The organism is Mesorhizobium sp. WSM4828, from assembly GCF_055811175.1.
This window is the reverse complement of sequence record NZ_JBVVQK010000008.1, coordinates 1-55,973: the sequence shown is the minus strand read 5'-3', so window position 1 is coordinate 55,973 and position 55,973 is coordinate 1. Positions and strand designations below refer to the sequence as shown.

Here is a 55,973-nt window from a genome sequence, read left to right as displayed (position 1 = left end):
ATTGCCATGCTCCGGGCACCGAGATCATCGAACGGTTCGGCGAAGACCATATCCGCACCGGCAAGCCGATCTGCTACACCTCGATCGACTCCGTCCTGCAGATCGCCGCGCATGAGGTTCATTTCGGCCTGGAACGGCTTTACGAGTTCTGCAAGGTGGTGCGCAGGCTCGTCGATCAGCTGAATATCGGCCGCGTCATCGCGCGGCCGTTTATCGGTGAAACCGCCGCCACGTTCGAGCGAACGCATAATCGTCGCGACTATGCCGTACCGCCGCCGGAACCGACGCTGCTCGACCGGCTGACGGCGCGCGGCGGCCGGGTTATCGCCGTCGGCAAGATCGGCGACATTTTCGCCCATCGTGGGATCTCGGAAGTCCGCAAGGCTGCCGGCAACATGGCAATGTTCGACAAAGCGCTTGGCGCCATGGAAGATGCCCGCGACGGCGACCTCGTCTTCGCGAACTTTGTCGACTTCGACACCGAGTTCGGGCATCGGCGCGACGTTGCGGGGTATGCCGCCGCACTCGAAGCTTTCGACCGGCGCCTGCCCGAGGCATTCGCACGGCTGAGGCCAGGCGATCTGCTCATTTTGACCGCCGATCACGGCAACGATCCGACGTGGCGCGGCACCGATCACACACGCGAGCGAATTCCGGTTATCGGGACACGGCCGGGTTTCAAAGGCGCAGACATCGGACTGAGGACGACGTTTGCCGACATCGGCGAAACCGTGGCCGAACATCTCGGGCTGGCGCGCGGCCGTTACGGCACCTCCTTCCATGCCACGATAGATGGCCATGCCTGAGCTGCCGGAGGTCGAAACAGTCAGGCGCGGCCTGCAGCCGGCCCTTGAAGGTGCCCGCATTGTCGTTGTCGAGGCACGCCGGCCGGATTTGCGGTTTCCGTTCCCCGAGAGATTTTCGGAGCGGCTGACCGGCAAGACGATTGCGGCGCTCGGCCGCCGTGCCAAATATCTGACGATCCACGTGGACAACGGCCCGGTTTTGATCTGCCATCTCGGCATGTCGGGTTCGTTTCGCATCGAAACGGCCGACGAGAGCGCAACGCCCGGCGCGTTCCACCACGAACGTTCAAAAAATAGCGCTCACGATCACGTGGTCTTCGACATCGCATCACCTGCCGGCGTCCGCTCTCGCGTGATCTTCAACGACCCGCGCCGCTTCGGGTTCATGCTATTTTCGGAAGGCGAGCCCGACATGCATCCGATGCTGGCGGGATTGGGCGTCGAGCCTACAGGAAATGCACTGGACGGCGCGCTGCTCGCTTCGTTGCTGAAAGGTCGCAAGTCACCGCTGAAAGCGGCACTTCTGGACCAGAGGCTGATCGCCGGGCTAGGCAATATCTACGTCTCGGAAGCGCTTTGGCGGGCCGGCCTGTCGCCGCTGCGCGAAGCGGGCACCCTCGCGAGAGCCGGCAAGAAAGCCAAAGAGCAGAGCGAACGCCTGGCCGAAGCAATCCGCTCGGTCGTCGCCGATGCGATCGCCGCCGGCGGCTCGTCGTTGCGCGATTATATGCAGACCGATGGATCGCTGGGCTACTTCCAGCATTCCTTCGCGGTTTACGATCGCGAGGGCGAAGCCTGCTCCAAGCCTGGTTGTGGCGGCCACATCGAGCGTATCGTGCAAAGCGGTCGTTCGACTTTCCACTGCCGGACCTGTCAGGCTTGAACCAGAAGCGAGGAGGAGGAGCAAAGCATGGGCTACGAAACCATCATCGTCGAAACCCGCGGCAAGGTCGGGCTGATTACGCTGAACCGGCCGCAGGCGCTCAACGCGCTGAATTCACAAGTGCTGGCGGAACTGGTCGCGTCGGTGAATAGCATGGGCGCCAATGCCGACATTGGCGCCATGGTCATCACTGGTTCGGAAAAGGCTTTCGCGGCAGGTGCCGACATCAAGGAAATGCAGTCGATCTCCTATGTGGATGCCTATCTGCAGGACTTCTTCGTCGGCTGGGAAGAATTTACGCGAGCACGAAAGCCGATCATCGCGGCGGTGGCGGGTTATGCGCTGGGCGGCGGCTGCGAACTGGCGATGATGTGCGACTTCATCATCGCCGCCGACACCGCCAAGTTTGGCCAGCCCGAGATCACGCTGGGCGTCATGCCCGGCATGGGCGGGTCGCAGCGCCTGACCCGCTTCGTCGGCAAGTCGAAAGCGATGGACATGTGCCTGACGGGGCGAATGATGGACGCAGCCGAGGCCGAGCGTTCCGGCCTTGTCTCGCGCGTCGTACCAGCCGGCGAGTTGATCGAGGAAGCGCTTAAGGCAGCGGCCAAGATCGCCGGTTTTTCCTTGCCGTCGGTGATGATGGCAAAGGAGGCCGTCAACCGCGCCTATGAGACGACGCTGACAGAGGGTCTGCGGTTCGAGCGCCGGCTGTTTCATTCGCTGTTTGCGCTGGATGACCAGAAGGAAGGCATGGCGGCCTTTACCGGCAAGCGGAAGCCGAATTTCACGAACCGATGAGATGACGAAGGCGCCGGTCAAAAAGAAAGCGCTGCAGCGTTGACGCGCCGGAAAAGCTGAACTATAAGCCGCACCAACCGAGGCGGCCCTGTGGCTGCCCGTTTGTTTTTTGCGCCCTGCGGTATCCCGCAAGCGCCCACCAGATCAGAAGAGAGGCACCATGGCCAATACCTCCTCGGCCAAAAAGGCAACGCGCAAGATCGCCCGTCGCGCAGCGATCAACAAGAACCGCCGCTCCCGCGTCCGGACCTACATCCGCCAGGTCGAAGAGGCGCTCGCGGCTGGCGACAAGGCGGCCGCACAGGCTGCCTTCAAGGTGGCCGAGCCGGAATTGATGCGCGCCGCGACCAAGGGCGTGGTGCACAAGAACACGGCATCGCGCAAGGTGTCGCGGCTGGCCCAACGGGTCAAGGTGCTGTCAGCCTAATATATCCATCCTGAACTGCGCTTCTTCAAACCCGGCCAATCGCGCCGGGTTTTTTCGTTTGCCGGCAAGTACTTAAAAGAAAGCCCGCAAAACGGCGCTCCGCGAGCATTTCAAAGTTCGAAATGCTTTGCCGGCATATACATGCCCGCTCATATTCGGAGCCTCCGAAACCGCCCATACGAAAATTTCCGAGCGTCACAGATTACCGTTTCTTTTCAGGAGCTTACCGATGGTGATCCACAGCTTGTTCACATCAGCTGCAGCCGATAGGCGACAATTGGCTGTCAAGTGAATTATTTCAGAAAATTTCGCGTTGTGTGGCCTTTTTCATATTCGGCGGAAAAGGGTTTGAATCACAATGGCTTTGTCAAAATCAACTGTTGCAGCACGGCATCCGAAACGTGCCTTGCTAGGCAGATTCCTTAAAAATCCGTTAGGGGTGGCCTTGCCCTATCCACAGCGATTTCGGTAATGTCTGTCCATCGAAGGGACGGGCCCTTGGCCCTTGACCAGCCTGAAACCGGCCAGCTCAAATTGGCAGAGTTTACAGCGCGGATTCAACTCCGCGGACGGGTTGGTTTGTCTTTTCGATACGGTAGGGGACTGGCGTAATTGTACATGGCAGGTCGACGGTGCGCCGGCGGTTTTTCGCCGGACGGCATTTTGTTGCCCTGACATGACCAAGGCGGATCGGCTCTTCGGCGCCGGACCGACAACGAGGCGATTCATCGGCCGGCGGCGGCGATGGTGTCGCAGCGAAGACACGGTCGCCGGAAACATGGATGCAGGAGGCGCATCCCCGGCGGAAAACAGGTACAAGAGACAAGGAACTCGATCATGCAGAGCGGCGGCATCGAAAGGGAGCTTACAGGCGACCTCCCATTTCCTGGAACGTTAATCGGAAGGAACGACATGGCGGCTTCCAATGAAGCTGAACAGAAGTTCGATCGGGTCAAGGCCCAGTTGAAGGCTCGTCTGGGAACCGAGGTCTATTCGAGCTGGTTCGGGCGCATGAAGGTCGCTGAATCCTCCAAGGGCATTGTCCGCATCTCTGTGCCAACCGCATTCCTGCGTTCATGGATCAACGGCCACTATCTCGATCTTATCACCGAGTTGTGGAAGCACGAGGATCCGGAGATCCTCAAGATCGAAATCGTGGTTCGTACCGCCACACGCCAGGGCCGCAACAGCGTCGAGCCAGAAATGGCCCCGGCGCGCAAGATGACCAGGCAGACGCAAACCGCGCTCTCTGCCGGCACGGCGAGCCCCAGCAGGGTCGAACGGGTCCCGGCACCCCGCCCGGGGATGCCGGCAGAAACCGAGTTCCGGCACAATGTTCTCGGTTCGCCGCTCGATCCACGCTACACTTTCACCTCCTTCATCGAAGGACCATCGAACCGAGTGGCTTTTGCCGCCGCCAAGGCGGTCGCGGAATCGCAGTCGAGCGCGGTGCGTTTCAATCCACTCTTTCTCCACGCGACGGTCGGGCTGGGCAAAACGCATCTGTTGCAGGCGATCGCCGCAGAATCGCTGAAGCAGAATCCGAAATCGCGGGTCGTCTATCTGACGGCTGAGTATTTCATGTGGCGGTTCGCCACCGCGATCCGCGACAACAACGCACTGACGCTGAAAGAACAGCTGCGCGACATCGACCTCCTCATCATCGACGACATGCAGTTCCTGCAGGGCAAGTCGATCCAGCACGAATTCTGCCATTTGATCAACATGCTGCTCGACAGCGCCAAGCAAGTGGTGGTCGCTGCCGACCGGCCGCCGTCGGAATTGGAGTCGCTGGAGCCTCGCGTCCGCTCGCGCCTCAACGGCGGCGTCGCGCTGGAAATGTCAGCCCCGGATTTCGCTATGCGTATCGGTATGCTCAAGCTCAGGCTTGCCACCGCCAAGATCGACGATGCGTCGCTCGATATTTCCGAAGAGATCCTCAACCACGTCGCCCGCACGGTGACCGGCAGCGGACGCGAGCTCGAAGGTGCCTTCAACCAGCTTTTGTTTCGCCAATCCTTCGAACCGCAGATCACCATCGACCGCATCGACGAGATCCTTGGCCACATCTATCGTTCGGGCGAACCGAAGCGGGTACGTATCGAGGACATCCAGCGCATCGTCGCGCGCCACTACAACGTGTCGAAGACCGAACTTCTGTCCAACCGGCGCACACGCACCATCGTCAAGCCACGGCAGGTCGCCATGTATCTGTCGAAGGTGATGACGCCGCGCTCGCTGCCGGAGATTGGGCGGCGGTTCGGCGGCCGTGACCATACGACCGTGCTGCATGCGGTGCGCAAGATCGAGGATCTTTCCGGTGCCGACAACACACTGGCGCAGGAACTTGAATTGCTGAGAAGGCTGATCAACGACCAGGCCTGACGGCCCGAAAAACGCCGGCTCGCGGACTTCGGCCTTTTTATCCCCAGAAAGCCCGTGCAGCCGGCCCGAACCGGTGGCGCGGGCTTGCGTTTGCCGGGTTTTTCCTGTCAGTTTACGCAGATTCTGAGCCTGTTCAGACCTTTCGCGGGGCGCCGCTTGCCGGAGACCCGTTCATTCATTCAAGCGAGCCTGTTTCGTCATGCGTGTTATCTTGGAACGGTCAAATCTCCTGAAGTCGCTCAACCATGTTCACCGCGTGGTCGAGCGGCGCAACACCATTCCGATCCTGTCGAATGTGCTGCTCAGCGCCGAGGGGGCCAGCCTTGAAATGAAGGCGACCGACCTCGACTTGGAGGTGACCGAAGCAACACCGGCAAAGGTCGAGCGTGGCGGGGCGACGACGGTCCCGGCACATCTGCTCTACGACATCGTGCGCAAGCTTGCCGACGGCGCGGAGGTGGCGCTGAAGACCGACGAAGACGGCAACGCCATGACGGTGACGTCGGGGCGCTCGAGCTTCCGCCTGCAATGCCTGCCGCAGTCCGACTTTCCCGAGCTTTCAGCCGGGTCGTTCTCGCATATTTTCCGGCTCGATTCCGTCGGACTAAAGGGGCTCATCGAAAAGACCCAGTTCGCCATCTCGACCGAGGAGACGCGCTATTATCTGAACGGCATCTATCTGCACACGCACGAAGCCGGCGGCAAGCTGAAGCTGCGCTCGGTCGCGACCGATGGCCACCGGCTGGCGCGCGCCGAGATCGATGCGCCGGCAGGCTCTGAGGGCATGCCTGGCGTCATCATCCCGCGAAAGACGGTCAGCGAGCTGCAAAAGCTGGTCGACGATCCCGATGTTGCAGTGACCACCGAGCTGTCGGACACCAAGATCCGTTTCACCATCGGCAGCGTCATCTTGACCTCCAAGCTGATCGACGGCACTTTCCCGGACTACCAGCGCGTCATTCCGACCGGCAACGACAAGAAGCTGATTATCGATCGCCAGAGTTTCGCCGCTGCCGTCGATCGCGTTTCGACCATTTCGTCCGAACGCGGCCGGGCGGTGAAGCTTACGATCGCCGAAGGGCAGGTCACGCTTGCGGTCAACAATCCGGATTCGGGCAGTGCCACCGAGGAATTGGCGGCCGACTATTCGTCCGATCCGATCGAGATCGGCTTCAACGCCAAATACCTGCTCGACGTTGCCGCGCAACTGACCGGCACGGAGGCGAAGTTCATGCTGGCGGATGCCGGTTCCCCGACGCTGATCCACGACATGGCCGACGAGACCGCGCTCTACGTGCTGATGCCGATGCGGGTGTAGGGCCCGAACGGGGCCATCTTGCTGTCGTGACCAGATCTGCAAAACCGAAGCAGACCTACATAAGTAAGCTTACACTTACGAATTTCCGCAACTATGCGGCGTTGGCAATCGACCTTGATCCCGGCGCTGTGGTTTTCTCCGGCGACAATGGCGCCGGCAAGACTAATCTGCTTGAAGCGATCTCGCTGCTCACGCCAGGCCGCGGCCTGCGCCGCGCACCCTATGCCGAGGTGGCGCGCGAAGGCGGCGACGGTGGCTTTGCGCTGCATGCCCGGCTCGACGGACCGGAAGGCCAGGTCGAGATCGGTACCGGGATTGCTGGCAGCGACGGCGAAGGCGGCAGGCGGGTGCGGATCAACGGCGCAGCCGCGCGCTCAGCCGAAGACATGCTGGAATGGCTGCGCGTGGTCTGGCTGACACCGGCCATGGACGGGCTGTTCCCCGGGCCGGCGGCCGACCGCCGGCGCTTCCTCGACCGGCTGGTGCTGGCGATCGATCCCGGCCACGGCCAGCGCGCGCTTGACTACGAAAAGGCAATGCGCGGCCGCAACAGGCTGCTCGCCGACGGTTCACGCGACGGTGCCTGGTTCGATGCGATCGAGATGCAAATGGCCGAGACCGGCGTGGCAATTGCCGCGGCGCGTGCCGAACTGGTGCGCCTGCTCGCCGGCATGATCGACCGGCTGCCCGGCGATGGACCGTTCCCGCAAGCCGACATCGGCATCTCGGGCGAACTGGAAGGCGAAATCGGTATGTTGCCGGCCGTCGACGTCGAGGAACGGTTCCGTCGTGCGCTTGGCCAGGGGCGCGACCGCGACCGCACCGCCGGACGCACGCTCGACGGTCCGCACCGTTCCGACCTTGTGGTGCGCCACCGGCCCAAGGCGATGCCGGCCGAGCTCTGTTCGACCGGCGAGCAGAAGGCGCTGCTGGTCGGCATTGTCTTGTCGCATGCGCGGCTAACCGGCGAGATGTCGGGCATGACGCCGATCCTGCTGCTCGACGAGATTGCTGCCCATCTCGACGGCGGTCGACGGGCGGCCTTGTTCTCGATCCTGGAGGAGCTGAACTGCCAGGCTTTCATGACCGGGACCGATGCCGCATTGTTTGACAGCCTCAAGGGACGCGCGCAGTTCCTGACCGTCGATCACGGTACGGTCAGGCCGACCATTTGAACTTCGTCCATGGCACATTTCTGAGCCGCATGGATGGCGCTGACAAGCTTTCTCCTCCGCTATATGGTCCGGCGATGATCACAGCCGCCCTCACCGATGAAGAACTCGAACGCTACGCCCGCCACATCGTGCTGCCCGAAATCGGCGGCGCCGGCCAGCAGCGGCTGAAGCGGGCGCGGGTGCTGGTCATCGGCGCCGGCGGATTGGGAGCGCCGGTGCTCGAATATCTCGCCGCCGCAGGGATTGGCACCCTCGGTATCGTCGACGACGACATCGTTTCGCTTTCCAACCTGCAACGACAAGTGATCCACGCCACGGGCGATGTCGGCGTGGCGAAAACCGACAGCGCCAGGGCGGCGATCGTCCGCATCAATCCAAACGTCGTCGTGGAAGAGCACAATTTCAGGCTGACCGTGGACAACGCCCCTGCTCTCATTGCCCGTTATGACATCGTCGTTGACGGCTCCGACAATTTCGAGACACGCTACGCGGTAGCCGACGCCTGCGCCGCCGAGGGCCGGCCGCTCGTGCATGCGGCCGTTGGCCGCTTCGACGGCTCGGTCACCGTGTTGAAGCCGTTCGAAACCGGTCCGGACGGCACGTTGAACCCAAGCTACCGCGATCTCTTTCCCGAGGCGCCGCCGCCGGGACTGGTGCCATCCTGTGCGGTGGCCGGCATTGTCGGCGCGCTGACCGGGGTCATCGGCACGCTGCAGGCCATGGAAGCGATCAAGCTGATCACCGGGATTGGCGAGCCGCTGGTCGGACGACTGCTGCTCTACGATGCGCTGGCGGCACGCTTCGACACGATCCGCTACAAGCGAACCAGCCGGTGAGCCTGCCTGCCGACGTTTCCATCGTGCAGCTTGCGGCCGATTTCGACCGTTGGGACGAGGTGCTGGCGCTGGTCATGCGCGCCTTCGCCTTCATGGACGGGGTTATTGACCCGCCGTCCTCGGCGCATCGGCTCACCGTTGAAAATCTCAGGGCTAGAGCGCTGGAGGAGACAGCATTCCTGGCGCTGAAGGAAAACGAGATCGTCGGTTGCGTCTTCGTCCTGAAGCGGGCAGACGACTTCTATATTGGAAAGCTCGCGGTCGAGCCGGTTCTTCAGGGACAAGGCGTTGGAAAACAGCTGATGCAGGCCGTCGAAGATCTTGCCCGCAGCCACAAAAGGACCGCCATCGAGCTCCAGACCCGGATCGAGCTGACCGGAAATCACGTAGCCTTTGCCCGCCTCGGTTTTCGAGAAACCGAACGGACAGCGCACAAGGGCTACGACCGGCCGACCTCAATCACCATGCGCAAGGCTCTTTCGTAAGCCAACGCTATCCAAAAGTGAGCAAGCCGCGCCGCGACCAGAATTCGCTGGCATGGCGGCCGATCACGCCCGCAGCGGCAGCACGCGGTCGGGCGGACGATGACCGTCGAAGAAGGCGCGGATGTTGATGATCACCTTCTCGCCCATGTCGATACGGCCTTCGAGCGTCGCCGAACCCATATGTGGCAACAGCACGACCTTGCCTTTGTGGGCGAGCTTCAGCAGCTTGCTGTTCAGCGCCGGCTCATGCTCGTAGACGTCGAGGCCGGCGCCGGCGATCTTGCCGTCATGGATGAGCTTGACCAGCGATTCCTCATCGATGATATCGCCGCGCGCGGTGTTGACTATGTAAGCTGACGGTTGCAGAAGCGCCAGCCGCCGCGCCGAAAGCAGGTGGAAGGTTGCCGGTGTCGATGGACAATTGACCGAGATAATGTCCATGCGGGCGAGCATCTGGTCGAGGCTTTCCCAATACGTCGCTTCCAACTCGTCCTCGATTGCCGGCAGCACGCGGTGGCGGTTGTGGTAGTGGATCGAGAGGCCAAAGGCCTTGGCGCGCCTGGCGACGGCGGTGCCGATGCGACCCATGCCGACAATGCCGAGCCGTTTGCCCCAGATGCGCCTGCCGAGCATCCAGGTCGGCGACCAGCCCGCCCATTTCTTGTCGCCGGTCAGCACGTTGGCGCCTTCGGCCAGCCGCCGCGGCACGGCCAGCATCAGCGCCATGGTCATGTCGGCTGTATCTTCGGTCAACACGTTCGGCGTGTTGGTGACGGTGATGCCTTTCTTGGCCGCTGCCGCAACATCGATCTTGTCGACGCCATTGCCGAAATTGGCGATCAGCTTGAGGTTTTCGCCGGCTTGGGCAATCAGCGCCGCGTCGATATTGTCGGTTATAGTCGGCACCAGGACGTCGGCCTCCTTGACCGCCGCCACCAGTTCCGGCTGCGTCATCGGCCTGTCCTCGACATTCAAGCGGGCGTCGAACAACTCGCGCATGCGGGTCTCGACCGGGTCGGGCAACTTGCGCGTGATGACGACGAGGGGCTTCTTTTTGCCTGCCATTGTTTCCTCGAACCCGATCTCGTTGAGACCTCTTTAACCAAGAACGGCGAAACTGAGAGCCGATCGCGGTACCGGTCATCCATGTAACAAGCGGTTCCGCCGAAGACAAAGAAAAATGGGCGCGAACGCCGATGGGCGGGCGCCGAAAGGAACGAAAGTGTCTGGTTTCGCGTCGCTCCGCCTGACCCTCAGTGCAGCATTCCTCGGCGCTCTCATCCATAGCCCACCAGTGATGGCGCAAAGTGCCGCGGCACCCGCCCAGAGCGTCACGCTCGGACCAAGCGGCTTGCCGCTGCCGCGCTTCGTCAGCCTGAAATCCGGCCGCGTCAACTCGCGCGTTGGGCCGGGGGTCAACTATTCCGTCGACTGGATGTATATGAAGCCAGGCCTGCCGATGGAGATCATCCAGGAGTTCGATACGTGGCGCCGGGTGCGCGATGCCGATGGCTCGGAAGGCTGGATCAACCAGTCGCTGCTTTCGGGCCGCCGCACGGCGATCGTCGCCCCCTGGCAGCGCGGCAAGGACGGTCGCGTCAACCTCCTCGACGATCCGGCAAAAGATGCAGGCGTCATTGCGATCCTCGAACCGGGGGTGATGGGCACGATCAAGTCCTGCGATGGCCAATGGTGCGAAATGACCTTCGACGGCCATACCGGCTGGCTCGCACAGTCGCTCGTCTGGGGTGCCTATCCCGGCGAAAAGGTCAAGAACTGACCTTTCCGAACCGGAGGTCAGGCCAGCGCTGCAGGCACCGGATCCGGCATTTTGCTTCGCTGATCTTCGATTCGGAGATGGTTTAGCGGCCGATGCGGCCGAGATGGGTATCCTGGAAACTGCTTGACAGCTTCAAGCCATAGCCAAGAGCGCGGTCGATGGCGATGTGGGCGATCCAGATCAGCGCAACAGCTATCGCCATTGCATTGTCAAAGACGCTGCCGACAAGCGCCAGCAGAACGGGCAAGATCAGAATGTGCAAGGCGTTGTAGGCGACGGCCCCGACGCGCGGCCCGGCCATGTAACCCAGCATCGACAGGTCGGGCGCCAGAATGAGCACGGCAAACAGCCACCAGGAAACACCGGCGATTGCATAGAAGGCAACAGCCGCCACCGCGACCGCGACCCATTCGAGCCGGAGCGTCAAATCCAGGAATTTCATAAGGGGCCGGTCAGTCGCAGCGTTTCGGACGCAGTCTCACCACGATATCGACATTGGCGATCTCCATGCCCTCCGGCGGTTCCGGCAGGTTGGAAACCGTCACCGGGCCGCTGTCGATATCGAAGATCCTGTTTTCGCCCTCGATATAGAAATGATGGTGATCGGATGTGTTGGTGTCGAAATAAGTCTTCGATCCCTCGACGGCGAGGATGCGCAGAAGACCGGCCTGGGTAAACTGGTGCAGAGCATTGTAGACGGTGGCCAGAGACACCGGCACGCCGGCGGCAAGCGCCTCCTCGTGCAGTTCCTCGGCCGAAAGATGGCGGTCGCCCTTGGCGAAAAGCAGATCGGCCAGCGCGATGCGCTGGCGTGTCGGCCTCAGACCGGCCTCGCGAACCCGCTTGTCCACAGCGACATTATCCTTCCGGCAACCCAGATCCATCTACCCGTCGCGCTCACAGTTCCGCCTCAGACACGCCCAAAATGGCAGAAATAGAGCATCTGCCGAAACTGAACGTGTCGTGACATATATTCTGTCGACCGAATGCGATCAATAGCGCGCATTGACCCGGGCAGACGGGCAGGTTAAGCGCAAACGCCGGTTTCCGGCCTGAAACAGATTGTGTTAGGAAACCACCGACAAGGGCGCCTATCGCCCGGGACGATCACGGGGACGAGATTGATGGCGGGTTCGAAATCCAGCTACGGTTACGAGGAATTGCTTGCCTGCGCCCGCGGCGAGCTGTTCGGACCGGGAAATGCGCAGCTGCCCTATCCGCCGATGCTGATGTTCGACCGCATCACCGAGATCAGCGAAACTGGCGGTGCGTTCGACAAGGGTTTCATCCGCGCGGAATTCGATATCAAGCCGGATTTGTGGTTTTTCGCCTGCCATTTCATCGGCAATCCGATCATGCCGGGATGCCTGGGCCTGGACGCCATGTGGCAGTTGACGGGGTTCTATCTCGGATGGCTCGGTGAACCCGGCAAGGGGATGGCGCTGTCGACCGGCGAGGTGAGGTTCAAAGGCATGGTCACGCCCTCGGTCAAGAAGGTGGAGTATGGCGTCGACTTCAAGCGAGTGATGCGCGGTCGGCTTGTGCTTGGCATCGCCGATGGCTGGCTGAAGGCAGATGGCGAGCCCATATACGCGGCAACGGATCTGAAGGTCGGTCTGTCCAAGCAACCGGCCGCCGTCTGAACGAAGACCCTACAGTGCCACGTCTTGGACGTCCAAAGGACGCTGTAGCACTTTAATTTGCGCATGGTTCCGTTCCGGAAATTGATTTCAGGTTCGGGTCCGCGCTGGAAGGAGTTGCGAATGAGACGGGTCGTAGTCACAGGTCTCGGCATCGTGTCGTCGATCGGCAACAATGCCAACGAGGTGCAGACCTCGCTTCACGATGCCAGATCCGGCATCAGCTTCTCCGACTCTTTCGCCGAGCATGGCTTCCGTTGCCGGGTGTGGGGTGCGCCGACGCTGGATCCATCGAGCATGATCGACCGTCGCGCCATGCGCTTCCTGTCGCAGGGTGCTGCCTGGAACCACGTCGCAATGGACCAGGCGATCGCAGACGCCGGCCTCGACGAGACCGACATCACCAACGAGCGCACCGGCATCGTGATGGGCTCCGGCGGACCGTCGACCCGAGCAATCGTCGAAGCGGCCGAGACCACGATCAAAAACGGCAGTCCCAAGCGGATCGGCCCCTTCGCGGTGCCAAAGGCGATGTCGTCGACCGCCTCGGCGACGCTTGCCACCTGGTTCAAGATCCACGGCGTCAATTATTCGATCTCATCGGCCTGCTCGACGTCTGCGCATTGCATCGGCAATGGCTACGAGTTGATCCAGTGGGGCAAGCAGGACATCGTCTTCGCCGGCGGCCATGAGGATCTCGACTGGACGATGTCGGATCTCTTCGATGCCATGGGCGCCATGTCGTCCAAGTTCAACGACAGGGCATCGGTCGCCTCCCGCGCCTACGACGTCGATCGCGACGGTTTCGTTATTGCCGGCGGCGCCGGCGTGCTGATTCTTGAAGAACTCGAGCATGCCAAGGCACGGGGCGCCAAGATCTATGCCGAGATCGTCGGCTATGGCGCGACCTCGGACGGCTACGACATGGTGGCGCCGTCGGGCGAAGGCGCGGCGCGCTGCATGAAGCAGGCGCTCGCAACGGTGTCCTCGCCGGTCGACTACATCAATACGCACGGCACCTCGACGCCGGTCGGCGACTCCAAGGAAATGGGCGCCGTCCGCGAGGTGTTCGGCGAGAAGATGCCTTTCATCACGTCGACCAAATCGCTGACCGGCCATTCGCTGGGTGCGGCCGGCGTGCAGGAATCGATCTACTCGATCCTGATGATGCAAGGCGGCTTCATCGGCGAGAGCGCCCACATTGACAACCTCGATCCGGAATTCGAGGGCATGCCGATCGTGCGCAAGCGCATCGACGATGCAAGGATCGACACCGTTTTGTCCAATTCGTTCGGTTTCGGTGGCACCAACGCTACGCTGATTTTCCAGCGCTATTCCGCATAAGGATTTGCCGACCATGGACGGATTGATGAAGGGCAAGCGCGGGCTTGTCATGGGTGTTGCCAACGATCATTCGATCGCCTGGGGTATCGCCCGCAAACTGTCCGAACATGGCGCAGACCTCGCCTTCACCTATCAGGGCGAGGCCTTCGGGCGTCGGGTCAAGCCGCTCGCCGAGAAATTGGGCGCATCCCTGGTGGTGCCTTGCGACGTCGAGGACAGCGTGTCGGTCGCCGCGACTTTCGAGACTTTGGGGAAGGCGTGGGGCGGGCTGGATTTCGTCGTCCATGCCATCGGCTTTTCCGACAAGAACGAGCTGAAAGGCCTCTACGCCGACACCAGCCGCGACAACTTTATCCGCACCATGGTGATCTCCTGCTACTCCTTCACCGAGGTCGCTCGCCACGCCGCCACATTGATGAAGGATAGCGGTTCGATGATCACGCTGACCTATGCCGGTTCGGTCCGTGTCATGCCGAACTACAACGTCATGGGTGTCGCCAAGGCCGGGCTGGAGGCCAGCGTCCGCTATCTAGCCAACGACTACGGCCCGCGCGGCATCCGGGTGAACGGCATATCGGCGGGACCGGTACGGACGCTTGCGGGCGCCGGGATTTCCGATGCACGCCACATGTTCTCCTACCAGCAGCGCAACTCGCCGCTACGTCGCACGGTAACGATCGACGAAGTCGGCGGCTCCGCGCTCTATTTGCTGTCCGACCTGTCCTCCGGCGTCACCGGCGAAATCCACTATGTCGATTCCGGCTATCACATCGTGTCCATGCCGACGCTTGACGAGTTGAAGCAGACCGACGGCGGGCGGGAATAGCGCGAGCGACGTGTAGCCGGCTGGCCCCGCAGCATTTTCAGCGTCGCGCCGAGAAGACCTTGAACATGCCGTCGCGGGCGAGCTCCGCATGGCTGGAGAAGGCGGCCGCCAGCACCGGTTCGTAGGGAAGCTGACGGTTTGCCACCATGAACAGCCGGCCGCCCGGCTTCAGCGCCTTGCCTGCCGCGCGAATCATGCCGGCACCGATTTCCGGCTCAGTCGCCCGGCTGCGGTGAAAGGGCGGGTTCATGACGACCACATCGTAGCGGCGCTCGACCGGCTCGCTCAAAAGATCTATCCAGAAGAAACGTGGCTCCACGCCTGTGTTATCGACATTGGCCTTGGCCGCCTCCAGCGCCTCGAAATCCGCTTCGTAAAGGTCAAGCGCCGATATGCCGGGTGAGCGGGCGGCGACCTCGGCGGCGACATAGCCCCAGCCGGCACAGAAATCCGCAACGCTGCCACGCAGATCGTTGGGCAGATTTTCGACCAGCAGCTTCGATCCCGCATCGACCTTGTCGAAGGAAAACATGCCTGGGGCCGTGCGGAAGCGGTCCTCGACCACAAAGTCCGCATTGGCGGCGCGAAGCGTTGCCGCGGCAATGGTATCGGCCGGCCTGCGAAACCAGAAAGCAATGCCGTGATGCTTCGGCAGGTGGCCTTCGATCGGCACAAGGGCGTCGATATGCTTGCGCAGGCTGGCGACGCCATCGTCCTTGCCGCCGGCGACGACGATCAACCCGCCTGGTGCCACGCGTTCGACCGCTTCGGCGACGCGCAACTCGTTTTGGCCGCGATGGCGGCCGGCGAGCACAAATGCCGCGTCGAAAGTCTCGCCTTCGACCTGCGGCGTGACCGTGAAGCCGGATGCCTGCAAGGCGCGAAAATGCGGCCGGAAGCCTTGGACGAGATGAAGCCTGGCATCAAACCCTTCAGGCAGGCGAAAGCCGGGCTCGGCACCGAGAAAGAGAATGCGTTCATCCTTTCCTGGCAGGGAAACAGCCCCGGCCTCGAATGGATGGAAAAGCGTCTTCAGCGGCTCGGCGGACATTCACCACTCTTGAACTGCAAGGCCGTTGTTGAGTCGCAAACGGGCGCGACCTTCCGGCGCGCCCGCTTCGATTGCATAGCTAGATCAGCTTAGGCGGCGTTTTCTTCGCCTTCGCTCTTCTTGTCCCGCACGATTTCCTTGCCGGTGGCCTGGTCAACGACCTTCATCGACAGGCGAACCTTGCCGCGCTCGTCGAAGCCCATCAGCTTGACCCAGACCTTGTCGCCTTCCTTGACCACATCGGAGGTCTTGGCGACGCGGTCATTGGCGAGCTGCGAGATGTGGACGAGGCCGTCACGCGGACCGAAGAAATTGACGAAAGCGCCGAAGTCGGCGGTCTTGACGACCGTGCCTTCGTAGATTTCACCGACTTCCGGCTCGGCAACGATGGTGTGTATCCATTTCTTCGCCGCCTCGATCTCCTTGGCATTGGCCGAAGCGATCTTGACCGTGCCGTCGTCCTCGATGTTGATCTTGGCGCCGGTCTTTTCGACGATCTCGCGGATGACCTTGCCACCCGAGCCGATCACGTCGCGGATCTTGTCGGTCGGGATGTGCATGACCTCAATGCGCGGCGCGAACTCGCCGAGCTCGGCACGTGCGCCGGACAGCGCATGGGCCATTTCGCCGAGAATGTGCTGACGGCCATCCTTGGCCTGGTCGAGCGCGATCTTCATGATCTCCTCGGTGATGCCCTCGATCTTGATGTCCATCTGCAGCGAGGTGATGCCGTAGGCGGTGCCGGCAACCTTGAAGTCCATGTCGCCGAGGTGGTCCTCGTCGCCAAGGATGTCGGAGAGCACGGCGAAGCGCTCGCCTTCCTTGATCAGGCCCATCGCAATGCCGGCGACCGGCTTGGCAAGCGGCACGCCGGCGTCCATCAGAGCCAGCGAGGTGCCGCAGACGGTAGCCATCGACGACGAGCCGTTGGACTCGGTGATCTCCGAAACGACGCGCAACGTATAGGGGAACTGGTCGGCGGTCGGCAGCATCGGCCGGATAGCGCGCCAGGCGAGCTTGCCATGGCCGATTTCGCGGCGGCCCGGCGAACCCATGCGGCCGGTTTCACCGACCGAATAGGGAGGGAAGTTGTAGTGCAGGAGGAACTTCTCCTTGTACATGCCGGTCAGCGAATCGACATACTGCTCGTCCTCGCCGGTGCCGAGCGTGGCGACGACCAGCGCCTGGGTCTCGCCGCGGGTGAACAGCGCCGAACCGTGCGTGCGCGGCAGGACGCCGACTTCCGAGACGATCTTGCGGACCGTCTTCAGGTCGCGGCCGTCGATGCGCGAACCGGTGTCGAGGATGTTCCAGCGCACGACCTTGGCCTGGAGTTCCTTGAACACGGTGCCGATCTGTTCGGACGTGTATTTGGCCTCTTCGCCTTCTGCCGGCGCGAACGCGGCCTTGACCTTTGCCTTGACAGCGTCGACGGCGGCATAGCGCTTTTGCTTGTCGGTGATCTTGTAGGCGTCGCGAAGCTCGCCTTCGACGATCTTCAGCATCTCGGCTTCAAGTGCGGAATAGTCCGGCGCGGTGAAGTCGCGCGGGTCCTTGGCGGCGACTTCGGCCAGCTTGATGATCGCGTCGATCACCGGCTGGAAGCCCCTGTGGCCGAACATGACGGCGCCGAGCATCAGGTCCTCGCCGAGTTCCTTGGCTTCGGACTCGACCATCAGCACGGCGTCGGCGGTGCCGGCGACGACCAGGTCGAGCTTCGATTCCTGCATCTCGTCGACATGCGGGTTGAGCACGTATTCGCCGTTGATGTAGCCGACGCGGGCGCCGCCAACCGGGCCCATGAACGGCACGCCGGACAAGGTCAAGGCGGCGGATGTGGCGACGATCGACAGAATGTCCGGGTCATTTTCGAGATCGTGCTGGACGACGGTGACGACGATCTGGGTGTCGTTCTTGTAGCCCTCGGCGAAGAGCGGGCGGATCGGGCGGTCGATCAGGCGGGAAACCAGCGTTTCCTTCTCGCTCGGACGGCCTTCACGCTTGAAATAGCCACCCGGGATCTTGCCGGCGGCGTAAGTCTTTTCCTGGTAGTTGACCGTCAGCGGAAAGAAGTCGAGGCCGGGCTTCGGCTCTTTCATCGAGACGACGGTGGCGAGAACCTTGGTTTCGCCATAGGTGGCCAGCACGGCGCCATCAGCCTGACGTGCGATCTTGCCGGTTTCGAGAATGAGCGGACGGCCGCCCCATTCGATTTCCACTTTGTGGTAATTGAACATGTCTTGTCCTTCGTATGCGGAAAGGGCCGCGCCGTTTCAGCGTGCGCGGATGCCCCTTTCCCTTGGCTTCCTTTCTCGGGCAGCCACGGGCAAGACAACGGGAGGCTCGGCTTATTCGGCGCGGTGCCGCACGAGCGTCCTGCAATCCTGCCCCATGACCGTCCATGGGCGGTTTCGAGCGGCCCTCTGCTGTTTCGAAACCGGGTTGGCCAATCGATCCGACTGGCCTTGCGCGTGAACCCGAAAACCAGGTTTTCGGAATATATCCTGCGCAAATCTAAACTTCCGAGCGTCCTTTGCGCATCCAACCGATGCGCGGCGCTCTACTTCCTTCATTGGAGCCTTGGATGATCCTATGCTCCAATGCGCGACCGGCGGGCTCTCGAAAGAACCCGCCGGTCAATTCGTCAACGGCGCAGACCGAGCTTCTCGATCAGCGTCTGATAGCGCGCGTCGTCCTTGCGCTTGAGATAATCAAGCAGGCTGCGGCGCTGGGAAACGAGAGCGAGCAGACCACGGCGGGAATGGTTATCCTTCTTGTGGTCCTTGAAATGGTCGGTCAGGTTCTTGATGCGCTCGGAAAGGATAGCCACCTGGACTTCCGGAGACCCGGTATCGCCCTTGGCGGTTGCAAATTCGCCCATCAATTCCTTCTTGCGTTCGGCAGTAATCGACATCGTGTTTTTCCTTGTCTGTTTGAGGAAACGGGACGCCCTCAGCCGGGATGTCGTCCAGCAGGGGCCGGTGCAAGCAACGCGTCAAAGCGCGAAGCTGCGGCGCATATAGTGCAATTCCGACAAAAAGGCCAGCCCAATTCACAAGCCGGCTTTTTGCTGCATAAACGGGCACTTCCGCCTAGTCAGAGCCATTTCTTCCATTTGAAGTACGCAAAGAGCCCGACCGCAACAACCGCCATGAAGGCGAGCGACAGGGGATAGCCGTAATAGGCCTTCAGCTCCGGCATGTTCCAGGGCGAGGTGTCGGGGTCAAAATTCATGCCCCATACGCCGACAAGAAAGGTAAGCGGCAGGAAGATCACCGAGACGATCGTCAGATAGCTGATAACGTCGTTGGTGCGCGCTTGGCTGAGCGACAAGTGCATCTCGATCAGGCCGGTCAGCATGTCGCGCTGCGTTTCAACCAGTTCGATCAATCGCAGCGAATGATCCAGCGTGTCGTTGAGGAATAATTTGGTTTCGGCCTTCACATAGGGGACGTCGTTGCGGATCATGGTCGCCAGCGCGTCGCGCATCGGCCAAAGCACGCCCTTCAGCACATTGGCATCGCGCCGCAATTCGTGAAGCTGCCGCATCTGGTGCTTGTGCGCCTGGTTCAGCATCTGGTCCTCGATGCTGTCGACCAATTCGCCGGCAGCCTCGATCGGCGGGAAATAGCTGTCGACGATGGCGTCGATCAAAGCATAGGCGAGATAGTCGGCGCCGCGCGAGCGCAAGCGGTTGGGCACCGAGCTTGCGATCCGCTTGCGCACGGGATCGAACGGGTCGCCTTCGCGCTCCTGGAAGGTGACGACGAAGTTCTTGCCGAAGAAGACGGTGATCTGTTCGTAGCGATGCGCGGTGACATCGTCGATCATCCTGACGACGACAAAGGCATGGTCCTCGAAGAAATCCACCTTCGGCCGCTGGCCGGTGTTGACGACATCTTCCAGCGCCAGCGGATGCAGGTTGAAAATCCGGCCGATCTCCTCGATCAGCTGGATGTTGGCGAGGCCTGTGCAGTCGAGCCAGATGACCGGCCAATTGTGGCAATGGGTGTTGACGTCGTCGATGCTGGCATTGTCGATCGTCTTGAACTTCTCGGGCGAGATCAACGTCAGCCTGAGCTCGGAACGGCGTGCCGCCGGGTCGGCGATCAGCGTGCCGGGCGAAGCCCCGACCGGCGGCCGCCGTGTATTGAGCACCGCCCGCTTCTTGACCGTCTCAGCCTTTGCCATATGCCCCTCGAGTGCAGCGTCGGATGGCCCTACAGCGCCACGCATCCCTTCGGACGGCAAACGACGCCGTAGCCCTGTTGATTTAGCGCATGATCCTTTCCCAAAATAGAATCCGGTTGGAGACATGCACCGAGAGACAGCTGTTACCCGATAAAGACCCGCTTTGGCTTGAACATGCCTTGCTCGATGGCGCCGATGGCGACCAGCTTGCCATGTGCGGTGGCGCAGGCCTCGTGAGCTTCTACCGGCGCGTCACGGCCGCGAATGATGACCGGATTGCCGAGGCGGATTTTGGTTGCCGCATCGTCGCTGATCGCGACCTGCGGCAGGCATTCAAGCGCAGCGGCGGTATCGACCAGAAGCGCATCGATGGCACCGAAGTCGATCGGAGCGTCTGCTGCTTGCGGCTCGCCCTGTTCGCCGAAGCGGGCGGCTTCCAACTCGGCCAGGGTGACGAAATCTTCCTGCGTAAACGGCTCGACCTCGACCCGCCGCAGCTCGGCGATGTGGCCGAAACAGCCGAGGTCGCGGCCCATGTCGCGCGCCAGCGAGCGGACATAGGTGCCCTTGCCGCATTCGACCTCGAAGATGGTGCGATCGGCCTTATGCTCGACCAGGTCGAGCCGGCCGATCTCGACCTCGCGTGCTGGAATGTCGACCGTCTCGCCATCGCGGGCAAGGTCATAGGCGCGCTCGCCGGCGATCTTGATCGCCGAGAATTGCGGCGGTGTCTGCATGATGACGCCGGTATATTTCGAAAGCAGCGCCAGCACGTCGGCTTCCGCCGGACGGCGGTCCGAGCTTTTGGTCGCCGGGCCTTCGAGGTCGTCGGTCGAACGCTCCTCGCCCCAGGCAACCGTGAAGCGGTAGACCTTGGCGCCGTCCTGGACGTAAGGCACCGTCTTGGTCGCTTCACCAAGTGCGATCGGCAGCATGCCGGACGCCAGCGGGTCGAGCGTGCCGGCATGACCGGCCTTCTCCGCCTGGAACAGCCACTTGATCTTGGAGACGGCTTCGGTCGAGCCCATGCCGACCGGCTTGTCCAGTATCAGCCAGCCCGAGATCGGCCGGCCCTTCTTCTTGCCGCGGCGCGCCACTATTCGCTGTCCTTCCGGTCGTCTTTGTATTTGTCGGCGGCGCTGAGATCGCGCGCCACTTCGGGCGAGTGCAGCAATTCGTTGATCTTCTGGAAATTGTCGTAGCTGGTGTCGAGCCGGAAGCGGAATTCCGGCATGTACTTCATCTGCCGCAGCGCGCCGGAGACGCGGCCGCGGACGAACTTCGCATGCTTGTTGAGCGCTTCGACCACCGCACCGGCATCCTTGGCGCCAAGCGGCGAGACGAAGGCGGTGGCGATCTTCAGATCGGGCGACATGCGCACTTCGGAGACCGAGACCACGGCATTCTCGATCAGCGGATCGAGGATCTCGCCGCGCTGCAAGGTCTCGGACAGCGCATGGCGCACCTGCTCGCCGACGCGCAGCATGCGCTGGGATGGGCCAGCCGATGGTGGTCTTGGCATGAAAATTCTTCCTTCGCGCGGGTTCGAACCGCCTCAAACCGCTGACTTAACGCCGTTGGGCAGGTTTGGCTACCCTGGGCAACTGACCTTAATAGGCCTTCGTTCTATGACCGAGCCTGAGTTGCCCAGATTTCTATTTTCTCGAGCGCATCGGCGGGAACGACATCCCTTGGGATAAAAACGAAGCGGGTACCCTTATCTACGAGGAAAAACAGGTAATCGTTGCTCAATTGCACCCGTTCTATCTTTCGATTCTTTGTCTGGCTCTCGTCAAAAAACTGAATAATATACCCATCGAAGATTTTTACAGATTCGGTGGTATCGCCAATTTTCTTATTATTTACCTTTCTTTTTAAAAAACCAAAAAAACTACGAGCTACTATAAGATATATGGTCCCCATCGCAATTGGAGCGAGAACGTAAATTGTCTCACTGGAGACCACACTCTTCGAGAGGTACTCCAGCAGAGCGACGGCCAACGCAGATGTCCAGATAATCAAAAGAACTGCGGCTATCAAAATCAGCCAAGCAAGACCTGTGAGAATCCAACGCCTGGATCGACCATACCGCAGGTCGGAAAACGAACGCGCAGCACGTTTAAGCTGCGTATCATTTGTTTGGAAGGTATATTCCCATAGAGGGAACATACCTTCCAGATTTGAAGCGTCCTGGCCCATATCGGTGCCAATCGCTTTATAGCGTCCTGGTCACCATCTCGACGCGGAAGCACTCGATGACGTCACCGACGCGCATGTCCTCGTAGTTCTGGAAGGCCATGCCGCATTCCTGGCCGCCCGGAACTTCCGAAACCTCGTCCTTGAAGCGCTTCAGGGTCTTCAGCGTGCCTTCGTGGATGACGACGTTGTCGCGGATCAGGCGGACGCCCGCACCACGTTCGACCTTGCCTTCGGTGACACGGCAGCCGGCGATCTTGCCGACCTTGGTGATGTCGAAGATCTCGAGGATCTCGGCATTGCCGATGAAGGTCTCACGACGCTCCGGCGAGAGCAGGCCGGAGAGCGCCGCTTTCACATCATCGACCAGATTGTAGATGATCGAATAGTAGCGGATCTCGATGCCTGCCGCAGCCGCGGCCGCGCGGGCCTGCGCATTGGCGCGAACGTTGAAGCCGATGATCGCAGCCCCGGAGGTTTCCGCCAGCGACACGTCGCTTTCGGTGATCCCGCCAGCCCCCGCATGGACGATGCGGGCGCGCACCTCGTCGGTGCCGAGATTGTCGAGCGCCGCGTTGATCGCCTCGATCGAGCCCTGCACGTCGCCCTTGATGACCAGCGGGAATTCCTTCAATCCGCTGGTCTGCAACTGCGACATCATCTGTTCAAGCGAGCCGCGCTGGCCGGCATGTCTGGCCACCGCCTTCTCACGCGCCAGGCGCTGGCGATATTCGGTGATCTCGCGGGCGCGGGCTTCGTTGTTGACAACGGCGAAGCGGTCGCCCGCCAGCGGCGTACCTTGCAGACCGAGGACTTCCACCGGCATTGCCGGCGGCGCTTCCTTGACCTGCTCGCCGCGATCGTTGACGAGCGCGCGTACCCGGCCCCATTCGTTGCCGGCGACGAGAATGTCGCCCGGCATCAACGTGCCGGTCTGCACCAGCACGGTAGCGACTGGGCCGCGGCCCTTGTCGAGCTGGGCTTCGATGACAACGCCTTCGGCGGTGCGGTCCGGATTGGCCTTCAGGTCGAGGATTTCGGCCTGCAGCAGGATCGCTTCGAGCAACTTGTCGAGATTGATGCCCTTGGTCGCCGACACCTCGACGTCCAGCACCTCGCCGCCCATCGATTCGACGAACACCTCGTGGCGCAGCAGTTCCGAGCGCACCTTCTGCGGGTCGGCGTCATGCTTGTCGATCTTGTTGATCGCCACGATGATCGGAACGCCGGCCGCCTTGGCGTGATTGATCGATTCGATCGTCTGCGGCATGACGCTGTCGTCGGCCGCCACCACGAGGATGGCGATATCGGTCGCCTGGGCGCCGCGGGCACGCATCGCGGTGAAGGCGGCGTGGCCGGGCGTGTCGATGAAGGTGATCTTGTGACCGTTCTTCTCGACCTGATAAGCGCCGATATGCTGGGTAATGCCGCCGGCTTCGCCGGACACGACGTTGGCATTGCGGATGGCATCGAGCAACGAGGTCTTGCCGTGATCGACATGGCCCATGATCGTTACCACCGGCGGACGCGGCTGCAGGTCCTCGGGACGGTCGGCGATGTTGAACAAGCCCTCTTCGATGTCGGACTCGGCGACGCGGCGGACCGTGTGGCCAAATTCGGTGGCGACCAGTTCGGCCGTGTCGGCGTCGATCACGTCGCCAGGCTTCAGGATCTGGCCCTGCTTCATGAAGAACTTGACCACGTCGACAGCGCGCTCGGACATGCGCTGCGCCAGCTCCTGGATGGTGATGGTTTCGGGCAGGATCACTTCACGCATGACTTTCTCGCGTGGGTCGTTATGCAACGCGCGCTTGAATTTCTCCTGACGGCGGCGCATCGACGAGAGCGAGCGGGCGCGCGCATCCTCGTCGGAAAGAGCCGAATTCAGCGTCAGCTTGCCGCGGCGGCGGTCTTCCTCGCCCTTGGTCGGCTTGGCAGGACGCGCCACTTCGGGCGTGACCAGACGGCGCACTGGTGCACCGGCACCGGTCCGCTTCGGCTTGACCTCTTCCTCGTCATCCACTGTCGCCAGTTCGGCGGCGAGCGGCGCACGGCGGCGCGCCTCTTCCTCGGCACGGCGGCGGGATTCGGCCTCGGCTTGCAGCCGTGCCTCTTCCTCGGCCTGACGGCGAGCCGATTCCTCGCGCTCGCGGCGGCGGCGCTCTTCATCCTCGCTGCGGCGCTTGGCTTCCTCGATGGCGCGCTGGCGATCCTCGACGTCGCGGACCTTCGAGCCCTCGAGAGCCCGGCGGCGTGCTTCCATTTCCTGGCGCGACAACTCGTTCAGCACCATGCCGCCGCGTTCGACCGGCGGCGGAGGCGGCGGCGCCCTGGGAGCTTCCTGCACGGCAGGCGCTGCCGCGACCGGCTTCGGCGTGAAGATGGACACAGGCGCTGCCGCCGGCTCCGGCTTGTCGCCGGGCAGCGAGAACTTGCGCTTCTTGGTCTCGACGACCACCGACTTGGTGCGGCCGTGCGAGAAGTTCTGGCGCACCGTGCCCTGCTCCATGCCGGGGCGCTTCAGCGTCAAGGTCTTCTTCGGCGTAACACTCAGCGTCTTGTCGTCGCCCGATTTCGTATCGCTCATTCCATATCCTCTGCGGCATCATCTTCGTCAGCAACGGCCGCAAGCATTGCCAGATCGTCCGGGGAACCGCCCCGATATCGGTCGAGCGCAACCATGCGCTTCTGGACCGCCCTGCCCGCGTCTCCCGCGAGAACGGCAGCATGTATCACATTTGTACCCCCCAATGCCAAGCTCAACTCGGCCTCGGAGAAAAGTTTGTAAGCGCGGATCGCAGGCCCGCCGAGGTGGACGGTTGCCCGTCGCGCCTGGCTTATCTTGCGGACGCCATCGTCGGAAGCCTCGGTCGCGTGGAGCACGAAAAGTGCAAGTCCGCCGCGCACGGCGCTCTCGACCTTGGTCGCTCCGAGCGCTATGGCGCCCGCCTTGCGGGCCAGGCCAAGCATGCCCAGAGCGGACCTGGAAAGCAGCGCGTCGACCATACCACCAAGATCGGCCGGCACGGTCACCTGCGCCTTAAAAGCACGGGCAAACAGGTTTTTGGCCGCTGCCTTTTCTATATGTAGGCGGTCGGCCGTCACCCAGCAACCGCGGCCGGGCAGGTTTCTCTTGATGTCCGGAACGACGGCCGAATCCGGGCCGACGACGAAACGGATCAGCTCATCCGGTTCGGCTTGCCTGCGGGTGACGATGCAGGTGCGATCGTTCATCTCGTCCAAGGGCGGGTTCGGTGCGATGCGGTTTCACCTCACGCACCGACGGTTTCGTCAGCCGGCGCGCCCTCGGCGGCAAGCTCGTCTTCGGTGATCCAGCCAGCCTTCAGGCGAGCGGCCAAGACCATTTGCTCGGCATCGGCGCGCGACACGCCGTGATTGGCGAGCACACCCGGGAATACCTTCGTCTCGCCGTCCTTGCGTTCCTTCCAACCGGTCAGGTCGTCGGCGGCGTAGCCGGCGAAATCCTCGATCGTCTTCACGCCGTCCTCGCCAAGCGTCACCATCATGGCGGTGGTGATGCCGGGAATCTCGCGCAATTCGTCCTTGACGCCGAGCGCCTTGCGCTTCTCGTCATGCTCGGCTTCGATCTTTTCCAGATATTCGCGGGCGCGGGTCTGGATTTCCGAAGCCGTGTCCTCGTCGAAGCCGTCGATCGACGCGATTTCACCGGAATCGACATACGCGACCTCCTCGACGCTGGTGAAGCCTTCGGAAGCGAGCACCTGGCCGACCATCTCGTCGACGTCGAGGGCTTCCATGAACAGCGACGACCGTTCGACGAATTCCTTCTGGCGGCGTTCGCTCTCTTCCTGCTCGGTCAGGATGTCGATATCCCAGCCGGTGAGCTGCGAGGCAAGACGGACGTTCTGGCCGCGGCGGCCAATCGCCAGCGACAGCTGATCGTCGGGAACGACGACCTCGATGCGCTCGGCATCCTCGTCGAGCACGACCTTGGCGACTTCCGCCGGCTGCAACGCATTGACGATGAAGGACGCGGCCGAAGGCGACCACGGAATGATGTCGATCTTCTCGCCCTGCAATTCACCGACGACCGCCTGGACGCGGCTGCCGCGCATACCGACGCAGGCACCGACCGGATCGATGGAGCTGTCGCGCGAGATGACAGCGATCTTGGCGCGCGAACCCGGATCGCGGGCGACCGACTTGATCTCGATGATGCCGTCGTAGATTTCCGGCACTTCCATGGTGAACAGCTTCGCCATGAACTGCGGATGGGTGCGCGACAGGAATATCTGTGGGCCGCGCTGTTCGCGGCGCACGTCATAGACATAGGCGCGGACGCGATCGCCATATTTGTAGTTTTCGCGCGGAATCAGTTCGTCGCGGCGGATGATCGCTTCGCCGCGGCCGAGATCGACGATGACGTTGCCGTATTCGACGCGCTTGACGGTGCCGTTGACGATCTCGCCGATACGGTCCTTGTATTCGTCATATTGCCGGTCCCGCTCGGCCTCGCGCACCTTCTGCACGATGACCTGCTTGGCCGATTGGGCGGCGATGCGACCGAAATCCATCGGCGGCAGCTGTTCGGCGATGAAATCGCCGAGCTGGGCGTCCGGATTGCGCTCGCGCGCCGAGGAAATGGCAATCTGCGTCGCGTAATCGTCGACCTTTTCGACCACTTCCATCAGCCGCTGCAGCTTCATCTCGCCGGTGTTGGCGTTGATGTCGGCGCGGATATTGGTTTCCTGGCCGTAGCGCGAGCGCGCGGCCTTCTGGATCGCATCGGCCATGGCGGCGATGACGATCGACTTGTCGATCGACTTTTCACGCGCGACCGCATCGGCGATCTGCAGCAGTTCAAGCCTGTTGGCGCTTACAACCATCTTCTTTCTCCCGAGCTTGTTGCCGACCTTACGGCCGGCAGCCCAATCACATTTCCTGTTCGGTTTCGTCTTCCGCACCCTCTGGTGCGTCTTCGGGTTCGCCGCGGCGTTTCCTGGCTTCCTTGCGCGCCCGATTGTCCTTCGAAAGCGCATCGCGGATAAGATCGTCGGTCAGGACCAGCCGCGCTTCGGCAATCGCATCGTAGGGAACGCGCACCGTCGGCTCCTCGCCGTAAGCGGCCTTGTCACGCTCGATCAGCACACCGTCCGCGTCGCTTTCGGCAATCTTGCCCTTGAAGCGCTTGCGGTCGGCGACGAGAACCGACGTTTCCATCTTCACCAGATGGCCGGTCCAGGCTGCAAAGTCCGATTTGCGGACCAGCGGCCGGTCGATGCCCGGCGACGATACTTCGAGATGATAAGCCTTCTCAATCGGATCATCGACATCGAGAGCCGGCGACACCGCCCGGCTGACCTCTTCACAATCCTCGACCGTCATGGTGCCGTCCTCGCGCTCGGCCATGATCTGCAGCGTCAGCCCGTTCTGGCCCGACAGGTGCACACGTACCAAGCGGAAGCCAATGGCGCGCAGTACCGGCTGAACGATCAGCGCGATGCGCGCATCGATGCCGCTTTCGCGGATGATGCGGTCGTCGCCTTCGCTTGACGTCATTGTCATTCGGTCTCTGTCGCTCGATTCCTGTTTGGTCGGCAGGTAATAAAAAAGAGCGGGACCGGGTGGACCCACTCTTCGTCATACCGACCAAGAATTTGAAGCTGATATAGACGATCATGGTCCTCGTTTCAAGCCCGTCCTGCATGACGGCAAGGCTCCGAGTCCGCAGCGCTGCGCCAAATGCATGGCGCCCATGCAGTGATCCCCCTTTGAGCACCGGCCACGCACGACTATCTATGTTGCATTGCACAATTGGAGCGCTCGCTGCGCTCGAAAGGGTACCATCATGAACGATCGTCGATTTTTTTCAGCCATAGGCAATGTCTTTAGCGTGTTCGGCAGCGCCGTAGCAGCGTCGCGGGCTGTGGAAAGCGGTCGCAAGCCGCGTGCGCATGATTTGCGCAATCTCGGCATGGAGCCGGCAGCCTTCGACAAGATCCGTCGCTTCTGAGCCAGGTGAGCGCCGAGGGCCTTCGGCCCGCTCGCCTTGTGCCCAGCTCGGATTTCCCGCTTATTTCCGCACGAAGGTGAGATAGGCGGGCCGTCGGCCTTCGCGAATGGCTTTGGCCTCATAGCGCGTCCCTGGCCAGCCATCATAGGGCCGATGCCAGTCGGCTGCTTCGCTTGCCTGCCACGTGAAGGCGCCGTGCGCCCGGCAATGCAGGAGCGTCCAGTTCACATAGCTGTCGATGTCGGACGCAAAGTGGAACTTTCCGCCGTGCTTCAGGACGCGCGCGAAGCGGTCGAGATTGACCGGGCTGACGAAGCGCCGCTTCCAGTGCTTCTTCTTCGGCCACGGATCCGGATAGAGAAGATCAATGCCGTCAAGGGAAGCCTGCGGCAGCCAGTCCAGCAGGCGTGTGGCGTCGTCGTCATAGACGCGCAGATTGGCAAGCGGCCGCTCCCGGACCGCCATCATCATCTTGGCCATGCCGTTGACGAAAGGCTCGACGCCGATAAAGCCGGTCGCCTGGCTGGCCGTGGCACGGTGCAGAAGATGTTCGCCGCCGCCAAAACCGATTTCGAGGTGGACAGCCGAAACTTCGGCTTCGAAAAGGCTGCGCAGATCGGCCGGCGGTTCAACCGTCAGATCAAGCCTGTAAACGGCGAAGCCGCTCTCCAGCGCCGCCGCCTGCTGTGGTCGAATGGTCTTGCCGCGCCGGCGACCGAAAAATGCCTCGGTCGCACGGCTTGGCCGGTCCTTCGGGTCCATAGGCGCCGCGGTTAGGCGGCGACTGCTTCGGCGACTGGTTCGGCGATAGCGTCCTTGAGCGCCTTGGCGAGATCGGTCTTCTCCCAGGAGAAGGATCCGTCACGGCCGGCCTTGCGGCCAAAATGGCCGTAGGACGACGTCTTGGCATAGATCGGCTTGTTGAGATCGAGGTGGCGGCGGATGCCGGACGGCGACAGGTCCATCACGGTGCGCAGCGCACGCTCGAGCTTTGCCTCATCGACCTTGCCGGTGCCGTGGAGGTCGACGTAGATCGACAGCGGCTGGGCAACGCCGATTGCATAGGAAAGCTGGATCGTGCAGCGATCGGCGAGCTTTGCGGCAACCACGTTCTTGGCGAGATAACGCGCCGCATAGGCGGCCGAGCGATCGACCTTGGTGGTGTCCTTGCCGGAGAAGGCGCCGCCGCCATGAGGCGCAGCCCCACCATAGGTGTCGACGATGATCTTGCGGCCGGTCAGGCCGGCGTCGCCGTCGGGCCCGCCGATGACGAACTTGCCGGTCGGGTTGATGTACCAGTTGCAATTGTCGGCGATCTTCAGGTCGCCCAGTGCTTCGCGAATATAGGGCTCGACGACGTTGCGCACCTTCTTCGAATCCCACGTCTCATCGAGATGCTGGGTCGACAGCACGATCTGCGTCACTTCCGCCGCTTTGCCGTCGACATAACGGACGGTGACCTGACTCTTGGCATCCGGTCCGAGCCTGCCGGCATCACCGCTGCCTTCATGGCGCGCAGCCGCCAGCAATTCGAGGATCTTGTGGCTGTAATAGATCGGCGCCGGCATCAGGTCCGGGGTTTCGCGGCAGGCATAGCCAAACATGATGCCCTGGTCGCCGGCTCCCTCCTCGCCTTGCCGGTCGGAGGCGTTATCGACGCCTTGACCGATATCCGGCGACTGGCCGTGCAGCAGGACCTCGATCTTGGCTGTCTTCCAGTGGAAGCCGGCCTGCTCGTAGCCGATTTCGCGGATCGCCTTGCGGGCGACCGACTTGAACTTGGCCGGGTTGACAATCGGATGGCCGGCAGCATCCTTCAGGACGTTGCCCTCCTTGTCCTTCTTGAGCAGCGTCTCGGGGACACGCACCTCGCCGGCGATGACAACGCGATTGGTCGTCGCAAGCGTCTCGCAGGCAACGCGGACCTTCCACGGGTCCATGCCGGTCTTTCTGGCTTCGCGATAGACGAGATCGACAATCTCGTCGGAGATGCGGTCGCAGACCTTGTCGGGATGGCCCTCGGCAACGGATTCCGAGGTGAAGAAGTAATTGTGCCGCGTCACGGGTGTCCCCTCTTGAAAAAATATCGGCAGGCCGCCGATTTTGGCGCGCCAGTTGTTAACGGTGCCGGGCGCCGCTCGTCAAGCCATGCAGCCGTTCTGGTGTGAATTTTGACGTTATTATCTTTGCATCCCGAGACGGCGGCAGGGCGCACTGCGATCAGCCCTTGCACCAACAGACTGAGGAAAACGGCTTCGAGGAAGCGTGTCGAGCGAAATCGATCCGCGCTTTAGCGTATCTGCGGAATACACATCCCTCGATACGTGCAGCGGCGAGAAATTGCATGCCCAGCTACTTCACGGGCCAGTCAATCTCTTCACGGGCCGGTCAATCGACCTCGTCGGCGGAGAGCGACTTCACCAGCTCGATGATCTTGCGGCGCACTTTCACGTCGGCGATCTTGACGAAGGCGCGGTTCAGCTGGAGCCCTTCCGGGCTGCCGCAGAATTCGACGGCAGAGGTCATCGACGCATCCTCGGCAAATCCACGGGTGCCCGCGGGCTCCTGACCGGGCGCATCCTCGAAGAAGAAGGCGACGGGCACGCCGAGTATGGAGGCGATTGCCTGCAGACGGCTGGCGCCGACGCGATTGGTGCCCTTTTCGTACTTTTGGATCTGCTGGAACGTTATGCCGAGGTTTTCGCCCAGTTTTTCCTGGCTCATTCCCAGCATATTGCGGCGAAGCCGGATGCGGCTTCCGACGTGGATGTCGATCGGATTCGGCTTTTTCTTGTTTTCTTCTGTCATTTTTTCCTCGCCGAATTTATCCGGCTTTTTCTATTTTGCTGCCCAAACGACGCCGCGGCCCGTGCCCCAACAGAACGACCTTATCGACTTCGAAAATTTTCAGGCGCTTACAGTATGAGTTTCTAATGTGTCGGCTGTCAATTCGCCCGTAGCCTTTGCCTTACGTTCAAAATGCATGCCGCAACGGCAAGCAAAAACATGATCAGCATTCCGTTAATGCGTCGTTGGCTGGAGGAAACGATGGCTTGGTTGGAGATCGGCACACGCACATCGATGGCGCCGCGTGCATCGATTGCCAGCGCGTCGACGATGCGACCGCGCGGGTCGACAACGGCCGAAATGCCGTTATTAGCCGCGCGCAACAGGGGTACCCCATTCTCCACCGCCCGGATCTGCGCCTGCCTGAAGTGCTGGTACGGCCCCGGCGTGTCGCCGAACCAGGCGTCATTGGTGACGTTCACAATAAGCTCGGCTGCCGTTGCGTCAACCGCGACGAGATCGGGAAAGATGACCTCATAGCAAATAAACGGCAGCGCCCGGATACCGCCGGGCAGCGCGATCGGGTGCCGGTCATTGCCCGCCGCGAAGGTCATCGGACCGGCAACAAGCTGCTCAAGCCCGAAGCGGCCGAGCAGATCGGCGAAAGGCAGGTATTCGCCGAAGGGTACCAGGTGAACCTTGTCGACGGCATCGACGATTTCGCCCCTTTCGTCGATCGCCACCACAGAGTTGTAGTAACGGCTGCCGGCCGCCGAGCCGCCTTCCTCGCGAACGACGCCAGCGACCAGCATCTGGCCATCGCCAAGCATCTCTCCGATCGCAGGCAGGGCATCCGGACGTTCGGTGAACAGAAACGGCACGGACGTCTCCGGCCACAGGATCAATTGCGGCCTGTCATGGCCGGGTTCCGGCGCCTTGGCCGAAAGCCCCATCATGGTGGCGAAGATGCGGTCACGCACCGAGGCATCCCATTTTTCCGTGAGGTCGACGGCAGGCTGCACGATACGGACGTCGAGGCTGCGGGCAGCCGGCTTTTCGGGGGCGGCGAGCCGGATATAGCCGAAGCCGGCATGGGCGGCGACGAGAACGACAAGCAATGCCGCGCCGAGGCGAAGATGCCGGCGCGCCGCGAGCAGGGCCGGCAGCGCGAAGACGAAGACCGCAAGCGCGTTCATGCCGACCATGCCGGTCACCGAGACGCTCTGCATCAGCAAAGGCACCGGCATCGCCGCATAGCCGACGGCATTCCACGGAAAGCCGGTGAACAGAAAGCCGCGCAGCCATTCCGCCAGCGCAAAGCCGAAGGCCAGCGCGGCGATGCGGCCAATGTCGTTGCTCCACAACAGCCGGGCAACCACGGCAGCGAAACCGTAAAAGAAGGCCAGCGCGAGGGGGATGCCGACCACCGCGAACGGCAAAGCCCAGGCAAAGCTGTCGGCCTCGACCAGAAGCGCCGAGCCGACCCACCAGAGACCGGCAAGAAAGTAGCCGAAACCGAACCACCAGCCGGTGGCGAAAGCCGGCCGCAAGCGCCGCAGAAAACCGTCCGAGGCTTCGCTGGTCGCGCCATCGAGGAGCCACACCAGCAGCGGGAACGAAACGAAGCAGACGGCGAAGAAATCGTAAGGCGCCTGGGCAAGAACCGCCAGCGCCCCGGCAAGAAACGCCACCAGCGCGCGCCGCCAGCCCCAAAGCAGAATTATCCGGCCGGCCTGGCGCTCCATCAATGCTTCCGAGTCGTGCGAATCAGGAAGCAAGATTTATCAGGCCGCGGGCTTGGCTCCAAACAAACCCTAAGCCTGCTCGGTGCGGACGGCGCGGCGGCGCCGCTCGCCCTTCAGGGTCTCGACGATGCGCACGCGCTTGACGCGGCGCGGATCGGCGTCGAGCACATGGAACTCGAAGCCGGGTATGGCCTGCACCACTTCGCCGCGCGCCGGCACCCGGCCAAGCGTGTTGAAGATCATGCCGCCGATCGTGTCGACATATTCGCCATGCTCGCCGGCAGCGAAATCCTCGCCGATCATCTTGGCGACGTCGTCGATCTCGGCCTTGCCGTCGACGATGAAGACGCCTTCGCCGGCCTGGGTAATCATCGGCTCGTCCTCGTCGTGCTCGTCCTCGATGTCGCCGACCACCATCTCGACGATGTCCTCGAGCGAGACGAGACCATCGGTGCCGCCATATTCGTCGATAACCAGCGCCATCTGGGTGCGCGTCGTCTGCATCCGCCCCATCAGGTCGGAGGCGAGCATCGACGGCGGCACGAACAGCACCGGTCGGATCAGGTTGAGATCGCCGATGGTGCGCGCCAGATCGACCTGGGCGAGATCGAGAACCGTCGCGACCGGGGTTTTCCTGGTCGTCCTGCCCTTTCTGACGCGGGCGACCTTGGTGATGTGCGCCAGCACGTCGCGGATATGAACCATGCCGCGCGGGTCGTCGAGCGTCTCCGAATACACCGGCATGCGGGAGTGTCCGGACTGTTCGAACAGCCCCAGAAGGTCGCCGAGCTTCGTCGTGATCTCGACCGCCTCGATGTCGGCGCGCGGCACCATGACGTCCTCGACGCGCACTTCGCGCAGGCGCAGGATGTTGTTGAGCATGGCGCGTTCGCCGGGCGAGAAGGATTCTGCATCGCTCGCCGTTTCGGCGAGCGCACCGGCAATCTCCTCGCGCAGGCTGGTGCCGTTGCGGTGCCTGAAAAGCCCGAGCACGCGATCGAACAGGGAAGGACCGGCAGGCGATGCCTCGCTGGCGAAGCTGCCGGTCGTGGTACTCGGACTCGAGCCCTCTTCCGTCGTTTCGGAAGGCTTGATCGCACTGCCGGCGTCGGAGCGGGCGGCAGTCTCTGGTTTGTCGTTCATCATCGTCCGGTCAATTGGTCTTTTGTAATTACGTGTAGGGATCGGGAATGGCAAGCCTCGCAAGTGCTGCGCGCTCTGTCGCTTCCATCAGTTCAGCTTCGGCATCCGTTTCGTGATCATAGCCGAGCAAATGCAGCAGGCCATGGATGACGAGATGGGAGATATGGTCCTCGACTGGCTTGTCTTCCAGTGCCGCCTCGCGCGCGACAGTCTCGGCGGCCAGGACGATGTCGCCGAGCATCGGCGGCAGAGGCCCGCCCCTGGCAAACGGAAAAGCCGGGAAAGACAGGACGTTGGTCGGCTTGTCCTTGCCGCGCCAGCCGGCATTGAGCGTACGGATATGGGCATCGTCGGAAAAGACTATGCTGAGCTCGGAACGGCCGTCCGCACCGGTTTCGGCAAAGGCGGCCGAGACGGCACGGTCGACAAGCTGCATCAGCGCCGCCTCGTCGGGCCAGTCGCCCGCCTCGATCGCGATATCGATTTCGACGGGAAGCAGTCCCCCCGCCTTTTGCTCCTCAGCCATGCGGCCGCATAATCATATCAGCTTTCGACACCCAAGCCCCTGGCCAGCTTGCCGTCACGGTCGTAGGCCTTGACGATCTCGGCGACCAGCGGATGCCTGACGACGTCGCCTTCATTGAAGCGTACGGTCACCATGCCGGTGACGCCGTCGAGGATTCTCAACGCCTCGACCAGGCCGGACTTGGTGTTCGGCGGCAGATCGATCTGGGTCGGATCACCGGTGACGATCATGCGCGAGTTCTCGCCGAGCCGGGTCAGGAACATCTTCATCTGCATCGGTGTGGTGTTCTGCGCCTCGTCGAGGATGACGGCGGCGTGCGCCAGTGTACGGCCGCGCATGAATGCCAGCGGCGCGATCTCGATGACCTCGGCGGCAATCGCCCGCTCGACCTTGTCGGCCGGCATCATGTCGTAGAGCGCATCATAGAGCGGCCGCAGATAGGGATCGACCTTCTCCTTCATGTCGCCCGGCAGAAAGCCAAGCCGTTCACCGGCCTCGACCGCGGGGCGCGACAGCACGATGCGTTCGACCATGCCGCGTTCGAGCAGCATTGCCGCATGCGCCACCGCCAGATAGGTCTTTCCGGTGCCGGCCGGGCCGATGCCGAAGACGAGTTCCGACCGCTCCAGCGCGCGCATATAGGCGTCCTGGTTGAGCGAGCGGGCATAGATGGTCTTCTTGCGCGTCGATATCTGTGCGGCGGACACCTTGCCCTTGCGCTCCAGCGTCGGCAGCGTCAGCTGGTCGTCGGAGGCGATCGCCATGCGTACCGCGCCGTCGACATCGGACTGGCCGATATCGGTGCCTTTCTGCAGGATGCCGTAAAGATTGTCCAAGGCACGGCGCGCCTGCTCAGCGGCCGAAGAGGAGCCCTTGATGGTCAATTGATTGCCGCGCGAGCGGATGTCGACGCCGAGCTTCTGCTCGAGCCTGGCCAGATTCTCGTCGAACTGGCCGTAGAGGGCGCTGGCAAGCTTGTTATTGTCGAAAGTCAGTACGATGTGCGCCATATCCGAGGCCCCGGAGGGTAGATTCTGGGGCAGGTTCTTGACTTCAGCAGCGCTCAACCGTCTCTCCTCATCTGCCGAGGCCTTCAGGCCAATTCGGCGAACAGGCTGTTGTAGCCCGTCTTCGTGATTCGTACCTGGATAATGTCACCGATTTCGCCGGCCTTTTCATCAACAATAACTGGCTGCAGCCAAGGCGAGCGGCCAACCTTCTGGCCGGCCTGGCGCCCGGGCTTTTCGATCAGCGTGTCGATAGTCCTGCCGACCAGGCTTGCGCCGAAATCCTGCTGCTGTTTCAGAAGCAGCGCCTGCAGCCGCTGCAGGCGCTCGTCCTTGACGGCCTCCGGCACGTGGTCGCCCATCTCGGCGCCCGGCGTGCCGGGGCGCGGAGAATATTTGAACGAGAAGGCCGAGGCATAGTTGACGTCTTCGACCAACTGCATCGTCGCCTCGAAATCCGCTTCCGTCTCACCGGGAAAGCCAACGATAAAATCGCCCGACAGTGCGATGTCGTTCCGTGCGGCACGGATGCGGTCGATCAACGTCAGATAGTCCTTGGCCATATGCCTGCGGTTCATCGCCTTGAGTATGCGGTCGGAGCCGGATTGCACCGGTAAATGTAGATAGGGCATCAGAGTAGGCAAATCACGATGGGCGGCGATCAATTCATCGTCCATGTCGCGCGGATGGCTGGTCGTGTAGCGCAGCCGCGCCAGACCTGGAATCTCCGCCAGCCTGAACAGCAGCCGGCCAAGGCCCCATTCCTCGCCGTCTTCGCCTCTTCCGTGCCAGGCGTTGACATTTTGGCCGAGCAGCGTCACCTCGCGCACGCCGGCATCCGCCAGGCGCTCGGCCTCGGCGACGATCTGTGCCACCGGCCGCGAGACTTCCGAGCCGCGCGTATAGGGCACGACACAGAAGGTGCAGAACTTGTCGCAGCCTTCCTGAACGGTCAAGAACGCGGTCACGCCGCGCCTTATCAGTTCGGCGCGCTTTGGCTGCGGCAGATGCTCGAACTTGTCCTCGACGGCATAGTCGGTCTCGACGATCTTTTCGCCGCTCCGCGCCCTCGCCAGCACACCGGGCAGCCGGTGGTAGGTCTGCGGGCCGATGACCAGATCGACGGCCGGCGAGCGGCGGATGATCTCGGCACCCTCGGCCTGCGCCACGCAGCCGGCGACCCCGACCAGCATTTCGCGCCCGGTCTTGGCACGTTCCGCCTTCAACTCACGGATGCGCCCAAGTTCGGAATAGACCTTTTCCGCCGCTTTCTCGCGGATGTGGCAGGTGTTGAGCAGCACCAGATCGGCCTCGCCGATGGCGTCTGTCGCGGCATACCCGTCGGCCGCCAGAGCGTCGGTCATGCGCTGCGAATCGTAGACATTCATCTGGCAGCCATAGGTCTTGACGAAGACCTTCCTGGTCGCGGCAGCCGGAACGACCAGGTCTTCGGCGGCAGCGCCGATGTCGTCGCGTTCTATCGTGTTCAATTCCATTTCGCGGCTTCTAGCGCCTTTCCCTGACAAAAAACAGACGAATCTGGCCGGAACCTGCGCAGACTACCGGCTTGGGCGCGGTTCGGCGAGCGCTGCCTGCACCATCTCGCGCACCTGGCGTTCCATCTGCTTTGCCGTCTCCTTGCGGCTGGAGCCCTTGGAGAAAGCAATCGCCTCGCCAAAATGCACCTCGACGTCGAGGGCGCCCTCAGCCATCAGCACCTTGAGGTGCGGCATCAGCTCCTCATCGCCAATCCAGGCGGCAACCGGCCGATGCCGGCGGCCGAGCGGCACGCCATGCAGGCGCGTATAGACGATCGCCACCGGCTGGATGAAGACCTGTTCGGCCGCCCCTTCAGCAATCGCCATTGTCGCGGCGCCGAACAGCGTGCTCTTGAACGGCAGGATCATGTTGCCGTCGCCGGTCGAGCCTTCGGCGAACAGCACCATGGCGTCGCCCTTGGCCATGCGGGCGGCGATCTCGCTCGCCTGGTCGCCCGATGAACGTTTGCGCTCACGTTCGATGAAGACGGTGCGCTGCAGCTTCGACAGCATGCCGATCAGCGGCCAGCCGGCCATGTCGGCCCTGGCGATGAACGTCACGTCGACCATCGACCCCAGCACCATGATGTCGGTCCAGGAGATGTGGTTGGCGGCAACCAGCAATGGGCGCTGGCCGGACAGCGCCCCCTTGACATGGATGCGCAGCCCCAGCGCCCTGACGATCATCCTGTGCCAGATCTTCAGGATGAAGGTCTCGCGCCAGAACCCGGTCTTCATCGACAGGACCTGCAGCGGCACAAGCACCAAGGAGCCGACGACAACCAACCCAAGCGCCAGGAAAATCCTGATTTTTCCGATCATCCGCACCACCCCGGCGTTTGGCTAGCGAAGATCGCGGCGCATAACAAGCGCGCCGGTCGGGCCGTGTTCCGGCGACTTGTAATAGTTGGCGCGCTTGCCGACCTCGCGGAAGCCGAGCCGCCGGTAGAGCGCAATCGCGGCGACATTGATCTCGTCGACCTCGAGGAAAAGCGCCTCGGCGCGCTGTGCGTGCAGTTCACGCAGCACCGCATCCATCAATTGCCAGCCGAGCCCCCGGCGCCGATGCGAGCGTGCCACCGCGACCGTCAGGATCTCCCCCTCGCCGGCCGCCAGCCGCGCCAGCACAAAGCCGACCGGCGGCTTGGCGCCCTGTCCGGTCTCGCGCGCGGCATAGCCGAACACCGTGTCCTGCTCGAGCAGCGCGGCGAATTCGTCGTCGGTCCACGGCCGCGCGAAATCCTCGCGATGCAGCACCGACATTGCCGTGCTGTCGGCAATCGTCAGCGGCTCGATCGCGTAGTCCCTGCGACGCGGCTGGAGGAAGGGAATGCGCATCAGTTTTTTTGCCTCGACAAAACAAAGCCGGCCTGCGGCTTGGCGTCCGCGCCGCGCAAATACAACGGCTTCGGCTTTTCACCATCGTCTTTAGCAGTCGCCAGCCGGGCATAGACGGCGATGTCGGCGGTGGCCCCTACCGGGCCGGTGTCAAAAGCGCGCCCGACCGAGGCGGCAATTTGCGACGTCGCGGTGCCGGCAAGAACCGCAGAGCAGTCGACCGCGATGGCGGCGGCTTGCGAGAGCGTGGTCACCGAGGGACCGTAAATCAAAACGGATGCTTCATCGTAAAGTGCCGCATGGATTTCCTCGCGCCCTGCATCGAGCGCGGCGAGAACGGCGCGGCCGGGAAACGTTACTCTCGCTTGCGCCGCCAGTGCTTCCAGAGTCGTCACGCCGATCGCCGGGATTTTCAGCGCCAGCGCAAGGCCGCGCGCCGCCGAGACGCCGACGCGCAGACCGGTGAAGGAGCCCGGACCGGTGGAAACGGCAATGGCGCCGAGGCCGGTAAATTCCGTTCCCGCCGCCTTCAATGCCCCTTCGATGACACCCATTAGATGCTCAGCATGGCCCTTACCGAGATCGTGCACCGAACGGCCGAGCTCTTTCCCGGCCGCCGCGTCGTAGACGCAGGCGGCGCAGAGATTGGCGGCACAGTCGATGGCAAGCAATTTCATGAAGCGGCCGGTTGAGACAGTTTCGAAACAAGTTCCCTCTGCCCGCCAGGGCTGATCCCCGCAAGGGAATAATGGATAAATCGTCAGGCGCCCTGGCTTCGGCGCGGGCCAAAATGTAAGTTTCAACGCACGCAATCGCCACAATAAGTATCGGGACTTAGCCGACCTGCTCGATACGCACCACGTGATTGTCCCAGACATAGTCCGGCTCGGAACGTATCGAGCCACCGGCCTCGACGATTTCGCCGGCGCCGGTCGTCGCCATGAAACTTTCCGCATCGGGTGCAACGCCGCAGACCTCGACCAGCACCTTGGTGGCGACGATGCGGCCGCTGGCCGCGTCGATCACGGCAAGCGAATTCCCTTCAGGCGAAGACACGGCGATGGTGCCGGCGGCAGGATTGGCGGCGACCGAGCCGATATAGTTCCTGAAGCCGGAGAGCACGTCCTGCGACATGTCGAGCAATTTCAAGTCCATGCCGCGCGCCGCGCGGCCGACCAGCGGGGGACGATCGGTACCCGGCCCCCTGTACTGACAGCCGAACCAGACGGTGCCGGAGCGGTCGGCATCCATATGGCGGATCGACAGTTGGTGCAGGGCCGGCGGCAATTCGTGCTTTTCGATGAGATCGCCGGTAAGGCGGTCGACCAGAACATAGGAAGGCTTCATCGTTGCGATGTTGAGCTCGGCGCGGCCATAATCCGGATGCGTCTCGATGCCGCCATTGGCCACAGCAATCGTCCTGCCATCGGAAAGCAGCAAAAGCTCGTGCGGGCCCGTGCCGTAGGTCGGGAACTCGCCGATGCGCTTGAATTTCGCATGCGCGTCATAGACGCCGACGACGCCGGCGGCATTGTCGAAATCGTTCTCGGTTGCGTAAAGCAGCGCACCGTCGGCCGAGAACACGCCGTGGCCGAAGAAATGCCGGCCGGCAACGCTGGCAATGGTGCGCGGTTCATCGCGGCCGGTATGGTCGAAGACGACAGCAAAGGTGCCCGGCTGCCTGGCAAACACCACCGAGCGCTTAGCCACCGGGTCGAAGGTAACGTCGTGGCCTCGATGGGGCAGATCGATCGTGTGCAACAACTTGCCGGCCTCGGACAGGACGGCCGCGCCATAGCTGCCGTCGCGCTTGACGAAAGCGGTGGCGAAGACCGCCTCGGCGTCGAGTGTCTTTGCCCATGCCGACGGCGCCATCGCCGCGACGAGACCAGCGCCCGCGGCCCTCAGGAAATCGCGCCGATCGATCAGCGGCGTCCTCATGATCAGTCGCCATCCAGAGACGAGAACCCGGCGGTCAGGCCGAATTCGGTGGTCAGCCTGGTGCCGATCAGGGTCGTCAGGCTGGATGTCACCAGTGAGAAATAGTCGAGCTTCCGGCGCAGCGCCGGATCGGCAAGTGCCTTGTCGATCGGTCCTCTGATCGCCTTGGCCGCCTCGATCCCGTTGGTGAGCTGGATGTGAACCGATTCCGCCATCCAGCGCGCATCGGGCGGCAGCGCGTCGCCAAGCTGCGAGGCCTGGAACAGCGCGTCCATGCCCGCCAGATTCCCGGTCAGCGAGCGGGCGGTGTTTTGCGAGCGCCAATAGATCGCCTGTTTCGGTTTATCGGCCTCCGGCTTGGCACCCAGGAAGCCCTTCAGGCGTACGTCGCGGACCATTTCCAGTTCGTTGATGAAGACGCCGACCAGTTCCGTCACCGCTTCAGTGCCGTTGTGGTAGAGCGCGTTCTGCGGACCGGGATTGGCCCAGAACGCGGCAAAGCCGTCGGGCTTGTTCCAGGCGTCGCTGACCTCGCCGGCGATTGCCTCGACATTGCCGGCGATGGCCGCACCGTAGGCGCAGCGATAGGCGTCGTCCCTGCCGGCCAATTGACCGGCGCCGTCGCCGTAGAGGACGAATTCCAGTGCGCCGAGCCCTTGCATGGCGACGCTCTTTGTCGCCAGCTGGGCCAGATCGGCGGCGGTCGGATCCTTACCGGCAAGTGCTGCCTGCACCTGCTTCAGGCCGATGCTCTTGCGGTCCGGCCAAAACAGCATGCGCTCAAGCCGGTTGTTTTCCGCGATCGGCCCGAAACGGATGATTTCCACCACCGACCAGGCATCCACGACACCCGAGAATTCGGCGCGCGCCGCATCGAGATTGTCTTGCAAGGGCGTCTGGCAAAGCGTGTGCATTGCCTCGGTCAAGCTGTCCGCATGGTCATGCAGCCTGGCATAGGCCGGGCGGATGAAGCCGTCGATCGCCCGCTGGATCACATCCGAAGCCTTCACCGCCGCGGATGCCGGCAGCGCACCGGCGAGGACCAGCATCAGAGCGAGTGCAAGACGCTTCCGCATCAGAGCGACTCCAGGAACTTGATCAGCGCGGCGCGGTCGGCCGCTTCGGCAGCGGCAAAGCGGTCACGCGCCTTCTGGCCCTCGCCGCCATGCCACAGGATTGCCTCGGCCAGGCTGCGTGCGCGCCCGTCATGCAGGAAGAAGATGTTGCCGCTGACGGTCTGGGTGAGCCCGATGCCCCACAGCGGCGGCGTGCGCCATTCGCTTCCGGTGGCCTCGCCCACCGCCTGTCCGTCGGCAAGACCGGGTCCCATGTCATGCAGCAGGAAATCGGAATAAGGCCAGATCAGCTGGAAGGCCTGCGCCTTGTTCGGGGTGCCGCGACGGGTGACGAATTTCGGCGTATGGCAGGAGATGCAGCCCATATCGTAGAACAGTTTTTTGCCGGCGAGCACGTCCGGGCTGTCGAGATCGCGCCGAGCCGGCACGGCAAGGTTTTGCGAATAGAAGGTCACGAGGTCCATGACCGGCGGTGGAGCTTCAACCGGACCGAGGCGCTCTTGCACACCGTTGGGTAGGGCAAGGCAGGTCTTTTCCGCGGCGCTGCAATCGCCCCAGTGCTTCGGCACCTCAGGCGTCGAAATACCGATATCGCCGGCAAAAGCGTCCGCCGATTGCTGGCGGATCGATGCCGCCTGCGCCTTCCAGCCGAAACGGCCGAGCGTCAGTTCACCGCTGCTGCCGTCGCGAATTATATTGGGCCTGCCGGAAATCCCGTCACCATCGCGGTCGGTCGCATCGGCACGCGCAAGGATGTCGGCAGGAGCGATCTGCTCGACCAGGCCAAGGCCGATCATCGGCGGCGTCATGCGCGGCGACAGCGTGGTGTGTGGATCGAGCGGCCCGTAGGCGAGACCCTCGACCGAATAGCTCGGCTTGCGCAGCGACACCGTGCTGCCGTCCGCCAGTTTTACTTTTTGCTCCTGATAATCGACATGCATCCTGCCTTCGCCCTGCAGGCCGGGTACCGCCAATTCCTGCAATTGCGTGCCGTAGACCGGGTCGGGGAAGTTGAGCACCTTGTGATCGGCGAGCGCGGCTTTCTCCTCACCGGTACTGGCTTCCCTTGCCAGGCGCAGGAACATCGAGGTGGTGCCGCTGTCGCCTTCGGGCGGATGGCCGCGGCCGTCCTTCAGATGGCAGTTCTGGCAGGCGCGCTCGTTGAACAGCGGACCGAGCCCATCCGAGGCCTGTGTCGAGGATGGCGACGACACCCAGTTCTTGCGGAAAATGGCGTTGCCGAGCTTGAAGGTGCCCTCTTCCTCGAAGCTGATGTTGGCGGAGGATTGCGAGAAGGCGTCCTTGTTGACGTCCTTCTTCGAGGTGCCGGCGCCGCCCTGCATCAGCTCGAATTGCTCGGGCTTGGAGAAATCGCCGGTCGGCCTGGTGATGGCGATGACGCGCGCCAGATCCTTCGGCGTCAGATCGGTGCGGCTGGTGGCAAGCCCCGCCGGTTGCGGCGCCCCGGCCAGCGCCGAGGCCGTGAGCGTCGCCACCACGGCAAGAAAGGCGCCGCGAAGGATACCGTATCGCAGCTTCTTCTGAGGCGGCAGGCCGCAACCTTCGGCCGGCCGCAAGCGGCGCATGAACTCTAGGGGGCGCCGCATTCCCGCATATCCTTATTCCGCCTCGTCGGCCGATGCCGCGTTGAGTTGGCCGTATTTTTCCTCGCCGATCGAGGCGAGCAGGTCGAGTTGCGTCTCGAGGAAGTCGATGTGACCTTCCTCGTCAGCCAGCAATTCCTCGAACAGCTTCATCGTCACGTAGTCGCCTGCTTCGTTGCAAACCTCGCGCGAACGCTTGTAGGCGGTGCGCGCGTCATATTCGCCGGCAAGATCGGATTCGAGCACTTCCTTGACATTCTGCCCGATGCGCAGCGGCGCCACGGACTGCAGGTTCGGATGGCCCTCGAGGAAGATGATGCGCGCCACGAGCCGGTCGGCATGGTGCATTTCCTCGATCGATTCAGCGCGTTCCTTCTTCGCCAGCTTGGCGTATCCCCAGTCTTCCAGCAGCCGGAAATGCACCCAGTATTGATTGACCGCCCCAAGTTCCAGAAACAGAGCCTCGTTAAGCCGCTCTATGATCTGCTGTTCGCCTTTCATGGGTTCTGCTCCCGTATTGGACGCGCAGGCCTCTGACGCGATCCAGGTGTGAAACGATGTCCACGCCGCTCGCCGCCGAGCGGGCATGGTAATTTTCGGTGACCCGAATGATCGTTTCGACCACATTTGGGAAGCAGCCGCAACAGCGACCGCGCTTGTGCATGGCATGATAGACCTTCGCCGGCACGATAAGCTGCCAGGGGTCCTCATCCAGCAGTCCGACGATCGTCTGCTCTATCTCCTTTTCGGTGATGATGTTGCAATGGCAGATCAGCATTTGTCGCTCTGGCTGACGGCGCTTCGTTGCGCCGCGTGGCTGGTGGTTCGAAGTTTACTGGAACACCTTGTCCGGTGAGTCGAGGCTGTCCGAGCCCTCGAAGGCTATGGCATTGAGCTTCAGGGTACCGACGGCGCGTTCGATCGACTTGGTCTGATCGACCAGCGCGTCGATCGCCGCCTGCACGGTGGCATTGCCTTCCGTGTTGCCTTCTCCGATCTGCTGGTCATAGGCCTCGCCGGCAAGTGCCCGCGCCTTGATGGCCTCCATCTTGGCGACGGTGACGTCCAGCTTAGCCGACAATTCCTTGTCGATCGCCGGATCGGCTTGCCTGACCATGTCGGCCACCGACGGCCCCTCGACGACCGTGCCGTCAAGCCGCGTGTAGCTGCCGTGATAGGCGGCACGGATGCCGATCGCGTCATAAAGATGGGAGTTGTAGGTGTTGTCGGAGAAGCAATCGTGCTCCTCTTCCGGATCGTGCAGCAAGAGGCCGAGCTTCATCCGCTCGCCGGCGAGCTCGCCATAGGACAGCGACCCCATGCCGGTGAAGATGATCGAAATGGCGGCGTTCGGCTCGCCATCGACAAGGTTCTTGCGGGCGGCGCCGCCTTCCTTCCAGTCGTCGACCATATCCTTTAGATCGGAAACCAGAAGGTCGCTCGCCGATTTCAGGTACTGCGCCCGGCGGTCGCAATTGCCGCCGGTGCAATTGGTGAGGTCGTAATCGGTGTAGGGCCGCCCGCCGGCGCCCGGGCCGGTGCCGTGCAGGTCTTGCCCCCAAAGCAGGAATTCGATGGCGTGATAGCCGGTCGCCACATTGGCCTCGATACCGCCGGCTTCCTGCAGCGTGCCGGAGAGGAACTCCGGCGTCAGATTGGCGGCGTCGACCTTCTTGCCGTTGATCTCGATCGACTTGTTGGCGATCACATTGGCGGTATAGAGCGCGTTGGCGTCCGACTCGGTGCCGTAGCTCTTGGCGACATAGTCGATCAAGCCCTCGTCGAGCGGCCAGGAGTTCACCTTGCCTTCCCAGTCGTCGACGATGGCATTGCCGAAGCGATAGACTTCGGTCTGCTGATAGGGAACGCGCGACGCCTTCCAGGCCTCGCGCGCGGCGTTCAGCGTTTCGGCGGATGGCTTGGCGAGCAGCGCGTCGACGGCCTTGTCGAGCGCTTCGGCGGTGATCAGCGAATCCTCGTATTTGGCGAGCGCAATATCGGAATAAGTCTTGATGACCGCCTTGGCATCGGTTTGCGCCTTCGCCGGCAGCACGAACACCGCTGCTGTAAGCATCGCGGTGGCGCCGATCGCCGCTAGCCTGCCGCCATACCGTGCCGTGATCATCGTTCTCATGACTGTCTCTCCTCGGGAATCAATGAAATACCGGCGCCGCGGCGGGCAGCTGCCAGCGGGCAAAGAAGGGTCGCGCCATCGCGCGGTTCGCGGAAGAAAGACACCGAAATGCCTCCAATCGAAAGGGTTCAAGGCCCAGACATCAAAGGGATGCGCTGACGCGCGAGCTTCCATAAAACGGCGAAGACGCCGGATGTCAACTGGCGGCGGAGAAAAAATTCAATTGAAACAACAGTTTAGAATTATTCTAAACTAGAACTGTCAACTTTAACACCGACGTATGAGGAATGCCGGCGCATGACGCAGTTGACAGGCGGCCGTTCCGGGTGCGACCCGGATCGGCGCTCTTGCGGCGGCGCCGGACAATCGCCACTTGGCGGGACGTCCTAGATTTGGATGAGGAATCGGGCTGTTATGAAGAACGGGGTCGTCATTGTCGGTGCGGGTCATGCGGGCGTGCAAGCGGCCGCCAGCCTGCGCGAAGAGGGCTATGATGCCCCGGTGATCCTGGTCGGCGATGAAAACGAATTGCCCTACCACAAGCCGCCGCTGTCGAAGACCTTCATCAAGGATCAGCAAGCAAAGCCGCAGCCGTTGCGCGGCGAGGCTTTTTATACCGGCAGCGCCATCGACTACCGGCCAGGCATCCGGATCGAGCGCATCGATGTAGGCGGCCGCAGGCTGGAGATATCGGGCGGCGGCGTGTTGCCGTTCGAGCGGCTGATCCTCGCCACCGGCGCGCGGCCGCGCCTGCTGCCGCTGCCGGGTTCGGAGCTTTCCGGCGTTGTGTCGCTGCGCTCGCTCGGCGATGCCCGCCTGATCCGCGAATTGAGCGCGCAGAGCGAGGAGGTCGTCATCCTCGGCGGCGGCTTCATCGGCCTGGAGATTGCCGCGACGCTCACCGCGGCCGGCCGTAAGGTCACCGTGGTCGAAGCGGTCGACCGGCTGCTCGGCCGCGCCGTGGCGCCGGTCATCGCCGGCCATGTGCGCCAGCGGCTGGAAGCCACCGGTGTGCGCATCCTTACCGGCACCACCATCGAACGGCTGGAGGGCGAGAACGGCCGTGTTTCGGCTGCAATCACCTCATCCGGCGAAAAATTGCCGGCGCAGATGGTCGTCATCGGCATCGGCGTCGTGCCGAATGTCGAATTGGCCGAAGCCGCCGGCATTGCCATCGCCAACGGCATCCGCGTCGACCAGCAGATGCGTACATCGGTGCCGGAAATCCTCGCTATCGGCGACGCCGCCTCCTACCGGCACTGGTTCACCGGCGGCGAGGTGCGGCTGGAATCGGTGCAGAACGCCACAGACCAGGCGCGGCTCGCCGCTCGGACCATCGTCGGCCATGCCGAAAATTATTCGGCGGTGCCGTGGTTCTGGTCCGATATCGGCGACATGAAGCTGCAGATGGTCGGCCTGATTTCGGGCGGCGACAGCCATGTCGTGCTGGGCGACGTGGCCGAGAACAAATTCTCGATCTACCACTACGCCGGAAGCCGGCTACTTGGCATCGAGTCGGTCAATCGGCCGGGCGACCATATGCTTGGCCGCAAGATGCTCGGCGCCGGCTTTTCGCCGTCGCCGCAGACTGTCGCGGCCGGGGCCGACGGGCTGAAGGCGGCGCTCGCCGCCTTCGAGCAGGCAGAGCCTGCAAGAGCGGCGGGATAGCTCTAGGCGACGCGGGCTTCGCGGATCGAGCTTTCCAGGATGTCGAGCGCCTCGTTCATGACGCCATCCTGGATGGTGATCGGCGCGAGGAAGCGGATGACGTTGCCGTAGACGCCGCAGGTGAGCAGGATCAGGCCCTTGTCGAGCGCCTTCAGCCGGACCGCATTGGCGAGTTCCGGCGACGGCAAGCCCTTCTTAACATCGTTGAACTCGACCGCGTTCATGAAGCCGGGGCCTCTGATATCGACGATCTCCGGCGCTTCGTCGCGGATCGATTGCAGGCGCTGCTTCAGACGGTTGCCCAGCGTGTTGGCGCGGTCGCAGAGCTTCTCTTCGTCGATGACGTCAAGCACGGCATGCGCCGCGGCAACGCCGATCGGGCTGCCGCCATAGGTGCCGCCGAGCCCGCCGGGGTTCGGCGCATCCATGATCTCGGCACGCCCGGTGACCGCCGCCAGCGGGAAGCCACCGGCCAGGCTCTTGGCCATGGTGGTGATGTCGGCTGCCACCTCATGGTGGTCCATGGCGAACATCTTGCCGGTGCGGGCAAAGCCGGTCTGCACCTCGTCGGCGATCAGCAGCATGCCGTGCTGGTCGCAGATCTTGCGCAATGCGGTCACGAAGTCGCGTGGCGCCTCGTAGAAGCCGCCCTCGCCCTGCACCGGCTCGACGATGATCGCGGCGACGCGGGCCGGATCGACGTCGGCCTTGAACAGCCGGTCGAGCGCAGCCAGCGAATCAGCGACCGACACGCCGTGCAGCGCCACCGGGAACGGCGCATGGAAGACATCCGCCGGCATGGCGCCGAAGCCCACCTTGTAGGGCACGACCTTGCCGGTCAGCGCCATGCCCATGAAGGTGCGGCCGTGAAAGCCGCCGGAAAAAGCGATGACCGCCGGCCGGCCGGTGGCGTTGCGGGCAATCTTGATGGCATTCTCCACCGCCTCGGCGCCGGTGGTGACGAAAATCGTCTTCTTGTCGAACTTGCCGGGCAGCATGCCGTTCAGCCGTTCGGCCAGCCTGATATAGCTCTCATAGGGCACGACCTGGTAGCAGGTGTGGGTGAAGCGGTCGAGCTGCGCCTTGACCGCTTCGATCACCTTCGGATGACGGTGGCCGGTGTTGACGACAGCGATGCCGGACGAGAAATCGATGTAGCGGCGGCCTTCCACATCCCAGATCTCCGAGTTTTCGGCGCGATCGGCATAGATCTGCGTGGTCATGCCGACGCCGCGCGAAATCGACTGGCTCTTGCGTTCGGAAATGGCTGAATTTGTCATCGTATCCCTCACCGGGCCGGCGCCCGCTCTCGTTTGATGGCTGTCGAGACTCTTCTGAGCTTATTTCAGGTTTTCCTCAAGTTGGCAGCATCGCCGGGCGATTGGGCCTGCCGATGCCGGTGTCGGCAGCCGAACGCCCGCCGCTCATGCCGTCCTGACAAATCCTTCGCTCGCCCGAAGCAGATTGCGCGTGTAGTCCTCGGTGACGCGGCGCTCGACGAGATCGCCGGCGGTGAGGTGCTCGACCGCTTCGCCGTTCTGCATCACCATCAGCCGCTCGCACATGTGGGTGATGATGGCTAGGTCGTGGCTGACCATCAGGAAGGCCAGCTTGCGCCGCCGCCGGATCTCCTCCAGCAGGTTCAGCACCTCCGCCTGCACCGAAGCGTCGAGCGCAGAGGTCGGCTCGTCGAGCAGCAGGATCGACGGTTCCAGGATCAGGGCACGGGCGATCGCCACGCGCTGGCGCTGGCCGCCCGACAATTGATGCGAATAGCGGAACCGGAAACCGGTGCCCAGGCCGACCTCGTCCAGCGCCCGCTGGATGCGCTTTTCGCCGTCGGCAAAGCCGTGAATGGCGAGCGGCTCCTGCAGCAGGCGGTCGACGGTCTGGCGCGGGTGCAGCGAGCCGTACGGGTCCTGGAACACCATCTGCACCTCGCGGTAAAACGCCTTGTCGCGGCGCGCGCCGAGCGTTTTGCCGTTGACGGCAATAGTGCCCGATGCGGCGGGCGCCAGGCCGGCGATTGCCCTGAGCAGCGTCGACTTGCCGGAGCCGGACTCGCCGACGAGGCCGAACGATTCACCGGATTGCACCTCGAGGCTGACGCCTTTCAGCGCGCGGAAGCGGTCGAACATCACCTCCAGCCTGTCGACGGAAAGGGCTGCCGTCATGCCGCCCACTCCGGCTTGCGGTCGAGTACCGGCAGCGGGTGGCGGTCGGCGCCGATCTTGGGCATGCAGTTGAGCAGGCCGCGCGTATAGGGATGCTGGGCACGGCCGAGCTCGGAGGCCTTGAGCTGTTCGACCACCTTGCCGGCATACATGACGATGACACGATCGCAGAAAGACGAGACCAGGCGCAGGTCGTGCGAGATGAAGATCAGCCCCATGCCGCGCTCGCTGACGAGCCGGTCGAGGATGCCGAGCACGTCGAGCTGCACGGTGACGTCGAGCGCCGAGGTCGGCTCGTCGGCGATCATCATTTCAGGCCCGGCGATCAGCATCATGGCGATCATGGCGCGCTGGCCCATGCCGCCGGAAACCTCGTGCGGATGCAGGTCGAAGACACGGGCCGGATCGCGGATCTGCACAGCCTCCAGCATGGCCAGCGCGCGGTCGCGGGCTTCGGCCCTGGAGACCTTCTCATGCGTACGCAGCGTCTCGACGATCTGGCGGCCGATGCTCATCACCGGGTCGAGCGAATATTTCGGATCCTGCAGGATCATGGCGATACGCTTGCCGCGCAGCGCGCGGCGCTCGCGCGGCGAGGCGGCCAGCAGGTCGATGCCGTCAAAAGCGAGCGTCTTCGCGGTCACCTCGGCCTGCGGCGGGGTGACGCCCATGATGGCGCGGCCGGTCTGCGACTTGCCCGAACCGCTCTCGCCGACGATGCCGAGCCGCTCGCGGCCGAGCGAGAACGAAACGCCGCGCACCGCCTCGATCAGGCCGGTGCGCGTCGGGAAGGTGACGCGCAGGTCGTCGACTTCGAGAAGTGTGCTCATTGGTCGCCGCTTCGGGGATCGAGCGCGTCGCGCAGGCCGTCGCCGAGCAGGTTGAAGCCGAGGCTGACGATGAGGATGGCAAAGCCCGGCGCGCCTGCAACCCACCACTGATCGAGCACGAAGCGGCGGCCCGATGCGATCATCGCGCCCCATTCAGGCAGCGGCGGCTGCGCGCCGAGGCCGAGGAAGCCGAGGCCGGCGGCGGTCAGGATGATGCCGGCCATGTCGAGCGTCACCCTGATGATCAGCGAGGAGATGCAGAGCGGCATGATGTGGCGAAGCACGATGCGGAACGGCGAGGCGCCCATCAGTTGAACGGCCTTGATGTAATCGGAATTGCGCACCGTCAGCGTTTCGGCGCGCGCGATGCGGGCATAGGGCGGCCACGAGGTGATGGCGATAGCAAGCACGGCGTTTTCGATGCCAGGGCCGAGTGCGGCGACGAAGGCCAGCGCCAGGATCAGCTTCGGAAAGGCGAGAAAGATGTCGGTGATGCGCATCAGGATCGCATCGGTCCAGCCGCCGGAGTAACCGGCGACGGTGCCAACCAGCAGGCCGATGGGCGCGGCGATGATGGCAACCAGAACAACGACGTATAGTGTCCAGCGCGAGCCGAAGATGATGCGCGAATAGATATCGCGGCCGAGATCGTCGGTGCCGAACCAGTGCGCCGCACTTGGCGCCAGCAGCCGCGAGCCCTTGAGGTCGCCGAATGTCGGCGAATAGGGCGCCAGCACATCGGCGAAGGCTGCGACCAACAACAAGGCGATGATGATGAGCAGGCCGAGAAACGCCAGCCGGTTGGCGGAGAAGCGCCGCCAGGCCACATAGGCGCGGCCGAGCCTTGCCTGCACGCGCGACGCCGGCCGCTCGCTGAGCAGCCAGTCGCGGCGGGTTTGAATCGCTTCTGCGCTCATCCTGCCTTGGTCCTCATGCTGCCTTGGTCCTTGGGTCGAGCACCCGGTAGAGCAGGTCGGACAAAAGATTGATGCCGATGAAGACCGAGCCGATGATGATGGTTCCGCCAAGCACGGCGTTCATGTCGGCGTTCTGCAGCGAGTTGGTGATGTAGAGGCCGATGCCCGGCCACGAAAACACCGTCTCGGTCAGCACCGAGCCTTCCAGCAGCCCGGCATAGGACAGAGCGATCACCGTAACCATCGGCACCGCGGCGTTGCGCAGCGCATGGCCCCAGATGATGCGCGTTTCCGACAGGCCCTTGGCGCGCGCCGCAACGATGTATTCCTGGGTGAGTTCGTTCAGCATGAAGGAGCGCGTCATGCGGCTGATGTAGGCGAGCGAGAAATAGCCGAGCAGCGAGGCAGGCAGGATGATGTGGCGGAAGGCATCGGCAAATACGTCCCACTGCCGCTGCCAGAGTGCATCCAGCAGGTAAAAGCCGGTAATCGGCGTGAACGTGTATTCGTAGACGACGTCGAGGCGGCCGGGAAAGGCGACCCATTGCAGCTTGGCGTAGAACAGCACCAGCGCCAGCAGCCCCAGCCAGAAGATCGGCACGGAATAGCCGACAAGGCCGATGATGCGCACGACCTGGTCGATGATGCTGCCGCGCCGCACCGCGGCCAGCACGCCGAGCGGCACGCCGATCACCGAACCGATCAGTGTCCCCAGTGTCGCCAGTTCGAGCGTCGCGGGAAAGGCGCGGCGAATATCGGTCATCACCGGATTGGTGGTCAGCACCGAGGTGCCGAAATCACCGTTCAGCGCATGTTTGACATAGATGTAGAACTGCTCGACCAGCGGCAGGTCGAGGCCCATTTCGCGGCGCGTGCGTTCGACGACATTGGCCGGCGCCCGGTCGCCGAGCACCGCCAGCACCGGGTCGATCGGGATCACGCGGCCGATGAAAAAGGTCACGGCGAGCAGACCGAGATAAGTCGTTATCGCGATGACCAGGAACCGGGCGATCGATGAGGCCACGGCAACGGCGCGGGCGCCGCCGCGCCCTGCCGTCACTTCGCTTTCAGCCACACTCATACGGCGCGTCCGCCGCCGTCACTCCTTCGAGACGGGGCCGACGAAGTTGGTGTCGAAGCTCGGGCCGAGTGCAAAGCCCTTGAGGTTCTTGCGCAGGCCGGCCACTTCCAGCTGCTGGTGGATGATGACGAAGGGGCTGGTGTCGAGGATCTTCTTCTGAAGATCCTGGTACATTGCGGCGCGCTTTGCCGCGTCCTTCTCGAGCAGGGCCGCTTCCGTCTGCTTGGTCAGGTCCGGAATGTCCCAGGCGTTGCGCCAGGCCAGCGTCTTGGTCTTGCCTTCATCCGAATTGTCGGGGTTGCTGGCGAAGGTCTGGGCGTTGGAGTTCGGGTCGAAATAGTCCTGGCCCCACTGGCCGATATAGATGTCGTGGTTGCGGGCGCGGTATTTGGTCAGCGTCTGCTTGCCGTCGCCGGGGATGATCTCCAGCTTGATGCCGGCCTGTCCCAGCGTCTGCTGGATCGATTCCGCCATGCCCGTCGTCGGCTGCCCGGTGCGCACGTCCATTGTAACGCTGAAGCCGTCGGCGAGGCCCGCCTTGGCAAGCAGTTCCTTGGCCTTGGCGACGTCGAGCTTGAACGGGTTCTCGTCCAGTTCGCCGAGCACGCCCTTGGGCAGGAAGGTCTGATGGATCTCGCCGATGCCCTTGAGGATGGTCGAGCTCAAGGCGTCGTAGTCGACCAGATATTTGAAGGCCTGGCGAACCTCGGGCTTGGCGAGATTCGGGTTCTTCTGATTGAGGCTGATGTAAAAGACCGTGCCCTTCGGCGCTGAGGTGGTGGTGAGGTCGGCATTCTTGGCGATCGCGTCGAGATCGTTCGGCTCGAGATTGCGGGCAACGTCGATGTCGCCGGCTTCCAGCGCCAGGCGCTGGCCGGAGCTTTCCTTCATGTTGCGATAGATGACCCGGGCAAGCTTTGCCTTTTCACCGTTGTAATTGTCGTTGCGCTCGAGGACGACGGCCTCGTTGGCTCGCCATTCGCGCAGCTTGAAAGCGCCGGAGCCGGCATAGCCGGTCTTCAGCCAGGCATTGCCGAAATCATTGTCCCATTTGTAGTCGGCGCTCGGCGTGACCGCGGCGACATGCTCCTTGACCAGCTTGGCGTCGACGACCGAGGCGACCGTCGCCGACAGGCAGTTCAGCACGAAGCTCGGCGCATAGGCCTTGTCGACGGTGAACTGGAACGTCGTATCATCAACAGCCTTGGCCTTCTCGGTGACGTTGCCGCCATCGATGCCGAACTGGCCGATGATGAAGGCCGGGCTCTTGTCGAGCTTGATGGCGCGCTCGAACGAATAGGCGACGTCCGCCGCCGTGATCGGATTGCCGGAGGCGAATTTGAGGCTGGGCTTGAGCTTGAACGTGTAGGTCAGGCCGTCGTCGGAGACGCTCCAGCTTTCGGCGAGATCGCCTTTGACCTTCGAGGTGTCGCTGAGGTCGAGGCGCACCAGGAGATCGTAGGTGTTGCCGGTGATCTCGGCGGTCGACAATTCGAATGCCTCGCCCGGATCCATGGAGATGATGTCGTCGATGGCGAAACCCTCGACCAGCGTGTCGGCGGGCGTGACCGCGAAGGCAGGCGCACCGGCCAGAAGCAGCGCGGACATGGCCGCGCCCGCGAGCAAGAAGCGGGAGCGTAGAGCAAACTTTTCCATCATCATATTAACTGTTCCCTGTTTTTGTTGACCTGAGTTCCCGGCTCAGGGTTGTGGCATTTCTTGCCGCGTCGAACGGTGATCCCCGGACCGTTGTCTTGGCAATTTTTTGTGCAGTTCCGGTTCACCATATCCGGCGGTTTCGAGCGCGGCAACGAGCATTTGCAGAACCGTCGATTGGGCCAGACCGGCGGTGCGAAAACCCGGCTATTTCAGCGCGGTAACCATCTCGGCGTCGGGAAAGCAGGTGGCGGAACGGCCGTTGCTGGCCTGCCATTTGCCGATCGAGCGGCGCGTCTTGAAGCCGGGCAGGCCGTCGGCGCTGCCGACATCGTAGCCCTTGGCCTCCAGCGCCCGCTGCAGGGCGGCGATGTCGGAGCGGTAGAGCCCGCCGACCGCGCCCCAATTGCCCGAGAAATTGCTGTCGCCATGGGCGATGCGATCGGCACCATGGCCGATGAACAGGGCATAGAGATCGCTGGTGTTATACTGCTTCAGCACGTAGAAATTGGGGGTGACGATGAAGGCCGGGCCGCTGCGCCCGGCCGGCATCAAAAGAAAGCCCTCGGCCTTCAGTTCGCTCGCCGGAAACGGTTTTCCCGACACACGCCTGATGCCCATACCAGCCCATTGCGAAATTTTCTTGCCCTGGTCGGGACCTTCCAGCGAGCACGAGACGCTGTCCGGCACCGTCACCTCGAAGCCCCAGCCGCGGCCCCTGACCCAGCCATAATGCACGAGATAATTGGCGATCGAGGCCAGTATGTCGGGCGTCGAACTCCAGATGTCGGTGCGACCGTCGCCGTCGAAATCGACGGCATGCTTGAGGAACGATGTCGGCATGAACTGCGGCTGGCCGAGCGCACCGGCCCAGGACGATTTCATCGCACCGACCGGGGCAAGCCCGCGCTCGACGATCTCGAGCGCCGCCAGGAGCTCGGTGCGGAAGAATTCCTTCTTGGTCGACATGAACGCCTTGGTACCCAGCACTTCGAAGGCGTCATAAGGCATCTTCGCCGCGCCGAAGCCGCTCTCGCGGCCCCAGATCGCCAGCAGCACTTCGCCGGGCACGCCGTAGCGTTTCTCGATCGCGGCCAGTGTGCTCGCATTGGCCGCCTCGCGGGTGCGGCCGCCGGCGGTCACCGCACGGACTATCTTTTCGGCGAAATAGGCGCCGGGCGAACCGAATTCGGCCTGGTGCTGTTTCTGCGGCGTCGTCGCCTTCTCGCCCGGCTTCACCAGGTCGGGCAGCTTGAGGTTCGGCTTGACGCCGTCGAAGGCGGCATCGAAGGTTTTCCTGGAGATGCCTTTGGCCTTGGCTTCGGGCCAGAGGTCGTTGCCAAGCCAGGCGCGGAACTGGTCGTCGATCTTTGCCGCGGAGGCCGGGGTGGCGAGGAGGAAGGCAAAGAGGACTGCGAGAAAGATCGCCAATCCGCAAAGCCGACGTTCTGTCGCGCCCCCCTCTGTCCTGCCGGACATCTCCCCCACCTGGGGGGAGATTGCCAGCTTTGACGGCGGCGCCTTTTCTCCGGCTTTGAAGGTTAGCGAAAGCCGGCGTGACGTCCGATCTCCCCCCTCGTGGGGGAGATGTCCGGCAGGACAGAGGGGGGCGCGACAGAAGGCAATCATCTCAGAACTACCCTTCCCCGCAACTCGCCTCAAAACACCGTCCGCGAGCGCAGTGCGGCGGCCAGCGTGCCTTCGTCGAGATAGTCGAGCTCGCCGCCGACCGGAACGCCATGCGCCAGGCGCGTCACCTTGATGTTGAAGCCGGAAAGCTGGTCGGTGAGGTAGTGCGCTGTGGTCTGGCCCTCGACGGTGGCGTTGACGGCGAGGATCACTTCCTTGACCTCGCCGCCGGCGACGCGATCGACCAGCGAACGGATGTTGAGCTCATCGGGACCAATGCCGTCGAGCGGCGACAGCGTACCGCCGAGCACATGGTAGCGCACGTTCATGGCTGTCGCCCGCTCCAGCGCCCAAAGGTCGGCCACGTCCTCGACGACGATGAGCGTAGTGGGGTCGCGGCGCGGGTCGGTGCAGATCATGCATGGATCCGAGGTATCGACATTGCCGCAGGTCGAGCAGATGCGCACCTTGTCGACCGCCTCGCCCATGGCGGCAGCGAGCGGCGCCAGCAGCTGCTCCTTCTTCTTGATGAGGTGGAGCGCGGCGCGCCGTGCCGAACGCGGACCGAGCCCCGGCACCTTGGCCAGCAGCTGGATCAGGCGTTCGATCTCGGGACCGGCGATTCGCTTCGACATCGCACCGGTTTAGACCATGATCCCGAAAAGTGGAAACCGGTTTTCGGAAAAGATCATGATCAAACAAGACGATAGAGCCCCATTCCGATCTATCGGAATGATCGGGCTCTAGGATTTTTCAACGGGTTTTGGAACACTGCTAGACGCGCGCTGTTCAACGCGCAAAGAGGCAATCGCTTAGGTTTGCGCCGCCCCTCATTGCCCTGCCGGGCATTTCTCCCCGTATAGTGACGGGGAGAAAGGGCCAACCGCGACCTCGGCACCCTTTTTGCAGCGCCGGAAATTGGCGAAGTCCTTGGCAAAGGCGTCCTTCTCCCCGTCACTATACCTATCGCATTCACACATCTGGGTTGCGCTTTGCGGCGAAGCTCGATTCTATTTCGGCGGGAAAGCCGAAGGAGGATT

At 62.8% G+C, this 55,973-nt stretch carries 54 protein-coding genes (1 of these 54 running past the window's edge); 15 read left to right on the top strand and 39 right to left on the bottom strand.

The window, feature by feature from the left end:
• From AC0L2X_RS11710 to AC0L2X_RS11670, 9 genes are all read left to right on the top strand, one after another.
• Positions 1-806, top strand: the 3' portion of a protein-coding gene (locus tag AC0L2X_RS11710) for a phosphopentomutase (protein WP_473556445.1). Its footprint begins 436 nt before the window's first position; 806 of the gene's 1,242 nt are visible here — the last part of the coding sequence; the start codon falls outside the window, past its left edge; the stop codon is at positions 804-806.
• Positions 799-1,689: a bifunctional DNA-formamidopyrimidine glycosylase/DNA-(apurinic or apyrimidinic site) lyase gene (gene mutM / locus AC0L2X_RS11705; RefSeq protein ID WP_473556348.1), complete on the top strand. Its 891-nt coding sequence runs from the start codon at positions 799-801 to the stop codon at positions 1,687-1,689. Before AC0L2X_RS11710 ends, mutM begins: the two co-directional genes overlap by 8 nt.
• A 27-nt stretch (positions 1,690-1,716) precedes the next feature.
• Positions 1,717-2,490 carry an enoyl-CoA hydratase gene (locus AC0L2X_RS11700; RefSeq protein WP_023719544.1) on the top strand — a complete coding sequence of 258 codons (774 nt, stop codon included), beginning with the start codon at positions 1,717-1,719 and terminating at the stop codon, positions 2,488-2,490.
• Positions 2,491-2,650: 160 nt separating this feature from the next.
• On the top strand, positions 2,651-2,917 hold the full coding sequence (rpsT, locus tag AC0L2X_RS11695; protein WP_023676922.1) for a 30S ribosomal protein S20: 267 nt from the start codon (positions 2,651-2,653) through the stop codon (positions 2,915-2,917).
• Between the two features lie 837 nt (positions 2,918-3,754).
• On the top strand, positions 3,755-5,302 hold the full coding sequence (dnaA, locus tag AC0L2X_RS11690) for a chromosomal replication initiator protein DnaA (RefSeq protein WP_473599827.1): 1,548 nt from the start codon (positions 3,755-3,757) through the stop codon (positions 5,300-5,302).
• Positions 5,303-5,501: 199 nt separating this feature from the next.
• Positions 5,502-6,620 carry a DNA polymerase III subunit beta gene (gene dnaN, locus AC0L2X_RS11685; RefSeq protein WP_352488176.1) on the top strand — a complete coding sequence of 373 codons (1,119 nt, stop codon included), beginning with the start codon at positions 5,502-5,504 and terminating at the stop codon, positions 6,618-6,620.
• A gap of 26 nt (positions 6,621-6,646) precedes the next feature.
• Positions 6,647-7,795 (top strand): DNA replication/repair protein RecF, encoded by a 1,149-nt coding sequence (gene recF, locus AC0L2X_RS11680; protein ID WP_473556352.1) that lies wholly within the window; start codon positions 6,647-6,649, stop codon positions 7,793-7,795.
• A 74-nt stretch (positions 7,796-7,869) separates the two neighbouring features.
• Positions 7,870-8,631: a molybdopterin-synthase adenylyltransferase MoeB gene (locus AC0L2X_RS11675; protein ID WP_352488174.1), complete on the top strand. Its 762-nt coding sequence runs from the start codon at positions 7,870-7,872 to the stop codon at positions 8,629-8,631.
• On the top strand, positions 8,628-9,116 hold the full coding sequence (locus AC0L2X_RS11670) for a GNAT family N-acetyltransferase (RefSeq protein WP_473556355.1): 489 nt from the start codon (positions 8,628-8,630) through the stop codon (positions 9,114-9,116). The genes AC0L2X_RS11675 and AC0L2X_RS11670 overlap by 4 nt, the downstream gene beginning before the upstream one ends.
• A gap of 63 nt (positions 9,117-9,179) precedes the next feature.
• On the opposite strand, the gene AC0L2X_RS11665 is transcribed toward AC0L2X_RS11670, so the two are convergent.
• Positions 9,180-10,181, bottom strand: coding sequence for a 2-hydroxyacid dehydrogenase (locus tag AC0L2X_RS11665; protein WP_473556358.1), 1,002 nt, complete (start codon positions 10,179-10,181; stop codon positions 9,180-9,182).
• A gap of 157 nt (positions 10,182-10,338) precedes the next feature.
• Between AC0L2X_RS11665 and AC0L2X_RS11660 the strand changes: the two genes are divergently transcribed.
• Positions 10,339-10,896 (top strand): SH3 domain-containing protein, encoded by a 558-nt coding sequence (locus AC0L2X_RS11660; RefSeq protein WP_473556361.1) that lies wholly within the window; start codon positions 10,339-10,341, stop codon positions 10,894-10,896.
• Between the two features lie 82 nt (positions 10,897-10,978).
• Here the strand turns inward: AC0L2X_RS11660 and AC0L2X_RS11655 are convergent, their stop codons facing one another.
• Complete coding sequence (locus AC0L2X_RS11655) at positions 10,979-11,338, bottom strand: DUF4260 domain-containing protein (protein WP_473556363.1); 360 nt, start codon at positions 11,336-11,338, stop codon at positions 10,979-10,981.
• Between the two features lie 10 nt (positions 11,339-11,348).
• Complete coding sequence (irrA, locus tag AC0L2X_RS11650; RefSeq protein WP_023676913.1) at positions 11,349-11,780, bottom strand: iron response transcriptional regulator IrrA; 432 nt, start codon at positions 11,778-11,780, stop codon at positions 11,349-11,351.
• A gap of 240 nt (positions 11,781-12,020) precedes the next feature.
• Here irrA and fabA point away from each other — a divergent pair, with 240 nt between their 5' ends.
• The 3 genes from fabA to fabI all read left to right on the top strand — a co-directional run bounded on the left by fabA (position 12,021) and on the right by fabI (position 14,706).
• On the top strand, positions 12,021-12,539 hold the full coding sequence (gene fabA / locus AC0L2X_RS11645; protein ID WP_254816277.1) for a 3-hydroxyacyl-[acyl-carrier-protein] dehydratase FabA: 519 nt from the start codon (positions 12,021-12,023) through the stop codon (positions 12,537-12,539).
• Between the two features lie 120 nt (positions 12,540-12,659).
• On the top strand, positions 12,660-13,880 hold the full coding sequence (gene fabB / locus AC0L2X_RS11640; RefSeq protein ID WP_473556366.1) for a beta-ketoacyl-ACP synthase I: 1,221 nt from the start codon (positions 12,660-12,662) through the stop codon (positions 13,878-13,880).
• Positions 13,881-13,893: 13 nt separating this feature from the next.
• Positions 13,894-14,706, top strand: coding sequence for an enoyl-ACP reductase FabI (gene fabI, locus AC0L2X_RS11635; RefSeq protein WP_352488171.1), 813 nt, complete (start codon positions 13,894-13,896; stop codon positions 14,704-14,706).
• 37 nt (positions 14,707-14,743) lie between these two features.
• Here the strand turns inward: fabI and AC0L2X_RS11630 are convergent, their stop codons facing one another.
• The 11 genes from AC0L2X_RS11630 to rimP all read right to left on the bottom strand — a co-directional run bounded on the left by AC0L2X_RS11630 (position 14,744) and on the right by rimP (position 27,691).
• The gene (locus AC0L2X_RS11630) at positions 14,744-15,757 is read right to left on the bottom strand and encodes a class I SAM-dependent methyltransferase (protein WP_473556369.1); all 1,014 of its coding nucleotides are present in this window, start codon (positions 15,755-15,757) and stop codon (positions 14,744-14,746) included.
• Positions 15,758-15,846: 89 nt separating this feature from the next.
• Positions 15,847-17,994, bottom strand: coding sequence for a polyribonucleotide nucleotidyltransferase (pnp, locus tag AC0L2X_RS11625; RefSeq protein WP_292654001.1), 2,148 nt, complete (start codon positions 17,992-17,994; stop codon positions 15,847-15,849).
• A 407-nt stretch (positions 17,995-18,401) separates the two neighbouring features.
• A complete protein-coding gene (gene rpsO / locus AC0L2X_RS11620) occupies positions 18,402-18,713 on the bottom strand; it encodes a 30S ribosomal protein S15 (protein WP_280940423.1) in 312 nt (103 codons plus the stop codon).
• Between the two features lie 140 nt (positions 18,714-18,853).
• Positions 18,854-19,948 carry a magnesium/cobalt transporter CorA gene (gene corA, locus AC0L2X_RS11615; protein WP_473556371.1) on the bottom strand — a complete coding sequence of 365 codons (1,095 nt, stop codon included), beginning with the start codon at positions 19,946-19,948 and terminating at the stop codon, positions 18,854-18,856.
• 143 nt (positions 19,949-20,091) lie between these two features.
• Positions 20,092-21,045 (bottom strand): tRNA pseudouridine(55) synthase TruB, encoded by a 954-nt coding sequence (truB, locus tag AC0L2X_RS11610; RefSeq protein ID WP_473556372.1) that lies wholly within the window; start codon positions 21,043-21,045, stop codon positions 20,092-20,094.
• On the bottom strand, positions 21,045-21,470 hold the full coding sequence (rbfA, locus tag AC0L2X_RS11605) for a 30S ribosome-binding factor RbfA (protein ID WP_473556375.1): 426 nt from the start codon (positions 21,468-21,470) through the stop codon (positions 21,045-21,047). The genes truB and rbfA overlap by 1 nt, the downstream gene beginning before the upstream one ends.
• Before the next feature lie 104 nt (positions 21,471-21,574).
• The gene (locus tag AC0L2X_RS11600) at positions 21,575-22,147 is read right to left on the bottom strand and encodes a hypothetical protein (RefSeq protein ID WP_473556377.1); all 573 of its coding nucleotides are present in this window, start codon (positions 22,145-22,147) and stop codon (positions 21,575-21,577) included.
• Between the two features lie 16 nt (positions 22,148-22,163).
• The gene (gene infB, locus AC0L2X_RS11595; protein ID WP_473556378.1) at positions 22,164-24,731 is read right to left on the bottom strand and encodes a translation initiation factor IF-2; all 2,568 of its coding nucleotides are present in this window, start codon (positions 24,729-24,731) and stop codon (positions 22,164-22,166) included.
• A complete protein-coding gene (locus tag AC0L2X_RS11590) occupies positions 24,728-25,378 on the bottom strand; it encodes an RNA-binding protein (RefSeq protein WP_352488163.1) in 651 nt (216 codons plus the stop codon). Before AC0L2X_RS11590 ends, infB begins: the two co-directional genes overlap by 4 nt.
• 38 nt (positions 25,379-25,416) lie before the next feature.
• Positions 25,417-27,012, bottom strand: coding sequence for a transcription termination factor NusA (nusA, locus tag AC0L2X_RS11585; protein ID WP_352566252.1), 1,596 nt, complete (start codon positions 27,010-27,012; stop codon positions 25,417-25,419).
• A 46-nt stretch (positions 27,013-27,058) separates the two neighbouring features.
• Positions 27,059-27,691 carry a ribosome maturation factor RimP gene (gene rimP / locus AC0L2X_RS11580; RefSeq protein WP_352488160.1) on the bottom strand — a complete coding sequence of 211 codons (633 nt, stop codon included), beginning with the start codon at positions 27,689-27,691 and terminating at the stop codon, positions 27,059-27,061.
• Between the two features lie 283 nt (positions 27,692-27,974).
• Between rimP and AC0L2X_RS11575 the strand changes: the two genes are divergently transcribed.
• On the top strand, positions 27,975-28,139 hold the full coding sequence (locus tag AC0L2X_RS11575) for a hypothetical protein (RefSeq protein WP_352488153.1): 165 nt from the start codon (positions 27,975-27,977) through the stop codon (positions 28,137-28,139).
• Between the two features lie 60 nt (positions 28,140-28,199).
• Here the strand turns inward: AC0L2X_RS11575 and trmB are convergent, their stop codons facing one another.
• From trmB to AC0L2X_RS11490, 17 genes are all read right to left on the bottom strand, one after another.
• On the bottom strand, positions 28,200-28,901 hold the full coding sequence (gene trmB, locus AC0L2X_RS11570) for a tRNA (guanine(46)-N(7))-methyltransferase TrmB (RefSeq protein WP_473556382.1): 702 nt from the start codon (positions 28,899-28,901) through the stop codon (positions 28,200-28,202).
• 11 nt (positions 28,902-28,912) lie between these two features.
• Complete coding sequence (metK, locus tag AC0L2X_RS11565; protein ID WP_352566254.1) at positions 28,913-30,202, bottom strand: methionine adenosyltransferase; 1,290 nt, start codon at positions 30,200-30,202, stop codon at positions 28,913-28,915.
• Between the two features lie 325 nt (positions 30,203-30,527).
• The gene (locus AC0L2X_RS11560) at positions 30,528-30,947 is read right to left on the bottom strand and encodes a helix-turn-helix domain-containing protein (protein ID WP_352488149.1); all 420 of its coding nucleotides are present in this window, start codon (positions 30,945-30,947) and stop codon (positions 30,528-30,530) included.
• 137 nt (positions 30,948-31,084) lie between these two features.
• Positions 31,085-32,671: an apolipoprotein N-acyltransferase gene (lnt, locus tag AC0L2X_RS11555; RefSeq protein ID WP_473556386.1), complete on the bottom strand. Its 1,587-nt coding sequence runs from the start codon at positions 32,669-32,671 to the stop codon at positions 31,085-31,087.
• A 69-nt stretch (positions 32,672-32,740) separates the two neighbouring features.
• Positions 32,741-33,814, bottom strand: coding sequence for a hemolysin family protein (locus AC0L2X_RS11550; RefSeq protein ID WP_254816261.1), 1,074 nt, complete (start codon positions 33,812-33,814; stop codon positions 32,741-32,743).
• A gap of 28 nt (positions 33,815-33,842) precedes the next feature.
• On the bottom strand, positions 33,843-34,340 hold the full coding sequence (gene ybeY / locus AC0L2X_RS11545) for an rRNA maturation RNase YbeY (protein WP_352664285.1): 498 nt from the start codon (positions 34,338-34,340) through the stop codon (positions 33,843-33,845).
• A gap of 17 nt (positions 34,341-34,357) precedes the next feature.
• A complete protein-coding gene (locus AC0L2X_RS11540) occupies positions 34,358-35,350 on the bottom strand; it encodes a PhoH family protein (RefSeq protein ID WP_473556448.1) in 993 nt (330 codons plus the stop codon).
• 83 nt (positions 35,351-35,433) lie between these two features.
• The gene (miaB, locus tag AC0L2X_RS11535) at positions 35,434-36,843 is read right to left on the bottom strand and encodes a tRNA (N6-isopentenyl adenosine(37)-C2)-methylthiotransferase MiaB (protein WP_473556390.1); all 1,410 of its coding nucleotides are present in this window, start codon (positions 36,841-36,843) and stop codon (positions 35,434-35,436) included.
• Between the two features lie 63 nt (positions 36,844-36,906).
• Positions 36,907-37,707, bottom strand: coding sequence for a lyso-ornithine lipid O-acyltransferase (olsA, locus tag AC0L2X_RS11530; RefSeq protein WP_473556392.1), 801 nt, complete (start codon positions 37,705-37,707; stop codon positions 36,907-36,909).
• Between the two features lie 21 nt (positions 37,708-37,728).
• Complete coding sequence (gene rimI / locus AC0L2X_RS11525) at positions 37,729-38,223, bottom strand: ribosomal protein S18-alanine N-acetyltransferase (RefSeq protein ID WP_473556394.1); 495 nt, start codon at positions 38,221-38,223, stop codon at positions 37,729-37,731.
• Positions 38,223-38,900 carry a tRNA (adenosine(37)-N6)-threonylcarbamoyltransferase complex dimerization subunit type 1 TsaB gene (gene tsaB / locus AC0L2X_RS11520; RefSeq protein WP_352566256.1) on the bottom strand — a complete coding sequence of 226 codons (678 nt, stop codon included), beginning with the start codon at positions 38,898-38,900 and terminating at the stop codon, positions 38,223-38,225. The genes rimI and tsaB overlap by 1 nt, the downstream gene beginning before the upstream one ends.
• A 157-nt stretch (positions 38,901-39,057) precedes the next feature.
• The gene (locus AC0L2X_RS11515) at positions 39,058-40,164 is read right to left on the bottom strand and encodes a DUF1513 domain-containing protein (protein WP_473599826.1); all 1,107 of its coding nucleotides are present in this window, start codon (positions 40,162-40,164) and stop codon (positions 39,058-39,060) included.
• 2 nt (positions 40,165-40,166) lie between these two features.
• Positions 40,167-41,240, bottom strand: coding sequence for an imelysin family protein (locus AC0L2X_RS11510; RefSeq protein WP_473556398.1), 1,074 nt, complete (start codon positions 41,238-41,240; stop codon positions 40,167-40,169).
• Positions 41,240-42,847 carry a di-heme oxidoreductase family protein gene (locus tag AC0L2X_RS11505; RefSeq protein ID WP_473556402.1) on the bottom strand — a complete coding sequence of 536 codons (1,608 nt, stop codon included), beginning with the start codon at positions 42,845-42,847 and terminating at the stop codon, positions 41,240-41,242. The genes AC0L2X_RS11510 and AC0L2X_RS11505 overlap by 1 nt, the downstream gene beginning before the upstream one ends.
• 12 nt (positions 42,848-42,859) lie before the next feature.
• Positions 42,860-43,345 (bottom strand): bacterioferritin, encoded by a 486-nt coding sequence (gene bfr, locus AC0L2X_RS11500; RefSeq protein ID WP_023676883.1) that lies wholly within the window; start codon positions 43,343-43,345, stop codon positions 42,860-42,862.
• Positions 43,311-43,622: a (2Fe-2S)-binding protein gene (locus AC0L2X_RS11495; RefSeq protein WP_023676882.1), complete on the bottom strand. Its 312-nt coding sequence runs from the start codon at positions 43,620-43,622 to the stop codon at positions 43,311-43,313. Before AC0L2X_RS11495 ends, bfr begins: the two co-directional genes overlap by 35 nt.
• A 54-nt stretch (positions 43,623-43,676) precedes the next feature.
• Positions 43,677-44,969, bottom strand: a complete 1,293-nt coding sequence (locus AC0L2X_RS11490) for an imelysin family protein (protein ID WP_473556449.1) — start codon at positions 44,967-44,969, stop codon at positions 43,677-43,679.
• 423 nt (positions 44,970-45,392) lie between these two features.
• On the opposite strand from AC0L2X_RS11490, the gene AC0L2X_RS11485 reads away from it, so the two are divergent.
• Complete coding sequence (locus AC0L2X_RS11485; protein WP_473556405.1) at positions 45,393-46,646, top strand: NAD(P)/FAD-dependent oxidoreductase; 1,254 nt, start codon at positions 45,393-45,395, stop codon at positions 46,644-46,646.
• Positions 46,647-46,648: 2 nt separating this feature from the next.
• On the opposite strand, the gene AC0L2X_RS11480 is transcribed toward AC0L2X_RS11485, so the two are convergent.
• From AC0L2X_RS11480 to recR, 8 genes are all read right to left on the bottom strand, one after another.
• Entirely contained in the window at positions 46,649-47,926 is a 1,278-nt protein-coding gene (locus tag AC0L2X_RS11480) for a 4-aminobutyrate--2-oxoglutarate transaminase (protein WP_473599825.1), read from the bottom strand.
• A gap of 144 nt (positions 47,927-48,070) precedes the next feature.
• A complete protein-coding gene (locus AC0L2X_RS11475; protein ID WP_473556410.1) occupies positions 48,071-48,820 on the bottom strand; it encodes an ABC transporter ATP-binding protein in 750 nt (249 codons plus the stop codon).
• Positions 48,817-49,650, bottom strand: coding sequence for an ABC transporter ATP-binding protein (locus AC0L2X_RS11470; protein WP_352664307.1), 834 nt, complete (start codon positions 49,648-49,650; stop codon positions 48,817-48,819). The genes AC0L2X_RS11475 and AC0L2X_RS11470 overlap by 4 nt, the downstream gene beginning before the upstream one ends.
• A complete protein-coding gene (gene nikC / locus AC0L2X_RS11465; RefSeq protein ID WP_473556413.1) occupies positions 49,647-50,567 on the bottom strand; it encodes a nickel transporter permease in 921 nt (306 codons plus the stop codon). The genes AC0L2X_RS11470 and nikC overlap by 4 nt, the downstream gene beginning before the upstream one ends.
• Before the next feature lie 13 nt (positions 50,568-50,580).
• Positions 50,581-51,648 carry an ABC transporter permease gene (locus tag AC0L2X_RS11460; RefSeq protein ID WP_473556416.1) on the bottom strand — a complete coding sequence of 356 codons (1,068 nt, stop codon included), beginning with the start codon at positions 51,646-51,648 and terminating at the stop codon, positions 50,581-50,583.
• 18 nt (positions 51,649-51,666) lie between these two features.
• On the bottom strand, positions 51,667-53,310 hold the full coding sequence (locus AC0L2X_RS11455) for an ABC transporter substrate-binding protein (protein ID WP_473556418.1): 1,644 nt from the start codon (positions 53,308-53,310) through the stop codon (positions 51,667-51,669).
• 201 nt (positions 53,311-53,511) lie between these two features.
• Positions 53,512-54,783, bottom strand: coding sequence for a lytic murein transglycosylase (locus AC0L2X_RS11450; RefSeq protein WP_473556421.1), 1,272 nt, complete (start codon positions 54,781-54,783; stop codon positions 53,512-53,514).
• Positions 54,784-54,962: 179 nt separating this feature from the next.
• Positions 54,963-55,568 carry a recombination mediator RecR gene (recR, locus tag AC0L2X_RS11445; protein WP_473556422.1) on the bottom strand — a complete coding sequence of 202 codons (606 nt, stop codon included), beginning with the start codon at positions 55,566-55,568 and terminating at the stop codon, positions 54,963-54,965.
• Positions 55,569-55,973 lie beyond the last annotated feature (405 nt).

What these genes read in the sequence shown, in the direction of transcription:
- AC0L2X_RS11575 (WP_352488153.1), top strand. Translation starts at nt 27,975, where the DNA reads ATGAACGATCGTCGATTTTTTTCAGCCATAGGCAATGTCTTTAGCGTG.
- AC0L2X_RS11470 (WP_352664307.1), bottom strand. Translation starts at nt 49,650, where the DNA reads ATGAGCACACTTCTCGAAGTCGACGACCTGCGCGTCACCTTCCCGACG.
- mutM (WP_473556348.1), top strand. Translation starts at nt 799, where the DNA reads ATGCCTGAGCTGCCGGAGGTCGAAACAGTCAGGCGCGGCCTGCAGCCG.
- trmB (WP_473556382.1), bottom strand. Translation starts at nt 28,901, where the DNA reads ATGGACCCGAAGGACCGGCCAAGCCGTGCGACCGAGGCATTTTTCGGT.
- AC0L2X_RS11515 (WP_473599826.1), bottom strand. Translation starts at nt 40,164, where the DNA reads ATGAGGACGCCGCTGATCGATCGGCGCGATTTCCTGAGGGCCGCGGGC.
- AC0L2X_RS11540 (WP_473556448.1), bottom strand. Translation starts at nt 35,350, where the DNA reads ATGGCGCACATCGTACTGACTTTCGACAATAACAAGCTTGCCAGCGCC.
- fabA (WP_254816277.1), top strand. Translation starts at nt 12,021, where the DNA reads ATGGCGGGTTCGAAATCCAGCTACGGTTACGAGGAATTGCTTGCCTGC.
- infB (WP_473556378.1), bottom strand. Translation starts at nt 24,731, where the DNA reads ATGAGCGATACGAAATCGGGCGACGACAAGACGCTGAGTGTTACGCCG.
- ybeY (WP_352664285.1), bottom strand. Translation starts at nt 34,340, where the DNA reads ATGGCTGAGGAGCAAAAGGCGGGGGGACTGCTTCCCGTCGAAATCGAT.
- lnt (WP_473556386.1), bottom strand. Translation starts at nt 32,671, where the DNA reads ATGGAGCGCCAGGCCGGCCGGATAATTCTGCTTTGGGGCTGGCGGCGC.
- AC0L2X_RS11560 (WP_352488149.1), bottom strand. Translation starts at nt 30,947, where the DNA reads ATGACAGAAGAAAACAAGAAAAAGCCGAATCCGATCGACATCCACGTC.
- AC0L2X_RS11460 (WP_473556416.1), bottom strand. Translation starts at nt 51,648, where the DNA reads ATGAGTGTGGCTGAAAGCGAAGTGACGGCAGGGCGCGGCGGCGCCCGC.
- fabI (WP_352488171.1), top strand. Translation starts at nt 13,894, where the DNA reads ATGGACGGATTGATGAAGGGCAAGCGCGGGCTTGTCATGGGTGTTGCC.
- olsA (WP_473556392.1), bottom strand. Translation starts at nt 37,707, where the DNA reads ATGATCGGAAAAATCAGGATTTTCCTGGCGCTTGGGTTGGTTGTCGTC.
- AC0L2X_RS11505 (WP_473556402.1), bottom strand. Translation starts at nt 42,847, where the DNA reads ATGCGGCGCCCCCTAGAGTTCATGCGCCGCTTGCGGCCGGCCGAAGGT.
- fabB (WP_473556366.1), top strand. Translation starts at nt 12,660, where the DNA reads ATGAGACGGGTCGTAGTCACAGGTCTCGGCATCGTGTCGTCGATCGGC.
- AC0L2X_RS11600 (WP_473556377.1), bottom strand. Translation starts at nt 22,147, where the DNA reads ATGGGCCAGGACGCTTCAAATCTGGAAGGTATGTTCCCTCTATGGGAA.
- corA (WP_473556371.1), bottom strand. Translation starts at nt 19,948, where the DNA reads ATGGCAAAGGCTGAGACGGTCAAGAAGCGGGCGGTGCTCAATACACGG.
- AC0L2X_RS11510 (WP_473556398.1), bottom strand. Translation starts at nt 41,240, where the DNA reads ATGCGGAAGCGTCTTGCACTCGCTCTGATGCTGGTCCTCGCCGGTGCG.
- bfr (WP_023676883.1), bottom strand. Translation starts at nt 43,345, where the DNA reads ATGAAAGGCGAACAGCAGATCATAGAGCGGCTTAACGAGGCTCTGTTT.
- AC0L2X_RS11590 (WP_352488163.1), bottom strand. Translation starts at nt 25,378, where the DNA reads ATGAACGATCGCACCTGCATCGTCACCCGCAGGCAAGCCGAACCGGAT.
- nusA (WP_352566252.1), bottom strand. Translation starts at nt 27,012, where the DNA reads ATGGTTGTAAGCGCCAACAGGCTTGAACTGCTGCAGATCGCCGATGCG.
- AC0L2X_RS11450 (WP_473556421.1), bottom strand. Translation starts at nt 54,783, where the DNA reads ATGTCCGGCAGGACAGAGGGGGGCGCGACAGAACGTCGGCTTTGCGGA.
- AC0L2X_RS11655 (WP_473556363.1), bottom strand. Translation starts at nt 11,338, where the DNA reads ATGAAATTCCTGGATTTGACGCTCCGGCTCGAATGGGTCGCGGTCGCG.
- AC0L2X_RS11490 (WP_473556449.1), bottom strand. Translation starts at nt 44,969, where the DNA reads ATGATCACGGCACGGTATGGCGGCAGGCTAGCGGCGATCGGCGCCACC.
- dnaA (WP_473599827.1), top strand. Translation starts at nt 3,755, where the DNA reads ATGCAGAGCGGCGGCATCGAAAGGGAGCTTACAGGCGACCTCCCATTT.
- AC0L2X_RS11480 (WP_473599825.1), bottom strand. Translation starts at nt 47,926, where the DNA reads ATGACAAATTCAGCCATTTCCGAACGCAAGAGCCAGTCGATTTCGCGC.
- AC0L2X_RS11550 (WP_254816261.1), bottom strand. Translation starts at nt 33,814, where the DNA reads ATGAACGACAAACCAGAGACTGCCGCCCGCTCCGACGCCGGCAGTGCG.
- dnaN (WP_352488176.1), top strand. Translation starts at nt 5,502, where the DNA reads ATGCGTGTTATCTTGGAACGGTCAAATCTCCTGAAGTCGCTCAACCAT.
- AC0L2X_RS11700 (WP_023719544.1), top strand. Translation starts at nt 1,717, where the DNA reads ATGGGCTACGAAACCATCATCGTCGAAACCCGCGGCAAGGTCGGGCTG.
- AC0L2X_RS11630 (WP_473556369.1), bottom strand. Translation starts at nt 15,757, where the DNA reads ATGTCCGCCGAGCCGCTGAAGACGCTTTTCCATCCATTCGAGGCCGGG.
- pnp (WP_292654001.1), bottom strand. Translation starts at nt 17,994, where the DNA reads ATGTTCAATTACCACAAAGTGGAAATCGAATGGGGCGGCCGTCCGCTC.
- miaB (WP_473556390.1), bottom strand. Translation starts at nt 36,843, where the DNA reads ATGGAATTGAACACGATAGAACGCGACGACATCGGCGCTGCCGCCGAA.
- rpsT (WP_023676922.1), top strand. Translation starts at nt 2,651, where the DNA reads ATGGCCAATACCTCCTCGGCCAAAAAGGCAACGCGCAAGATCGCCCGT.
- recR (WP_473556422.1), bottom strand. Translation starts at nt 55,568, where the DNA reads ATGTCGAAGCGAATCGCCGGTCCCGAGATCGAACGCCTGATCCAGCTG.
- irrA (WP_023676913.1), bottom strand. Translation starts at nt 11,780, where the DNA reads ATGGATCTGGGTTGCCGGAAGGATAATGTCGCTGTGGACAAGCGGGTT.
- rimI (WP_473556394.1), bottom strand. Translation starts at nt 38,223, where the DNA reads ATGCGCATTCCCTTCCTCCAGCCGCGTCGCAGGGACTACGCGATCGAG.
- AC0L2X_RS11675 (WP_352488174.1), top strand. Translation starts at nt 7,870, where the DNA reads ATGATCACAGCCGCCCTCACCGATGAAGAACTCGAACGCTACGCCCGC.
- rbfA (WP_473556375.1), bottom strand. Translation starts at nt 21,470, where the DNA reads ATGCCAAGACCACCATCGGCTGGCCCATCCCAGCGCATGCTGCGCGTC.
- AC0L2X_RS11665 (WP_473556358.1), bottom strand. Translation starts at nt 10,181, where the DNA reads ATGGCAGGCAAAAAGAAGCCCCTCGTCGTCATCACGCGCAAGTTGCCC.
- AC0L2X_RS11485 (WP_473556405.1), top strand. Translation starts at nt 45,393, where the DNA reads ATGAAGAACGGGGTCGTCATTGTCGGTGCGGGTCATGCGGGCGTGCAA.
- AC0L2X_RS11475 (WP_473556410.1), bottom strand. Translation starts at nt 48,820, where the DNA reads ATGACGGCAGCCCTTTCCGTCGACAGGCTGGAGGTGATGTTCGACCGC.
- tsaB (WP_352566256.1), bottom strand. Translation starts at nt 38,900, where the DNA reads ATGAAATTGCTTGCCATCGACTGTGCCGCCAATCTCTGCGCCGCCTGC.
- rimP (WP_352488160.1), bottom strand. Translation starts at nt 27,691, where the DNA reads ATGACAATGACGTCAAGCGAAGGCGACGACCGCATCATCCGCGAAAGC.
- AC0L2X_RS11495 (WP_023676882.1), bottom strand. Translation starts at nt 43,622, where the DNA reads ATGCTGATCTGCCATTGCAACATCATCACCGAAAAGGAGATAGAGCAG.
- nikC (WP_473556413.1), bottom strand. Translation starts at nt 50,567, where the DNA reads ATGAGCGCAGAAGCGATTCAAACCCGCCGCGACTGGCTGCTCAGCGAG.
- AC0L2X_RS11455 (WP_473556418.1), bottom strand. Translation starts at nt 53,310, where the DNA reads ATGATGATGGAAAAGTTTGCTCTACGCTCCCGCTTCTTGCTCGCGGGC.